A 57,671-nucleotide genomic window follows, 5' to 3' on the forward strand; every position below is an offset into this window, starting at 1 on the left:
CGCGCAGATGACCAGGCCGAGTAGGGCACCGCCCACCAGATCACTGAACCAGTGTACGCCGACCGCCAGCCTTGATAGCGCCATGGGCAGCGCCAGTGCGAGTGCTATCCAATATACCCAAAAGCGTTTTTGACGAGGTATCTCGGCCGCGACGAAGGCAGCTGCAAGGCCGACGAGCACCACGGTGGTTGACGTATGGGCGCTCGGATAGGAGAAAGAGCCCATCAAGTAGTCCGGCGTCTCTGGGCGAGCGCGGCCAAACAGCCCTTTGCCCACTGTGTTTAAAAGGGCGACACCGGCAAACGCGCCACACCAGTGCAGTAAAGCCTCCCATCTCCTACTCAACAGCATCCACGCCGCCCAAGGTAGTATTAAGGCGATAATGCCCAGGGTGTCGCCAATTCGGGCAAATATGTTCCCCGCTAGGTAAGAAAAATCACTCTGCAACATGGCGAACAATTGCTGAACGAGCAGATCCATTTCCAGCGGGCCGTGGTGGGTAATGATCAGCAATGTCCAGCCAGACAAGCTGCCCAACGCTATGACCAGCAGTAGTAGCGAGGCCAAGGGCACATCACCGGTTTGGCTCATCGCAAGCCAAGGTCGACGCAGCAGCGGTACGCGACGAATGCTTCCGGCAATTGTCCGGTAAAGTCGCCCATGCCTTGTCGCCTGATGTCGGCCCCATGAGAAAATGACGGCAAGCGTGACAACTATGGCTGCAAATATGAGTAGTGCCGTCTCTAAACCCGGCGGCAGATTTAGATGGTGCTGCCAGGTGCGGCCCAGCAAGTACCCAGGCAGTACATAGGCTGGTGCCCACAGCGCCGCAGAGGTTAGGTTGGCCCAAACGAACGTCCTTGGTGACATCTGCATCATGCCCGCCACCAGTGGAATAATCGGCCTTACCGGGCCGACAAAGCGGCCAATAAACACCGACCAAATACCATAGCGCTGAAAGAAGCGCGCCCCGCGACCTAACCATTCGGGATGCTGAGACAGTGGCCATCGCTGTGTGACCTGTTCTCGGTGCTTGAAACCTAGCGAAAAACTGATCCCATCGCCTAACACTGCGCCGATAAAGGCGGCGCCGATTAACCAAGCTAGGCCGATATCCTGGTGGCCCGCCAGGGAAGCTGCGGTGGTGATCAACACCACCCCTGGCACCAGCAGCCCCACTAGGGCCAGTGATTCTACTAATGAAATGACCAGCACCAGGCAGATGATAAGCGGCGGTGATGGCGTTAATGAATGGAGCATATCAGCTAGCGGCACAGAGAACTCCACCGTCAGAAAATTGAGATGAAAAGCTAGGGCTAGACGTTGGCTAGGGCGGCGCCGCGTGCTTCCAGGCGCTTTACATAGTGCGCGAAGTATTCTGTACGGCTAGGGAGGCAGGCCGCAATGCGTGCTTCCAATTGGCCGGTTTCTACTAAGACGCGCTGTGAAAGTGCTCTTTGCAAACGTTCGCGCACTAGCAGCGCACCGCTTTCGCTCGTGTCAGGAAGTACGAGCCAAAAAGTGGCACTGTCCGCGCGCCCAAGCACGTCATGATCGCGGCAACGGCTATTCACTTCACCACACAGCGCCCCCAGCAGTGCCGTTTTTGCCCGGTGGCCAAACTGCTCTTCTGCCATATCCAGCTGCGGTAAATGCAGCACCAGCACCGCGAGTTGCTGATTGAGCATTGCAGCGCGTTGGAACTCGCTATGTAAGCGCTCTTTTAGCGTATCAATGTGGTAGGCACTGCAATCGCTATCATTGGGGTCTGTTGCCCGCAGAAGCGCCCGACGCCGCGCATGTTCCCAGCGTGGGAGTGCGAGGAGCAGCGTCAAGGCTGCATAGCCAACGATAATGGCCGGGGGGGCCGAGGAGACCGAGGGAAGCAGCCACCACAAAGGCCCGATCCCGATATTGACCAGTAATGCGGCCCAGAGTGGTAGCAGTAAAAAAGCAGCGGTAATCGGCAGGCCTAGCCAGATAGGCGATACCTGAGGCTGATAATAAAAAGCGCCCAAGACGGCCGAATAGGTTCCGCAAAGTAGAATAATGCGCGGTAGGTAGCTCTTTACCCCATGCCCGATATGCATTAACAGGGCCGACATTAGCAGCAGCGTCATAAAGGTGGGAATCAACAGGTCGCGGTAATCTCCCATGGCATATAGCCAGAGCGCGTAGCCTGCCATGAGTGGGATGCTGGCCGCATAGGCGAGTGTCATCAACCGATTGGGAATATAGTGCTCGCTCATATTGTCTCTCGCACCCGTTCAGCCGGTAGTTTACTGATCTCATGCACCGAAAGCTTTGCCGGTTCGATATCAATTAACTCAAGGTGTTCGCTGGCGATATTGTCGGGTAAGTCGGCGAGCAGTAGGCTGCGTCGTTGCGAGGCTTCTTTAGGTGAGCTGGCGAGAATCAATGTCGCCAGCGTTGTGCTGCTTAAGCGGTAAACATTTTCAAAATCGTAGGTTAACTCGCACAGTTTTTGCGCCGTTGGCCAGAGTTGGTGGCGTTTTACATGTAAAATGAATAGCTCTGCATGGACACCTTCCCGTTCACAGCGCGTTTGTTCCCGGCTGATATCGCGCAGCAACTGCTCACCTGCCCACAGGTTAAGGCCTGGGATCAAGCGCAGGCGTTGACGAATCGAGCCATTCATATCGATAAGCTGCTGTGCTCTGGATAAAGCCAGCAGGCCCAGTACCAGCAGAGAGCAAATCAGTAGTATAAAGGCGGGCGCATTCAACAGCGGCGCTACCATTACAGAGCTGATCAGCCCAGCACTGAGATTGAAAGCAGCTACCCAATTATTTTGTGGCAGCATCAGCATTGCCGCCCACGCCCAGATTAAAATGCCGTGCCGCTCTGGGGCCGCCGCAATTAAACCCAGTAGCAGTGCACCAGGCACAATTTGCCACGGTAATCCCCGTGAGCGGCGATGGCTAAAATCAAGCATTAGCGCGGTGATAAATAACCAGCCGACAGATAGCCACAGCACGAGGGCCGCAGCGGGGGGCGTGGCAGGTGTCCATAATGCCAGGGCTACGGCCGCGGCTAGTAAATTGGCCCGTAGTAGGCGGATTTTGTACTTGCTTTGCATGGTGACTTATTATTCGTCCTGAATAACCAGATGTGTCTCATCAAGTAAAGTAATTGTAGGATAATAAAGGTACGCGACACACTAGCGCCTTAATCGCCCTCAGTATAACGGCGAAATGACGTAACATAAGCAAAACGTAGAAAACAGCTACATTCGGCTAATTAAAAAATTAAAGCACTCTTCGCATGGAGACACTATGAGCGCTTCAACACCGTTCCAAGACGAGGCCCTTCAGCATTTATCTGCCGAAAATGTGCCCGCCTATATGCAGGCCTTGGGGCAGGCGGCGCGGCGTGCCGCTAGTGAACTGCGCAGGGCGGATACGGGGGTAAAAAACCGTACTCTGTTGGCCATGGCAAAACGCGTGGCTGAAGCGCGAGGCCAAATACTGGACGCCAACGCTGAAGATTTACAGCGTGGCCGCCAGAATGGTTTGGAGAGCGCGCTGTTAGATCGTTTAGCCCTGAACGACGCGCGTATAGATGCCATGATTGAAGGGTTACAGCAGGTGGCGGGCTTACCTGACCCGGTGGGTGAAATTGGCGATATGCGCTATCGGCCTAGTGGTATCCAGGTGGGCAAAATGCGCGTGCCGCTGGGTGTCATCGGAATTATTTACGAGTCGCGGCCGAATGTGACCCTGGAAGCGGCGAGCCTGTGTCTGAAATCAGGCAATGCCTGTATTTTGCGCGGCGGATCGGAAGCCAGTCAGTCCAATGCTGCCATTAGCGCCTGTATCCAGTTGGGATTGGCGGATGCGGGCCTGCCTGCCGGTAGCGTGCAGGTGGTAGCCACCACTGATCGTGCGGCGGTGGGGGAAATGATCAGTATGCCGAAATACGTTGATGTGATTATTCCCCGCGGTGGCAAGTCGTTGATTGAGCGTATTAGTCGTGATGCCCGCGTACCGGTCATTAAACATCTCGATGGCGTATGCCATGTGTATATCGATACTACTGCCGACCCCGCCAAGGCGTTAGCCATTGCTGTCAATGCAAAAACCCATCGCTACGGCACCTGCAATACCATGGAAACGCTGCTGGTGGATGCCCCGGTTGCGGATCTGCTACTGCCCGAGTTAGCCCGTGCTTATGCTGAGCATGAAGTCGAGCTGCGTGGCTGTGAGCGAACCCAGGCACTGTTACCCCAGGCTGCAGCAGCCGAAGAGAGCGATTGGTATGCCGAATATTTGGCTCCCGTACTGGCCATAAAAGTGGTCGATGGTATCGATGAGGCGATTGCCCATATCGAGCAGTACGGCTCTCACCATACGGATGCCATTGTTACTCAGGATTACTCGCTGGCACGTCGCTTTATGGCGGAAGTCGACTCCAGTTCGGTGATTGTCAATGCTTCGACCCGCTTTGCCGATGGTTTTGAGTACGGGCTGGGTGCCGAAATTGGCATTTCTACCGACAAGCTTCACGCCCGTGGGCCTGTTGGTTTAGAGGGCCTAACCACGCAGAAGTACGTAGTGTTCGGTGACGGCCAGGTGCGTGAATAGGGTGGTGAGATGAGTCAAGCGGAACAACGTATCGGCATGTTAGGCGGTACCTTTGACCCTGTTCATCTGGGCCATTTGCGCAGCGCGGTGGAGCTGCATGAGGCGCTGTCGCTTGATCGGCTGCATATGATACCCGCCCAACAGCCACCGTTACGTGGTCGGCCCCAGGTTTCTGCGCAGCAGCGTTTTGAACTGTTAGCTGCGGGGATTGGTGATACCCCCGGGCTGGTTGCCGATGCCCGCGAGCTGCGCCGTGAAGGCCCCTCTTACAGCGTCGACACGCTGGCGGAGCTGCGCGCCGAGGTCGGCGACCAGGCGCGTCTGGTGATGGCGATTGGTTTTGATGCTTTTCTTAGGCTCACCCAGTGGCATCGGCCAGAGCGCTTGTTCGAGCTTGCCCATCTAGTGGTGATTGCAAGGCCGGGCTATAACGATCCGCTACCGGCATCATTAATGGAACTGGTAGAGCATCGCAGAGTCGATAGCGTAGAGACATTGATGCAGCGGCCATTTGGCGGTTATTTGTCGCTGGAATTGCCATCGCTGATGGCGATCTCTGCAACCTACATTCGTGAGTGTTTAGAGGCGGGGAAAAGTGTCCGCTATTTGCTGCCAGATCCCGTTGAACGGGCCATTGAGCAGGGCGGTCTTTATCGTCGGCGCGAATAGCGCTGGCAGTCATCAAAGAAGCCGTTACAATGGCCGGCTTTATTGACCGATTAACCACTAAAGGTTGTCTTTAGGAGTCATGCACATCGATACATTGAAAAACCTAGTCGTTGACGCGCTAGAAGAACTGAAAGCACGTGACATCACGCAGTTGGATGTTGCCAAATTAACCGAGGTAACTGACCTCATGCTGATCGCCAGCGGCACTTCAACACGTCATGTGGCGGCGCTGGCACAAAACGTCGTGGAAAAAGCCAAGGCCGCAGGGTTAGGGCCGTTGGGCGTTGAAGGTGGCGATAACGCCGATTGGGTGCTGGTTGACTTGGGCGATGTTGTTGTCCATGTGATGATGCCTGAGGCGCGCACGCTGTATGACCTGGAGCGTCTGTGGGCCGATCTGCCCAGCGATTCAGGGGCAATTGGCGAATCGCTTGAGCGCTTTCAAGAGCGAGCCAGCATGTCATGAGGATCCGGCTGTTAGCGGTGGGAAGCAAAATGCCCGGGTGGGTAGAAGAGGGCGTCGATACTTACCGCAAACGGCTGCCGAGAGATTTTAATCTCGAGATAGAGGAAATTGCCCTCGGCCAGCGTGGCAAGAATGCAGATATCGCGAAAGCGCGCGCCCAAGAGGCGCAGCGTATTCGCGATAAGCTGCGTGGCGACGAATACGTGGTAGCCCTGGAAGTTAAAGGTAAGCCATGGACCACCGAGCAGTTGGCACAGGAAGCCGACACCTGGCGCATGGCCGGGCGCGATATTGTCCTGCTTGTGGGTGGGCCCGATGGCCTTGAGCCCTCGCTATCGGCGATGGCTGATAAAAAGTGGTCGATCTCCCCGCTGACGCTGCCCCATCCGCTGGTGCGGATAATGCTTGCCGAGCAGCTCTACCGTGCCTGGACATTACTGATAGGTCACCCTTATCACCGCTAACGGCTGACTGAGATGGCAGGCGATCACTGTTATGCCCTGCTGCGCCTTTTGTTTGATTTGATTGTTTGATTTGAGAGTCATCGTTGCCATGCTCAAGCGCCCCAACACGCTAAAAAACTCCGAGCAAGAACTGCGTATTTTTCGTGTTAGAGCGCTACTCGCGGTGCTAGTGGTTTTTGTGCTTGCCTGCTTGCTAACGAGTCGCTTGGTTTATTTACAGATCGTCCAGCATGATATGTATAGTACGCGCTCCGAAAATAACCGGGTTCGCGTCGAGCCGCTGCCGCCGAACCGCGGCTTGATCTATGACCGCAATGGCGTGCTGCTGGCTGAAAACCGTCCTACCTACAACCTCACGCTGGTACGCGAGCGGGTCGATAACCTGGACGAAACCCTGGCGCTGCTGGTAGATCTGCTTGAGCTGCCAGAGGAAGAAATTGAGGCATTCAATGTGCGTTCACGCCAACGCCAGCGCCCCTTTCAGCCTGCGCTACTTACCAGTGACCTAAGCGAAGAGCAAATCGCGCGCCTGGCGGTTAACCGACACCGCTTGCCTGGTGTGGAGATAGAGGCCCAGCCGCTGCGTTATTATCCCGATGCAGAAGTAATGGCGCATGCCTTAGGCTATGTTGGGCGTATTAACGCGGAAGAGATGGAAACGCTGGATGCGGGCCGCTACGCGGGTACTCACTTTATTGGTAAAACCGGTATTGAGCGTTTTTACGAAGAAGAACTGCACGGTCAGGCAGGTTTGCGCAAAGTTGAAACGAACGCCCGTGGCCGAGTGTTGCGCGAACTTGGCCGCACCGATCCCGTGCCCGGGGCGAATCTAACGCTAACCATAGACAAGTCGATGCAGATGCTGGCTTATGAGCTCCTGGATGGCCGTCGCGGCTCTATTGTGGCCATTGTGCCGGCCACCGGCGAAATTTTGGCAATGGTATCGACCCCAGGGTTTGATAGTAATCAATTTGTCACCGGGATCGACGTTGACTCTTATCGAGGATTGCAGGAAGACCTCGACCTGCCGCTGTTTAATCGCGCTATTCGTGGTCACTATCCGCCAGGTTCTACGATTAAGCCGTTTCTGGCGCTCGCAGGATTGGTCGAAGGGGTGATCACCCCAGACAGTACCATCAATGACCCCGGTTACTACCAGCTGCCTAATGATTCCCGTCGCTACCGAAATTGGCTACGTTGGGGGCATGGGCGTGTCGATATGGAGCGCTCACTGGCCGTCTCCAATAATACTTACTACTACACCTTGGCCCATGACCTGGGCATTGATAATTTGCATGAACAAATGAGTAATTTTGGTTTTGGCCAGCGGGTGGCCCATGACGTACAAGGAGAAAGCACCGCTTTGATGCCCTCGCGAGACTGGAAGCGTGCGCGCTTTAATCAGCCCTGGTACCCCGGCGAAACCCTCTCGGTGGGGATCGGGCAAGGCTATTGGCAGATCACACCTCTCCAGCTCGCCAGCGCCACGGCAACCCTGGCCAATCGCGGTCACTGGGTGAAACCGAGGCTGGCCCGCCAGATTGGTGATACCCCCGTTCCACGTGATCTACCCAATACCTTGAATGATATACAGCTAGCCAATGATAGCTGGTGGGATAGGGTATTCAGCGGTATGGAGAAAGTGATGAGTGGCCGGGAAGGCACTGCACGCCGAACCGGTGTCGGCCTTGAGTACCGGATGGGCGGCAAATCTGGCACGGCGCAGGTGTTTTCGCTAGGACAGGATCAGCGTTACAACGCCGACGAGTTGGCAGAGCGGCTACGTGACCATGCGCTGTTTATGGCTTTTGCCCCGCTGGATGATCCTCAGATTGCCGTGTCCGTTATTGTCGAGAATGCCGGCGGCGGTAGTACCCACGCGGCCCACCTGGCGCGGGCCATGACGGATGCATGGTTGCTCAAAGATGATGCCCCCGATGTTGAGGAAGTGCGCGAAGTGCTGGAAGAAGATGATGCCAATGTGGAGGGTAACTAAACCATGCCTTGGCATTATATAGCGCGATCAATGCGTGGCCATCCTGTACGACCACCCGAAAGTGGCATCGCCAGGCGCAAGAGTATCTGGGAGCGAATCCATCTCGATCCCTGGCTGCTGGGTTTGCTGCTGATTTTAATGGGCAGTGGCTTAATCGTTCTCTACAGCGCTTCAGGGCAATCCCTTGATGCGGTGATTGGTCAAAGTATGCGCTTTGGAATCGCGTTGGTTGGAATGGTGATTATTGCCCAGTTTTCGCCATCGACCTTTTTGCGCTGGGCGCCGCTGGCGTATGGCGTCGGGGTTGCCATGCTGGTGGCTGTGGATGTGGTGGGCGATGTGGGCATGGGGGCTAAGCGCTGGCTAGTGATTCCTGGCGTGATACGTTTTCAACCATCGGAAATGATGAAGCTGGCGGCCCCGTTAATGGTCGCTGCCTACCTAAATCGTTGCGAGCTACCGCCGCGCCTGCGCGATATTGTGGTATGCGGTGTCATTATTGGCGTTCCTGTGGTGCTCACCGCGATCCAGCCAGATTTAGGCACCTCGCTACTGGTGTCCAGCGCTGCCCTGATCGTCGTGCTGTTGGCGGGTTTATCGTGGCGTTTAATCGGGTTTATTGCCGCCCTGGGGGCTGCGGGTGTGCCGCTGCTCTGGATGAATATGCATAACTATCAGCGCCAGCGGGTATTGACGTTTCTCAACCCGGAAAGCGATCCATTGGGGTCAGGTTGGAATATTATTCAGTCGACCACCGCTATTGGCAGTGGCGGACTATGGGGAAAAGGTTGGCTGCAGGGCACCCAGTCCCAGTTAGAGTTTTTGCCTGAACGGCACACCGATTTCATTATTGCTGTCTTGGGTGAGGAGTTTGGTTTGGTCGGTATGCTGGCGCTGCTGCTCATGTACCTATTGATTGTGAGCCGTGGTTTGTGGATGGCAAGCTCAGCGCAAGATACCTTTGGCCGCTTGGTGGCGGGGAGCATCATTTTAACATTTTTCATTTACGTGTTTGTCAATATGGGCATGGTAAGCGGCATTTTACCCGTGGTAGGGGTGCCGCTGCCATTGGTGAGTTATGGCGGCACCTCAAGCGTGACCTTGCTAGCGGGTTTCGGTATTCTCATGTCAATACATGCTCATCGTCGGCTACTGTCACGGTAGGCAACGCTGCCCCTCTCAAACAACGCCTTGTTGCTCGTCAATGAAAAGCTTAGGCATGGATGTTTCTGGAATGAATAGCTCAACAGTGGAGAACCAATGAACAAGGTTCAAGGGAAGACGAGCTGCTATGTGTTGGCCGCGCTGATGTGCTGGACAACGACCACGTTTGCCGATCAGCCTTCACAAGGATCTCAATTCGCTGTTCCACAGCATTTTGCACCCCAGCAGAATGCTGATAGCCAAGCGCTGATGGAAGAGCTGGTCGAACAAGGGCTTCCCCAGGCTTGGCTGGAAGAAGCGCTAGGGCAGGCTAAATACACGCAGAGTGTATTGGATGCCATGGAAGGAGCCGCGGAGCGTCGCCTTAAGTGGCATGAGTATCGCGATATTTTCCTGACCCAGCAGCGTATTGAAGAGGGGGTGGCGTTCATTGATGCGCATGCCGATGCCCTCTCGCGAGCCGAAAACACCTATGGCGTACCTGCAGAGGTTATTGCTGCCATTATTGGTGTTGAAACCTACTATGGCCGACATAAAGGCCAACACCGAGTGCTGGACTCGCTTGCCACACTGGCGTTTCACCACCCGACAAGGGGGGCTTTTTTTCGTGGTGAGCTAGCGGCTTTTTTACGCATTGCCTACGAACAGGAGGTCGACCCTACCGAGCTACGCGGCTCTTATGCAGGGGCCATGGGCTATCCGCAATTTATTCCCACCAGTTACCAAGCTTATGCTGTTGATTTCGATGACGATGGGCGGCGGGATCTTTGGGAGAACCCGGTCGATGCGATTGGCAGTGTTGCCAATTACTTTGCTGAGCATAACTGGCAGCCAGGTGGGGATATTTACCACCAGGCAAGGGGGCCAGAGGTACTACCCGTAGAGCTACTGCAGGAACTCTCATTCAATCAAACGTCGCCTCCTACGGTGAGTGTTGCGCAGTTGGCTGGCCATGGTATTGAGGCTGAAGAGTCTCTTGATGATAATTTGTTAGTCATACCTTTGGCACTTGAATTCGCCGATGGGGAAACCCGATACCGGTTAGGTGAGTTTAATTTTTACGTCATTACCCGTTACAACCACAGTCACCTCTACGCCATGGCTGTCACCGAGTTGGCGGAAGCGATTGCTGAGCTGCATGAGGATGAGGCATGAATAGCAAACTGACGATGGCCCAGCGGGCAGGGAGCATGATCGCTTTATTAGCCCTGGTCGCCGGCTGTGCCAGTAATGAAACCCAACGAGTAGACGCGCCTAGCTCTAGTAAACCATCGGCAGCCCCTACGTCATCGGCGGCCAGCAACAGCAGCGGTCGCTATGCCATGAGTGGCGATGCTTACCCCCTTGAGCCACCGGATGTTACTAAAGTGCCTGATGCCGAGCCGCGCATCGAGCAGCCTTCTCGATCAGGTAACCGTCCTAGCTATGAGGTGTGGGGTAAAACCTACCATGTGCTGCCAGATGCAACGGGCTATGAGAAGCGCGGTACGGCTTCCTGGTACGGTGAAAAATTTCATGGATACGCGACCTCAAACGGTGAAATCTACGACATGTATAAAATGTCGGCGGCGCACCGTTCGTTGCCTCTACCCACCTTTGCGCGGGTTACCAGCCTGGATAACGGGCGGTCGGTGATTGTTCGGGTAAATGATCGTGGTCCCTTCCATAGTGACCGGGAGATCGATCTCTCCTATGCGGCAGCCGCCCGCCTAGGCTTCCTCGACAATGGTACCGGTTCCGTGAAAGTGGAAGCGATCAACCCTGAGCAGTGGCTAGCCGATCGGGGCAGAGTGGGTAGCGCTCCCGCACAGCCAAGCGTCGCGGAGACGTCGCGGGGTGAGTCCAGCGCTTCACCTGCGCCTGTTCAGGCCGTGGCGTCTGCGCCACCAACATCTGCACCCTCGTCTCAAGCGCCAGCGACGCAGTCGTCATCAGGCCAAAATGAAACAGGTAATGAAACAGGTGACGTAGTGTATTTACAGATCGCGGCGTTAGGTAATCCGGAAGGTGCCCAGCAGTTACAGCAGCGTTTAGAAGGTGAGCAGCCCCACGCGGTGCGGATTATGAACGATGCGGATGTTTATCGAGTTCAAGTGGGGCCCATTACTTCGGGCCAAGAACTTCAAGCGCGAGAAACACTGCGCCAAGCAGGGTTCCCCCAGGTCTTTGTTGTGCGATAATTCATCCCTCCTAATTTATTTCTTGTGGCGCGTCTTACGCGCCGCCATATTTTACAAATAAGCTTTTTAATCAAGCTTTCAAGTAAGTGAGACTGACGTTATGAACGTATTTACATCCATTGGTCGCTCTGCCCGCCTGTGCCTCTTTGCTGTTGTGGTGACCGTTGCCGTACCCGCCGGTGCCCAGTCAACTCCTCAACCGGTCATTCCACAACCACAAACCATTATTCCTGCTGCTCCCCAGTTAGCGGCAAGCTCCTGGATACTCATGGATGCGAATAGTGGCCGCATACTGGCAGAGCATAACTCCGATGAACGTCTGCCTCCGGCGAGTTTGACCAAGCTGATGACCGCCTATTTAGTGGAGCGTGAACTCAATCGTGGCACCATTAATCTCACTGATATGGTTAATATTAGTGAGAACGCATGGCGTACCGGTGGCTCGAAAATGTTTATCGAGGTGGGTGATCAAGTCTCAGTGGATGACCTCCTCCACGGTATTATTATCGTTTCAGGGAATGATGCCAGCGTGGCCATGGCTGAGCATTTGGCGGGCGGTGAAACGCCTTTTGCGGATCTGATGAACCAACACGCCACACGTTTGGGCATGCATAACACTAACTTCCAAAATGCCACTGGTTTGCCAGCTGAAAATCACTACTCAACGGCCCATGATTTGGCACAGTTATCCCAGCATATTATTAATGATTACCCCGACCACTACGAAATATACTCCCATCGCACTTTCTCTTATGGCGGTATTGACCAACCCAACCGTAACCGTCTGCTATGGCGTGACCCGTCTGTAGATGGCCTGAAAACTGGCTGGACGACTGAAGCGGGGTTCTGCCTGGTGTCATCGGCCAAGCGTGATGATATGCGCTTGATTTCGGTGGTCATGGGAACCAATTCTGACGAAGCGCGCGCTCAGGAAACCCAAAAGCTGCTCAGCTATGGTTTCCGCTTTTTTGAAACCATGAAGCTTTATGAGCGTGGTGCCGTACTGGCAACGCCACGGGTTTGGGGCGGCGATATCAACGAGCTGCGCGTCGGTGTGGATGAAGAAGTGTTTATGACGTTGCCGCGCAACCGTAATGAAGAGTTACGCGCGCGCCTTAACCTCAATCCAGACTTGAAGGCACCGATCGCCATTGGTGACGAGGTCGGCACGCTGGAAGTGCACTTGGGTGACGAAGTGGTCGGCGAGCGTCGCCTAGTAGCACTGGAAAACATCGAAGAGGGTGGCCTGTTCAAGCGCCTGTTCGATCAGGTACAGCGCTTCTTTAGTAACTTGATTAGTAATTTTACCGATTAATCAGCACAACGAACTGAACGATGAATGGTTGTGCTGTGTATCTGTAATAAACGGTGTCTTTACGAAATAGGCTTGTTATGAAAAAAGATGCTCCCCAGGGGCTGCGTGATTTGCGCCAACCGGCGGCTCAGGAGCCGCCTAAAATCACTTTTCCCTGTGATTACTCGTTAAAAGTTGTAGGTGATGCCGCCGAGGATTTCCCTGCCTGCGTGTGCCAAGTGATTGTGCGCCACGACCCTGACTTCGATGCAACTGCGATGCAGGTAGTCGACAGTCGCAATGGCCGCTTTCAATCGGTGCGAGTGGTGATTAGGGCGACCGGAGAGCAGCATATTAAGGAGCTGTTTGAGGATCTTAAGGCTACCGGCCGTGTGCATATGGTGGTGTGACTGTGGATAGCCCCGCACCGATTGAGCTGCACGACTTGGGACACCAAGCCTATCTGCCGGTGTGGGAGGCCATGCGCGCGCTAACGGATACTCGGGATGCGCAAACGCCGGATCAGTTCTGGCTGGTTGAGCATGACCCGGTATTTACCCAGGGCCAGGCTGGTAAACCCGAACATCTGCTACTGCCCGGCGATATTCCGGTGGTGCATGTTGATCGAGGGGGGCAGGTCACCTATCACGGCCCAGGTCAGGTCGTGCTGTATCCACTGCTGGATGTACGGCGAGGCAAAATTGGCGTTCGGGATCTAGTCACTGCATTGGAAAATGCCGTGATTGATGTTTTAAGCGGCTATGGTGTGAGCGCCCGGTCAAGGCCGGATGCGCCCGGTGTGTATGTAATGACCGAGGCGGGGGAGGCGAAGATTGCTTCACTTGGTTTGCGTATTCGGCGCGGAGCAAGCTTTCACGGCGTGGCGTTAAATGTAGACGGAGACTTGGCGCCTTTTTTACGCATTAATCCCTGTGGCTACGCGGGAATGCCCATGGTGAAGCTGGCTGACTTGGTCGTTTTGCCAAGCGAGCACCGGGTGGGTGAACAATTGGCTAAAGCATTAGCCATAAGGTTAAACCGCGAATTGGTGAGTGTTGAACGTTCACCGCTTTAAAAAGCGTGCCACCTTCCCCCGCCCAAGGTAGTTAGGCTGGTAGCCTGAAGGGGGGGAATACTCAACATCGGGTGACGCAGCGCCATCTTGGGAATTCCCTGATGGCGCTAGGTTGAGGCCTACCCTACGTTGAGCGCTGGAATTATATTGGAGTTTGCTTCCTGCTCCTGGCCGGGGATCGCGGCAGGGGAGGCGAGCCCCAGGTTGTTTTTCTCGAACACCCGGTCGGCGCGGTAGCTAGAGCGTACCAGCGGGCCTGAAGGCACTTCCATAAAGCCTTTTTCCAGGCCAATCACGCGGTAGCGATCAAACTCTTCAGGCGTTACCCAGCGCTCTACCGAAAGGTGGTTTTTGGTTGGGCGAAGGTACTGGCCGAGAGTGACGATATCCACGCCAATTTCGCGAAGATCGTCAAAGGTTTGCAAAATCTCTTCGTCCGTTTCACCCAAGCCCAGCATCAGGCTGGTTTTGGTAATGATGTCAGGACGATAGCGCTTGGCATGGGCAAGTACATCAAGGGTTTTACGGTAACCTGCCCGCCGGTCACGCACGCGAGCTGTCAGACGTTCCACGGTTTCCACATTCTGGGCAAATACTTGCAGACCAGAATCGACGACGCGTTCGATAGCTTTGAGTTCGCCATCGAAGTCGGGGGTTAAGGCTTCCACGACCACTTCTGGCGTGCGCGCTTTTATCGCACGAATGCAGTTGGCGTAGTGGGTGGCGCCACCATCGTCGAGGTCGTCACGGTCTACTGAAGTCAGTACGATGTAGCGCAGCCCCATTAGCTCTACGGATTTGGCCGTGTTTTCTGGCTCTTCTTGATCCAGCCAGCCCTGGGGGTTGCCGGTATCCACCGCGCAGAACCGGCAGGCGCGGGTGCATACCGAGCCCATTAGCATGATCGTAGCAGTGCCGTTGCTCCAGCACTCGCCCATATTGGGGCAGTGGGATTCGGCACAAACGGTGCTTAAGCGATGGGTGGCGACGTTCTTCTTGACCGCCTCAAAACGCTCGCCCCCTGGGATCTGTGCTCGCAGCCACTTGGGCTTGCGCTCAAGCTCAACAGAAGAGGGCTCTGGCTGCGCTTTGCGCTGCTTCATGCCATCCTTGATCACCGACATGCCACGTTCGTTACGGTATTTTTCACCGCTGGACACGCGCTGCGAGGGGGTATTGCTCATAGGGACAGAGCCTCTCTTCTGTGCGGTAGGCCAAAGGCATGAAAGGGTGTCGTCCCTTCCAGAGCCTGCCAATTGTTACCTAATTAATACCAAGTATGCGCGATATTTTATCGCCCTAGTGTCCACTAATGTAACATATCTCGTCGTCGACAAGACACCGTAAGCCGTTACTCGCTTTCAGGGTGAAAGTATCGGCAAACAGGCTACCCCATGGCTGGGCAGGGGACTGGAGGGCGCCTGAAAGTGGCGACGGTAATCGGGTAAGTGCTCTCGAACAAAACTTAAAAAGAGCTCTGCGACCGGTGTGGGTAAGCGCTCCCGCGTATAGACCGTGCACCAAGAGCGGTGGATGGGGAAGTCGGGCAGCCCCAGTTCAAAAAGTAACCCCTGCTCAAGCTCCAACTGAACCGCCAAGCGTGGCAGCACGGCTACGCCCAAGTGGGCCATGACACCGCCTTTGATTGCCTCGTTGGTGCCCAGCTCGATGCAGTGGGGAAGGGCAACCTGCTGGCTGGCTGCCATCTGCTCAAAGGCGTTGCGTACACCAGAGCCGGGTTCGCGCATCAGAACATAGTGGCGAGCGAAGTCCGCTAATGAGGGTTGTGGCATCGAAAGTAGCGGATGCTCTGGCCAGACAACGGCGATCAGTTCGTTATCAATAATCGGCATCACCACTAAACGTTCGTCTTCAGGCACCATCGCCATGATGACGAGATCATCCTGCTGTTCCGTGAGTCGCTCGAGCGCCTGACGGCGGTTGCACACCTTTAAGCGGACGTGCACCTCAGGATAGCGAGCACGAAAACGGGCAAGTAAATAAGGCACTACATATTGGGCTGAGGAGACCGCTGCGATATTAAGTTCTCCGCTAATTTTGCCGTTAATATCCGATAGGTTCATTTCCAGCCGCGAAAGCTGACCAAAAATTTCTCGCGCTGAGTGGGCGAGGGTGTCGGCGGCAGGTAGCGAGTGCAGGGTTTTGCCCGCGTAATTGAAAAGTGGCTGACCCAATGCCAGCTCCAGCTGACGTATTTGTGCGCTCACCGCGGGCTGGGTCAATCCCAACTGCTCAGCTGCACGGGAGTATGAGCGCTGCCGGTGCACCGCTTGGAAGACCTGAAGTTGCCGAAATGTCAGGCGATTGAGCAGGTTGGGGGATGACATAGCTACCTCGTAGTGGGCACCCTTAAACGTTTAAAGAGTAATATCAAAATCAGGCTCAATCGCCAGGGCAAAGCATGCTAACACTGAATCTTTAGCGCTGCCTAAACAGGCCTTGATTAGTCGTGTAAGGCGTAATTGTAAGGGTTAAAGATCGACGTAGTGCACGTAGTGGACTAGACTATATTGCATTGCAGCATTATTGCTTTCGGGTCTGATGCTTGTGCATCAACCCAACGGGAGACCCTATGAACTTTCTTGCCAATCCTCTGACCACCTCTTTGTTCCCAGCTAGCGCTTTTAGAAGCGCATGGTCGAAACAGAATAATGACGCCACCATGGTGCCCGGTAGCGAGGCGATCGCAGCTTTTTTCGACCCGTTCGGATTTGGTCGTGCTGCCTTTGGCTACTGGCGTGACAGCATGGAGCGCAGCGTTCTCTATCTGGATGTGATGCGCGAACGCGGTAATCAGTACCTTGAGCATATGGAGCAAACCAAGCCCAATGTGCTGGGGTTCGATACTGAAGTACTCATGGATGGTCGTACACTACCCCGGCCAACCAACTACGAGCTGTTGCGCGTGCTGCCTCACGAAGGGACGGAGATTGATCTACAAAAGCGCCCCTTTGTTGTGGTGGATCCCCGTGCAGGTCATGGGCCAGGGATTGGCGGGTTTAAGCCGGACAGTGAGTTGGGCGTGGCGCTCAAAGCAGGGCATCCTTGCTATTTTATTGGCTTTTTGCCGTTTCCAGAGCCGGGCCAAACCGTCGAAGACGTCGTTGAGTCGGAAATTGCCTTTCTTCGCCATGTGATCGAACTTCATCCCGAAACTACCGAAAAACCAATGGTGGTGGGCAATTGCCAGGCGGGCTGGCAGCTCATGATGGCGGCCGCCCTGGAGCCGGACGTATTCGGCCCTATTCTGATTGCCGGTGCACCGCTCTCTTACTGGGCTGGCGAGCATGGCAAAGCGCCGATGCGTTATACCGGTGGTATGGCAGGAGGCAGTTGGATTACGGCGCTCACCAGCGACATCGGCGATGGTTTGTTCGACGGCGCCTGGTTAGTGCAGAATTTTGAGCGCCTCAATCCAGCCAACACCTATTGGAAAAAGCAGTATCACCTTTACGACAATATCGATACTGAAGCAGGCCGTTACCTCGATTTTGAGCGCTGGTGGGGTGGTCACGTCGTATTGGGCGGTGAAGAGATCCAGTATATTGTTGATAACCTGTTTATCGGCAATCGACTCTCTACCGCCCAACTGGTGACCCGCGATGGGCGTCGCATCGATCTGCGTAATGTGCGCTCGCCAGTGGTCGTGTTCTGTTCGCGTGGCGACGATATCACACCGCCCCCTCAAGCCCTGGGCTGGATTCGTGATTTGTATGAAAACGAAGACGACATCATCGCGAACGAGCAAACCATCGTCTATTGCCAGCACGATACCACCGGCCACTTAGGCATTTTTGTTTCGGGTAGTGTGTCACGTAAAGAGCATACCGAATTCACTGCCAATATGGATTACATTGACGTACTGCCGCCTGGCTTGTATGAAACGTCCATATCACCGGCCGAAAAGGGCGAAGATGCCGAACTGTTCGAGCGTGACTACCTGCTCGAATTTATGCCGCGCAACTTTGCCGAGCTGGATCGGGCGGTCATGCATAAGCCGGAGGATGATCGGCGTTTTGCTACCGTGGCCCGTATCTCCGAGATCAATCTGGGAATGTACCGGCTCTTTATGCAGCCCTGGCTAAAAGCGATCATGACGCCGGAAGCAGCCCGCTTTATTCGTCGTATGCACCCGATTCGGTTAGGCTACAAGCTGCTCTCCGACCGTAACCCGCTTTCAGTACCGTTGCCGGTAATGGCGGAAGCCGTGCGCAAGAATCGTCACCCGGTAGCGCAAGACAACCTGTTTAAAGCGCTTGAAACCATGGGGTCTGATCAGTTGGTGGCCGGTCTCAATGCTATGCGCGATTTACGCGATAGCAGCACCGAAAAAATGTTTATGGATATCTACGGCCAACCGCTGCTGCAGGCTGCCGTTGGCCTGTATGGCGATGCCCATGTTCATCGCCGCCGCCCTGGCGCTGAACCCGAGCATCGTCGCTTTATTGAACAGCGTCAGGAAGCGCTACGCGAGAAAATTGCCCAGGGTAGTGCCCATGAAGCGGTTATGCGCTCGCTTATCTACGTACTCGGTGGTGCTCCAGCCACAGATGAACGTAACTTTAAGCGGTTGCGTGCCTCCCGGGCAGAGCTAGAGCCAGGTATCAAGCTGAGCGATTTTAAAAACCTGGTGCGCGAGCAGTTCTTTATCTTGAAGCTCGATAGGGAACAGGCGTTGAATTCGTTGCCTACTCTACTGGCAGGTAGCAGCAGCGCCGATATCGATGGCTATATCAGCCACCTTGAGCATGTGTTTGCCGCCAGCGGGGAGCTTTCTGAGCATGCTGCTGAGCGTTTTGCTCAGATTAAAGCGCTGTTTGATAAGGCTAGGCCCAGCAAGTCGGTAGAGAATAAACCGGTCGAGAGCAAGCCAGCAGCGAGTAAGGCTGCAGCGAGCAAACCAGCAGCGAACAAAACTGCAGCGAGCAAGCCCGCAAAGAGAAGGGCGGCTGGGGCAGCCAAGCCTGCTGCTGCACAGAAGCCAACGAGTGATGATAAGCCTCAAGCCACTACGGCAAAGCCTTCCGCAGCCCCGTCAGCTAAGCCTGCGCCAGCGGCTGTTGAGCAGCCTGTTGTTAATGAGTCAGCGCCTTCAAGGGAGCCTACGCCTGCGTCGTCTGCGGCGAAAGATTCGATCAGTGAGCCAACGGCTAAACCAGCTAGGCCTGCTGGGCGAAAAAAGACGCCCCCTAAGCGCTAAAACAGTGCCTTAGATTACCACGCCCCCGCCTATTTGGTGGGGGCGCTTTGTTTGTTTCCGTCGCTTTTGGGTTGCTGTAATGCCGGTGGCAGTCTAGTGTCTAGCTACTCTTTGTCTAAAACGATGTTTAGAAGCGCGTTTAAAAGCATGTTTAAAAGTATGTCGAGAAACTACGTCTTAAGACTCCGGATTCCCCCTGCGGCTTGGTTGCTACTGGCGCTTCACCAAGGGCTGGGGTAGGGTAGGCGCATTTTTTTCATCCGTATCTTGTTTAATGGGCGGTTTCGTCCCAGCGATACGGCACCGAATTCAGAGCACGCGCTAGACAGCCCGTGCATTAGGAAAGTGGAGCACTATGGGCAAGTCACTGGTCATCGTCGAGTCGCCAGCGAAAGCGAAGACGATTAACAAATATCTCGGCAACGATTTCATCGTGAAGTCGAGCGTGGGTCACATTCGTGACCTGCCGACCAGCGGCTCAGGTAAGGCAGCCTCCGACCCCAAGGAGCGCGCACGCCAGGCCGCAGCGACACGCAAGATGTCGGCGGAAGAGAAAGAAGCGTATAAAAAGCGTAAAAATCAGGATCAACTGATTCGGCGGATGGGGATCGACCCTAACAACGGCTGGGAAGCCCGCTATGAGGTGCTGCCCGGAAAAGAGAAAGTCGTTGCCGAGCTCAAAAAGCTGGCTGAGAAAGCCGACGCTGTCTATCTCGCAACGGATTTGGATCGCGAAGGGGAAGCCATTGCCTGGCACCTGCGCGAGACCATTGGTGGAGACGATAACCGCTATAAGCGAGTGGTGTTTAACGAAATCACCAAAAACGCTATTCAGGACGCCTTCAAGGCGCCTGGTGCGCTTAATATACCGCGGGTGGAGGCGCAGCAAGCCAGGCGCTTCCTGGATCGTGTGGTGGGCTTTATGCTCTCGCCTCTATTGTGGGCGAAGGTGGCGCGTGGGCTGTCGGCGGGTCGTGTGCAGTCAGTTGCGGTACGACTGATTGTCGAGCGTGAGCGTGAAATTCGCGCCTTTATACCTGAAGAGTTTTGGGACGTTCACGCGGATTTGGCCTCACCCGAGGGTGAGCTGGTGCGTTTTGCCCTGGTACGCCAGGATGGCAAACCCTTTAAGCCCACCTCCGAAAAAGACACCCTGGCGCGTATTGAGCAGCTCAGAAAAGCCAAGCTGGCAATTACCTCCCGGGAAGATAAGCCGACTAGTTCAAAACCCACGGCGCCCTTTATTACCTCAACGCTGCAGCAAGCAGCGAGTGGTCGATTAGGCTTTTCAGTCAAAAAGACCATGACCATGGCCCAGCGCCTCTACGAGGCGGGTTACATCACCTATATGCGTACCGACTCCACCAACCTGTCGAAAGATGCGGTTGAGAGTGTACGCAGTTATATCGGCTCAGAGTTTGGCGAGCGCTACTTGCCAGAAGCGCCTAATCGCTACAGTAGCAAAGAGAGCGCCCAAGAGGCCCACGAAGCGATTCGTCCCTCCAGCGTTGAGCGTAAGGCCTCCGACCTGGCCGGTATGGAGCGCGATGCGGAGCGTCTATACGAATTGATCTGGCGTCAGTTTGTGGCTTGCCAAATGACCCCCGCAGAGTACCTGTCCAGCACCCTGAGTGTGGAGGTCGATGGCTATGAGCTGCGCGCCAAAGGCCGCGTGCTGAAGTTTGATGGTTATACTCGGGTGATGAAGCCCAGTGGAAAAAATGAAGACCAGAGCCTGCCCGACTTGCCTAAGGGCACGCCCATGGCGCTGGAAGCCCTCGATCCTCAGCAGCACTTCACCAAACCCGCGCCACGCTACACCGAAGCAAGCCTGGTCAAGGAGCTTGAGAAGCAGGGCATTGGTCGGCCTTCGACTTATGCCTCGATCATCTCGACGATCCAGGATCGTGGCTATGTGAAGCTCGAAAACCGTCGCTTCTACGCTGAAAAGCTAGGCGATATCGTCACCGAGCGGTTGAAAGAGTCCTTCCCTGATTTGATGGACTTCTCGTTTACCGCCCGCATGGAGGATAGCCTGGATGAAGTCGCCGAAGGCGAACGTAACTGGCAGGCGCTGCTAGACGCCTTCTACGAGGAGTTTAAGGAAGAGCTGGCCAAGGCAGAGAGCGAAGATGGCATGCGGCCCAATCAGCCAGTGCCCACGGATATCGATTGCCCAAGCTGTGGCCGTCATATGCAGATTCGTACTGCGTCTACCGGGGTTTTCCTGGGGTGCAGTGGCTACAATTTACCGCCCAAAGAGCGCTGCAAAACCACCATTGACCTGATTCCAGGTGAAGAGGCGGTGGCTGAAGATGCGGGTGAGGAGGCCGAAACTGATGCGCTGCGTGCCAAGCGACGCTGCCCCAAGTGCGGCACGGCGATGGACAATTACCTGCTCGACGAAACGCGCAAGCTACACATCTGCGGTAACAGCCCCGATTGCGACGGCTATGAAGTGGAGAGCGGAAAATTCAAGATCAAGGGCTACGATGGCCCGATTATCGAATGCGATAAGTGTGGCTCTGAGATGCAGTTGAAATCAGGCCGCTTTGGTAAGTATTTTGGCTGCACCAATAGTGAGTGTAAAAATACTCGTAAACTGTTGAAGAGTGGCGAAGTGGCGCCGCCAAAAATGGATCCTATCCCGATGCCGGAACTGGCCTGTCAAAAAGTTGACGACCACTACGTGCTACGTGACGGAGCAAGCGGACTGTTTCTGGCTGCCAGCAAGTTTCCGAAAAATCGCGAAACGCGGCCACCGCTAGTGAAAGAGCTGAAGGCGCATGCCGACGAGCTGCCTGAGAAGTATCACTTTATTCTCAAAGCGCCCAGCGAAGATCCCGATGGCCGTCCGGCGCAAATCCGCTACTCGCGTAAGAGTAAAGAGCAGTATGTGATGACGGACGAAGAGGGCAAGGCCACTGGTTGGAAGGCGATGTTTGACGGCGGTAAATGGCATGTGGAGGACAAACGCAAGTGAATGCACGGTCACGCACCAATCAGCTACTCTACCAAGCGGAGCTACTGGTAATATTGCCTGCGGGGGATGATGAGCATGCCCCCGCACGGCAGATGGCGTTGGAAGAGAGCGCTTTAGCGCTGTTTGAACTGGCGTTAGAGTCGCTATTGCGTGAAGTGACCGAACATGCCCGCCTGCCAGAGCATCGTTGGTCTGTGTTGTTGGCCCCTGAGGGGCCTGCGTTAGCCGAGTTACAGCGTCTGCGCGATTTAGCCGCTCAGCCGGAAAGCTGGCTAAATTGGCTGGAGGAGCAACTTGAGCGCCTACACAGTGACGAAGGTGCCGCGCGGCGCGCTACACACAACCCCGCTATGATTGCGGTGGGGAATCAAATCGGTTTGCGTCAACAGTTACTAGAGAATCTTCAGGCCGCTAAGCGTGAAATAGGTGCGCTGCGTGAAACTAGCCTGGAGTGGTAGTGTTTACTGTTATGTATCGCCCACGTCATCAAGGAAGGAGATCATGATGCGCTATAACCAAGTGAAAGATTTAGTCGAATGGGCCGCGGGTTTTCATGCCCGCATGGCGCGCCAGTATAGCGAAGCTGCTGACGAGGCAGAGAATGAGCGCCTGCAGATGGCATTGAATTACTTGGCCAGCCGCGAGCTGAAAATGAAAACTGGCCTTGAAGATCTCTTCCGCGAGGGCTCTGATCATTCAGAGGTGCTGGAGTTATGGTTCGATGACTCCAGCGATTTCCCCCAGCCGCCTGAGTTGGATCGCCTGGCCGAACAAACAATCACCGGTTCGATAGAGGATGCGATGAGAACTGCCACATCGGCGCATCAACGTCTGCAATCGCTCTACGAACATCGTGCTTCACGTGCGAAAATTGAGCCTGAAGAGGAGTTTTTCAACGCTCTGGCTCAAGGGCATAATTCTGAAATACGCCATATAATGGCGAGTATGGAAGAGTTGCAGGGCGTTTAATGCGTTTTTATCAGTGGCTTATGAGGCATGGCTTTTGGGGCGCGTTAGCCACGTATATGATGAAATTACTAACGGCAGATGTGGGAATAAGGTATAACAGCCACCAGATGTACCTAGTCGGCCAACCACGGGCTAATTTGTTTCGAGAGCTACCATGTTTTTAGTTAATCGCCGTCGATTTTTAGCCATGGCGCTGAGCCTCCCAGCCGTTGCCAGCGCTGCTGTCACTGCGCCAGTCATTACTGAGCCAGGGCAGGCTGCACCAACTGACCTGGTGCAAACGTTGCTTAGTCGAGCCCATGTGCCGCGCCACAGTAATGAGGTGTGGGTGCTGGTGGATGATAAGGAGGCCTCTCTCAGTGTTTATCGGGGTAATGCGCTGATGGAGCGTTTTTCCCCTGTATCACTTGGCCGGGCTGGGGCTAAAACTCAGCGGGTTCGTGGCGATAACGTGACCCCCATGGGCGAGTTTCACGTCAACCGTTTTAATTACGAAAGCCAATGGCGTACGTTTATTGGTATTGATTACCCAACGCCGGTGCACGCTAGAATGGCACTGGAGAAAGGTATTTATTCCCAAACAGACTATGATGATTACTTCGACTACTATCGACGTTATGGCCACCCGCCGCAAAATACGGCGCTGGGTGGGGCGATTGGGATTCACGGCCTGGGTAGCGCAGATCCAGACATTCATGGTCGCTATCACTGGACACAAGGGTGTGTCGCCGTTACCAACGAGCAAATTGATCGCTTGGTAGCGCTCGTGGGTGTTGGCACTCGTGTAGTGATCCGTTAAGCTAATGCCGTTGATGGAAGTTCGAGGTTTTAAACAAGTGGCTATAGACATCCGCTGTGGTCTATTATAAAACAGCGTTTGACTTGCGTGCTTTGCAGCACAAGTCACTGAAAAGAACCTGCACCGCAGGTAGACAAATTTAAGCTAAGCATGTTATTTAAGTGCGTAACCTTATTTTTGTCATACCCTTAACGTAGTACCCAAGGACGACTCAAGGAGAACATTATGACTCTGAAAACTACTCTGAAGATGACTGCTGCTGCCGCTTCACTGGCAATTCTTGCTGGTTGTGCTTCTACCAGCGCGCTGGAAGAAGTTCGCATGACTGCAGAATCTGCACAGGCTGACGCTGCAGAAGCACGCAGCATGGCTTCACAAGCTATGAACACTGCAAACCAAGCCCAGCGCGATGCGCAGGCTGCTCTGCAGATGTCTGAGCAGAACCGTGAAGAAATGAACCGTATGTTCCAGCGCTCCATGCAGAAGTAATTCTGCTTGGGCTGCTGAGGGAGTCACCAGACTCTCTCAGCAGCTGCTGGATGTAGTTAGTTAAGATATCGAAAGCAGGGCGTCGTAAGTTTAAGCGTCAAACCATTAGATTATTTTACTAGCTGCGCAAAAAACCCCGCCTTGGCGGGGTTTTTTGTTGCTGCCTGCTTCTGCCGTTAAGCGTCTTTATCGCTGTCAGTGGCGGCGCTGAGCTTAAGTTCGTCAATCAACTCCACGGGTTCTGGTTCTGGCTCCGGGGCCTGAGGGCCAAAGAGGGCGATAAACTGGCCATCAGGGGCTTCGACAGCGCGCTGAATCCGCTCGGCATCTATTTCAACGTCACTGTCAGTTAGTTCGGTGACGCGCTCAAGGGCATTGAGGAGTGGCTCAAAGCCCTCCACATTCTCTTCCAGCTGCGGGAATGACTGCACAAATAGCGTGCCGTCGGCAGCAAAGCCTGCTTTGAACGGCGCGTCCATCAGGTTGACCTGGGTGCCGCTGGGCAGACGCTCATAGAGTGATTTTATGTCTTCCGGGTACATACGAATACAGCCGCGGCTGACGCGCATGCCCACGCCATCCGGGCGGTTAGTGCCATGAATCAGGTAGCTCGGCATGGCCAGCAGAATGGCGTGCTCGCCAAGGGGGTTCTGCGGGCCAGGTGGCACTACCGACGGGGCAGGCTCCCCGCGCTCAGCTGCTTCGCGACGCATGGAGGCCGGTGGTGCCCATGCCGGATCTTTTACCTTGACCGTTGTGCGAGTGATGCCCACTGGAGTGGCGAACTCTTCACGGCCAACGCTCACCGGGTAGGTTTCGACAATGCCGGGTTTATCGGCAGGATAGTAGTAGAGACGCAGCTCAGAAAGATTAACCACAACGCCTTCCCGCGGTGCGGGTGGCAGAATGTACTGGGCCGGAATCACCACCTCAGTACCTACGCCAGGTACCCAGAGGCTGACACCCGGGTTGGCCATGCGAATCTCTTCGTAACCAATGTTATGGCGCCGGGCGATATCGATCAGCGTTTGCTTGGGGTCTTCAACAACGACGGTGTAGCGCTCCCCTATCACATCGCCTTCATCAGGGAGGCGGAAGTGACCACGGGGCAGCTCGTCTTGACTGGCCACCTGGGTAGCACTGTCGGCGGCATCGATGCTGACTTGCTGAGCCTGCTGCTGTGGCGCCTCTTCTGACTGTTCTTGCGTCTGCTGTTCTTGCACTTGCACTTGCACTTGCACTTGCTCTTGGGCTGGGCTCTCGGCCTGCTCGTCGTCGGCCGATTGCGCAAAAGCGGGGCTTGCCAGGCTGGCCGCGAGTAGTACGGCCAAACTGGTGGGGCCCCAGAGGGTAAAGGTATTGCGAATGTTCATGGGTCGTTCCTAATGTGTTAATTCACTGCTGTTGCGCGATATGGGGCCGCGGTTGCTGGTTTATGGCTGCCAACCAGCGGCTGTTGACCAACCGGGCATGGCGCTACTAGCAAGTTTGCCCCAAGCGTCACGCCGCCGCTACTTTTTGATTAAGGGTGCTCAGCAGGTTTTCAAGCTGCTGGAAGCGCTTGTCGACACTTTCCATTGGTAATTCAAACCGTAAGGTGTCAGATCCATCCAAGCGGTAGTACTTTGGTGACGTCTGAATCAGGTTCACCAGGGTTAACGGATCCACTTGGGTACTGCTACTAAACAGGACTCTGCCGCGGCTTTCCCCAGCCTCGATCTTGCTGATGCCGAGCTGATCGGCACGATGGCGAAGCTTGGTTTGGCGAATCAGGTTTTTCAGCGGGTTGGGGAGTAAGCCAAAGCGATCGATTAGCTCAACTTGTAACTCTTTAAGCTCGCTATCACTCTGGGTGTTGGCTATCCGTTTGTACATCACCAGGCGCTGCTGCACATCGTGAATGTAATCACTGGGGATCAGTGCAGGCAGATTGAGGCTAATTTCCACGCCAGTATTGAAGGGCGCATCGATATTGGGCGTTTTACCCGCCCGAATAGCCTTCACGGCGCGATCCAGCATCTCCATATAGAGCGTGTAGCCGATGGTTTCCATCTGGCCGCTCTGCTCATCCCCCAGCAGTTCCCCTGCGCCACGGATCTCCATATCGTGACTGGCCAGGGTAAAGCCTGCGCCTAGATCATCGGACGCGCTAATCGCTTCCAATCGCTTGATAGCATCACGGGTCATTGCTTTGGGCGGGGGCGTTAACAGGTAAGCGTAAGCCTGGTGGTGGCTGCGCCCAACCCGGCCCCGCAGTTGGTGAAGTTGAGCCAGGCCAAACTTGTCAGCGCGTTCGATAATGATGGTGTTGGCGCTGGGCACATCAATGCCCGTTTCAATGATGGTCGAACACACCAGCACGTTAAAGCGTCGGTGGTAGAAATCCGACATGATCCGCTCCAGGCTGCGCTCGGGGAGCTGGCCGTGGGCAACCGCCACTCGCGCTTCGGGGATCAGCTCGCGAATTTTTTCGGCGCTGTTCTCAATGGTTTTGACTTCGTTGTGCAGCACATACACCTGCCCCCCACGCAGTATCTCGCGCAGTAGAGCTTCCTTGATGATGCTGGTGTCGTGCTGCTGGACAAAGGTTTTGACTGACAGGCGCCGAGCGGGTGGCGTGGCAATGATCGACAGATCGCGGATACCGCTCATGGCCATATTGAGCGTGCGCGGGATCGGAGTAGCGGTTAGGGTCAAAATATCGACTTCGGCGCGAAGAGTCTTGAGCTTCTCTTTTTGCGCGACACCAAAGCGGTGCTCCTCATCGATAATCAGCAAACCCATTTTGGGTAGCTCAACGCTTTTGGCGAGCAGCTTATGGGTGCCAATGACGATATCGGTTTGGCCGCTCTTGATGCTTTCCAGCGTTTGAGTAACCTCTTTGCCGCTGGTAAAGCGGGAGATTAAGCCAATATTGACGGCGGTATCGGCAAAACGGTCACGGAAATTCTCAAAGTGCTGGCGAGCCAACAGGGTGGTGGGTACCAGTACCACCACCTGGCGTCCAGACTGCACGGCCAGAAATGCGGCGCGCATGGCCACTTCGGTTTTGCCGAAGCCAACGTCGCCACACACCACACGATCCATGGGCTGCGGGGAGGTCATATCGCTGATGACTGCTTCAATCGCCGCGTGCTGGTCGGCGGTCTCCTCAAACGGGAAGTTGCTGGCAAAGCGAACATACTCTTCGCCAGGGGCTTCGTAGACCACTCCTTGCTGGGCTTCTCTGCGGGCATAGACATCCAGCAGCTCCGCGGCGGTATCGCGAATCTTCTCAGCCGCTTTACGGCGGGCTTTCTCCCACTGATCCGAACCGAGCTTATGCAGCGGGGCCAGTTCGTCGTCGGCACCGCTGTAGCGGGAGATCATATGCAGGCTGTCGACGGGTACATAAAGCTTGGCGCCATCGGCATAGGAGAGCGCCAGGAACTCATTCGCCTGGCCACCGGCCTCTAAGGTTTCCAGCCCTAAATAGCGGCCCACGCCGTGGGCCTGGTGTACCACTGGCGCGCCTTCGCGCAGCTCCGACAGGTGGCGTACTGCAAGTTCATTGTCATCCGTGGCTTTTTCGCGCCGACGGCTTTGGCGCACCACGTCACCAAACAACTCTGTTTCGCTTATCACCGCAACACTAGGGTTGTTCAGCCATAGGCCGCTGTCCACCAAGCCTTCAGTAATGGCATAAGGGGGGGCGCTGGCAATAAAGTCGTGGAAGCTATCGGCGTGGGGCAGCGAGAGTTTAAGCGGTGCGAGTATTTCTTCTAAGGCTTCCCGGCGACCCCGCGACTCCGCTACAAACAGCACGCGGGTTTGGGCGTGGGTTTGCAAAAATGCCGACAGCTCGGCTAAAGGCTGCTTGGCGCGGGCGTTGATAGAGAGAGTAGGCAGCGGCGCAGCGTCAGGCTGCTGCGCGTGGCGCTGCTCACTATCCTCAGTAAGTTCGATGCGTGGGCGGGCTTTAATCGCCGAGAAAACGTCGTTGACCGGGAAAAACGCCCGATGCGGAGGCAGCAGTGGTCGTGTGGGGTCAACGCCCAAATTGACATAGCGTGCGTCGATCGACTGCCAGTGCTGCTCAGCCGCCTCAAAAACCCCAGGTAGTAGTGCTACCCGGGTGTCGTCGGTCAGGTGGTCAAACAGCGAAGCGGTCTGCTCGAAAAACAGCGGCAGGTAGTGCTCAAGCCCCGGGGACGGAATGCCTTTTAGCGCATCGTTGTAAAGCGGGCATTGGCGCGGGTCGACGTCGAACAAGGTCTCAAACTGCTCGCGAAAGCAGGCAATAGCGCTGCGGCTTAACGAGTATTCGTGAGCGGGGAGAAGTTCAAGCGATGCCAGTTTGTCAGTCGAGCGCTGGCTGCCAGGGTCGAAGTGGCGCAGGGAGTCGATCTCATCATCGAATAGATCAATACGGATCGGTTCGTCCATGCCCATGGCAAACAGGTCAATCAGCGCACCGCGCATGGCGTATTCGCCGGGTTCGTAAACCGTTTCAACGGCACGGTAGCCTGCCCGGGAGAGTGACTCACGAAACGCTTCGCGATCTAAACGTTCACCGGTTTTGAGCGTCATCACCCGTCCGGCAATGTACTCAACCGGTGGCAGGCGCTGCATTAGTGTGTTGATCGGCACCAGCACAATGCCGCGCACGCCGTCTTGCAGCTGGCGCAGCGTGCGCAGCCGGGCCGAGACAATATCCTGATGGGGTGAAAAGCTGTCGTAAGGCAGCGTTTCCCAATCAGGGAAAGGCAGAACCGGTACGTCGCTATAAAAATAGAGATCTTGTTCAAGGCGCTGCGCGCTGGCCGTATTGGGGGTGATTACCAATAGCGGAGCTTTGGTGGCAACGCGGGAGAGTGCCAGCGCAGTCGCGCTGCCCGGCGGCGATGTCCAGTAGAGCGTATCGCGAGTCCCTTGGGGCTGGGGCGGTTCGAGCAGTGAGAATGTCGGCATAAGCAAGATATCGTTTTGCGCTGAAACGGAAAAGAGATCATACACGATCACTGGTTTCAGTCAGAGTGCCGCGGCTTAAGGTAGCGGGTTAATCTGTTCTGAACGACGTTTTGTAGTGAGATTGGCATTTATGTAATACCCCTACATGTTGTGCGACTATCCTTTCATTGCGGTCCCGCAGCTTGCCCCGGATAATGCACCCTTCGTTCCCACTACCTGATGAGGCCGCACGTGAGTCAGCAAGCGCTCGAAAACGTTTTTCAAGAATGGCAAGGCAACGAAGCCTTGGCGGAGCAGATGATCCCGTTAGTAGGGCAGCTCTATCGTCAGAATAACGTCGTTGCCACCATGTTCGGACGTTCGCTTATTAAACGGTCGGTCATTCGCATTCTGAAAGACCACCGCTTCGTGCGCAAAATAGAAGGAACTGAGCTCTCTGTTGAGGACACTTACCCTATCGTCAAAGGGATGGTCGCTTTAAATCTTGGCCCTGCCCATGTAGATGTGGGGAAACTGGCGGTAATGTTCAAGAATCTGGGCGGTGGGGATGTCGACGCCTTTCTGCGTAAAGAGCTGCACGAGATTATTGATGGCTATCAGCCGGGAGCCAGCACCGGCGAGCCGCAAGACGTTGTGCTCTACGGTTTTGGCCGCATTGGCCGCTTGCTGGCCCGAGTAATGGTCGAAAAAGCAGGGGGCGGTAACCTTTTGCGCTTGCGCGCCATTGTGGTACGCGGCCGTGGCGATGTGGCGAAAGACCTGGAAAAGCGTGCCAGCCTGCTGCGCCGTGACTCCGTGCATGGGCCCTTCGATGGCACCATTATGGTTGATGCAGAGGCCCGCACCCTGACGGTCAACGGCAATGTTATTCAGGTGATTTACGCCGATTCGCCCAGTGAGATTGACTACACCCAGTATGCTATCGATAACGCGGTAATTGTTGATAATACCGGTATCTGGCGCGATGAAGAGGGCTTGGGTCAGCACCTGCAGTGTAAGGGCGCTGCCAAAGCGCTGCTAACGGCGCCGGGTAAAGGCGATATCAAGAATATCGTTTATGGTATTAACCACGAGTCGATCGGTGACAGCGACCTTATTGTCTCCGCCGCGTCCTGTACCACAAATGCGATCGTTCCGGTGCTGAAAGTACTTAACGATGAGTATGGTGTGGTCAATGGTCACGTGGAAACCGTGCATGCTTACACCAATGACCAGAACCTGATCGATAACTACCATAAGGGCGATCGTCGTGGCCGCAGTGCGGCGCTGAACATGGTCTTGACCGAGACGGGTGCAGCCAAGGCGGTATCAAAAGCACTGCCTGAACTTGAAGGCAAGCTGACGGGTAACGCTATTCGTGTGCCGATCCCCAACGTCTCCATGGCTATTCTCAACCTGACCCTGGATAAAACGACTGACTCTGCGGCGCTCAACGATTATCTGCGCCGGATGTCGATTGAGTCGGCCTATCAGAAGCAAATTGACTTTGTTGACTCTGCAGAAGTGGTGTCGTCGGACTTCGTGGGTAACCGCCATGCGGGCATTGTCGATGCCAAGGCGACTATTGCCAACGGTCATCATGCGGTCATTTATGTGTGGTATGACAACGAGTTTGGTTATAGCTGCCAGGTCGTGCGTATCCTCCAACAGATGTCTAATGTACGGTTCTTAAAGCTGCCGCGCTAATTAAGAGCGTATTGGAAGCCACGCATAAAGGCCTACCGCTCCAAACAAACGTTCCACGCCACCTTAGGGTGGCGTTTTCTTTTCCGTTTTCAAGCCTTTTATTAATGTCTATAGCACTTTTGGTGGTCATCAGGGATGTGGTCATTGGACGCGCTTGTCTTTATAATACGAGGGATTTTTCGGGGTGGTTCAAGTGCTGCTTGGGCCGGACTGGTAACAATCTGAGCAGAACATAACAATTCGCTGAGCAGAAAATAAGCATTCGAACCCCATACCTTCGTATATCCGATCCAACAACTGGGCGAGACTATGATCGAAGTCAAAAAAGGCCTGGATCTCCCCATCACGGGAGCGCCCGAGCAGCGTATTGAAGATGCGCGGCCTGTGCGTCACGTGGCAATCCTGGGTACTGACTACGTTGGCATGAAGCCAACCATGGAAGTTCAGGAAGGGGATAAGGTCAAACTGGGCCAATTGCTCTTCACCGATAAGAAAATTGATGGTGTGCGCTATACCGCGCCCGCTGCCGGTGAAGTGCTTGCAATAAACCGTGGCGAAAAACGTCGTTTACTGTCTGTCGTGATCAAAGTCGACGAAACTGAGGAAGCGGTCGAATTCGCTGCTCATGATCGTAATGCCTTAGCGCAACTTGAACGTCAGGTCGTGGTCGACCAACTGGTAGAGTCGGGACTCTGGACTGCTTTACGCACCCGTCCCTTCTCGCGCACACCGGCCATTGATAGCACCCCGGCCGATATTTTTGTAACTGCCGTGGATACTCATCCACTTAGCCCTGATCCTGCACTGATCATCAATGAACAGGCGCAGGCATTCGAAGATGGCCTCAAGGTGTTAGCGCGCCTGACCGAGGGCAACGTCTTCTTATGTACGGGCGAAAATGCCTCCATTCCGGGCGGCGATGTTGACGGTGTTAAAGCGGAAAGCTTTGCCGGCCCTCATCCAGCCGGGCTTGTCGGTACCCATATCCATTACCTATCCCCGGTCGCACTGCATAAAAAAGTGTGGCACATCGGCTATCAGGACGTTATCGCGTTCGGTAAGTTTTTTGTAGAAGGGAAACTGGATATGACCCGCGTGGTCGCCATTGGTGGCCCGCGTGCTGAAAATCCGCGTCTGATCCGTACCCGTATTGGCGCTAGTACAGATGAACTCCTGGTCAATGAAATCATCAAACCCGAAGACACCCGGGTAATTTCAGGCTCTGTTTTCTCTGGCTTTGCCGCCGAGGGTAAGTTGACCTACCTTGGCCGCTTCAGCAATCAGCTAAGCTTGCTGGAGGAAGGCAATAAGCGCACCTTTATGGGGTGGCTCTCTCCCGGTGCTAATCGTCACTCTGTATTAGGCATCTATATCTCTAAGATCAAGGGCCTGAGCAACTATGCACCGACCACGTCTACCAATGGCTCCGAGCGTGCTATGGTGCCGGTAGGTGCCTATGAGACGGTGATGCCGCTGGATATCATGCCGACTCAGCTACTGCGTTCGTTGATCGTGGGCGACATTGAGGTTGCCATGCAGCTTGGGTGTTTGGAGCTGGACGAAGAGGATCTGGCGCTGTGCACGTATGTTTGCCCTGGCAAATACGAATATGGCCCTATCCTGCGTGACAATCTCACCATGATCGAGAAAGAGGCCTGATGATGGGTATTCAACAGACACTCCAAAATATCGAGCCGCATTTCCACAAAGGCGGAAAGTACGAAAAGTTCTATCCGCTGTTTGAAGCGGTCGATACAATTTTCTACACACCGCCGAGCGTGGCCAAAACCACTGCTCACGTGCGTGATGGTGTCGACCTTAAGCGCATCATGATTACCGTATGGCTGTGTACCTTCCCAGCGATGCTGTTCGGTATGTGGAACGCCGGCTGGCAGGCTAACACCGCCATCGATGCGGGCTACGCCTCTATGGGAGGCTGGCGCGAAGCGATTATGATGACGCTTTCGTCCGGCCATGATGCGAACAGCCTTTGGGCGAACTTTGTTCTCGGTGCCACCTACTTCCTACCTATCTATCTGGTCACCTTTGTGGTCGGTGGTTTCTGGGAGGTGCTGTTTGCGATCAAGCGCGGACACGAAGTCAACGAAGGCTTCTTCGTTACCTCGGTGCTGTTTGCCTTGATTCTGCCGGTGACTATTCCGCTTTGGCAGGTTGCTCTAGGCATCACCTTTGGTGTGGTGATTGGTAAAGAGATCTTCGGTGGCACGGGTAAGAATTTCTTGAACCCCGCGCTAACGGGTCGTGCCTTTCTTTACTTTGCCTACCCAGCGCAAATTTCAGGTGACTCTGTGTGGGTAGCGGCCGATGGTTACACCGGTGCCACGGCACTCTCTATGGCGTTCCAGGACGGTATGTCTGCGCTGACTGATGCCTTCAGCTGGTGGGATGCCTTCCTTGGCTTTATGCCCGGTTCAGTGGGCGAGGTCTCAACACTGGCGATCTTTATCGGCGCGGCTGTATTGCTGTGGACAGGAATTGCCTCCTGGAGAATCATGCTGGGTGTGTTTCTGGGCATGGTGGTTACCAGTACGCTGTTTAACCTGATCGGCTCTGACACCAACCCGATGTTTGCCATGCCGTGGTACTGGCACCTGGTGATCGGCGGTTTCGCCTTCGGTATGGTGTTCATGGCCACCGACCCCGTGTCAGCCTCGATGACCAATCAAGGTCGCCTGCTGTTTGGCGCACTGATTGGTGTGATGACCGTCCTGATCCGCGTTGTGAACCCGGCTTTCCCGGAAGGCATCATGCTGGCGATCTTATTCGCTAACTTGTTTGCGCCGTTGATTGACCACTTCTTCGTCCAGGCCAACATTAAGCGTCGCGTTAAGCGTACCGGCGTACCGGCCGAGGAGACTGCCTAATGGCACAAGGTAACAACTCCATCAAGAAAGTCCTGATAGTGGCGTTCTCGCTTTGTATTGTGTGCTCCGTCATTGTCTCGACAGCAGCGGTCGCTTTGCGACCCATGCAGCAGCTTAACCAGGAGCTGGATCGTAAAACCAATATCTTAAACGTTGCCAAGCTTTACGAACCCGGCATGGACGTTGAAAAGGTATTCAGCGAAGAGATCACCGCCCGGGTTGTTGAGCTCGACACGGGCGAATACTCCGATGAGCATGATCCGGATACTTACGACAGCTTTGAAGCCGCTCGTGACCCGGCCTCGGGGCGCACGCTCTCTGGCGATACCGATATTGCCGGCCTCTCGCGGGTCGAAAACTATGCCACTGTTTACCTGATTGGTGATGAAGATGATCCGCAACAGATCGTGTTGCCGATTCGTGGTCAGGGGTTGTGGGGCTTGATGCGTGGCTTCCTGGCTGTAGAGGGGGATGGGAACACCATCGTCAGTATCACCTACTACGAGCACAGCGAGACACCTGGTCTAGGCGCTGAAGTTAACAACCCGCGCTGGCAGGCTCAGTGGGAAGGTAAGAAAATTTACGATGAAGAGGGCGACCTCTCACCGGAAATTCACCTAACCAAGGGTGGTGCTAGCAGCGAATACGAAGTCGATGCGCTATCTGGCGCTACGCTGACCAGTAACGGCGTAACGAATATGCTGCAATTCTGGCTGAGCGAAGAAGCATTCGGTCCCTATTTGGCTAAATTCCGCAGCGGTACTGAGCCGGAAGACGCCGAAGAGACCGATACCAACTTCGAAGACGTTGAGGGGGCCTGATCATGGCGGACGTAAATGCAAAAGGCGTTTTAACGGCGCCGATTTTCCAGAACAACCCCATTGCGCTGCAAATTCTGGGGATCTGTTCGGCACTTGCGGTAACCACCAGTATGAGCGTATCGCTCGTTATGGCGCTGGCGGTTATTTTCGTAACGGCATTTTCAAATCTGTTCGTATCGTTGATCAGGAATCATATTCCTTCTTCGATTCGTATCATCGTGCAGATGACGATTATTGCCTCACTGGTTATCGTGGTTGATCAGATTCTCAAAGCGTATGCCTATGAGATGTCCAAGCAGCTCTCGGTCTTTGTGGGGTTGATCATCACTAACTGTATCGTCATGGGTCGCGCTGAAGGCTTTGCGATGTCCAATACGCCGGGCATGTCATTTCTTGACGGTATCGGCAACGGTCTGGGCTATGGCTTTGTTCTCATGGTGGTAGGTTTCTTCCGTGAACTGCTGGGTGCAGGTAGCGTATTCGGTATTACCATCCTGCAAACTGTACAAAACGGTGGTTGGTACGTACCCAACGGCTTGCTGTTACTACCGCCTTCGGCGTTCTTTATTATCGGTCTACTGATTTGGGTGCTGCGTTCCGTCAACCCTGAGCAGGTAGAAGATAATGAGTTCAAAATGAAGGAAAACACCAAGCCCAAGGAGGCCGTGTAACATGGAACATTATCTGAGTCTTTTTGTTGCCTCGGTGTTTGTTGAAAACATGGCACTGGCTTTCTTCCTGGGGATGTGTACTTTCTTGGCGGTGTCCAAAAAAGTCTCCTCAGCGATTGGCCTAGGCATTGCGGTTATTGTGGTGCTGACCGTCACTGTGCCGGTTAACAACCTTGTCTATACCTTCTTGCTGCAGGAAGGTGCGTTGACCTGGACCGGTATCAGCGGTGCTGAAAATATTGATTTGTCCTTCCTTGGCTTGCTCTCCTATATCGGCGTTATCGCTGCGCTGGTACAGATCATGGAAATGTTCCTTGATAAGTACGTGCCGTCGCTTTACAACGCGCTAGGGGTATTTCTGCCGCTGATTACCGTTAACTGCGCCATTCTTGGTGGTGTGCTGTTTATGGTAGAGCGTAGCTATAACTTCGGTGAAGCCGTGGTCTATGGCTTTGGTGCGGGTACCGGTTGGGCATTGGCCATTGCGGCTCTGGCGGGTATTCGTGAAAAGCTGAAGTACAGCGATGTGCCGGGTGGCCTGCAAGGGCTGGGCATTACTTTCATCACCGTGGGGCTGATGTCGTTGGGCTTTATGTCCTTCTCGGGCATTCAGCTTTAAACGGCGCCGGTTTTTCCCAGCGGTGCGGAACACCGCTGGGTAATAGAAAACCTCCAGCAATAGGAAACCGACATGGTTGATACAACAGTCATCTTGCTCGGTGTTGTCATGTTCACGGTCATCGTTATTAGCTTAACGGCGATCATTCTGGCAGCGCGAAGCAAGCTTGTGAGTAGCGGGGACGTGACCATTGAAGTCAACGGCGACCCCGAACACACTTTGAAGACCCAGGCCGGTGGTAAGCTACTCAACACGCTTGCCGCTAACGGCATTTTCCTCTCTTCCGCCTGTGGCGGCGGTGGTTCTTGTGCTCAGTGTAAGTGCCGGGTAGAAGAGGGCGGCGGCTCTATTTTGCCGACCGAAGAGTCGCACTTCACCATGCGTGAGAAGAAAGAGGGCTGGCGCCTCTCCTGTCAGGTACCTGTAAAACAGGACATGAAGGTAGAAGTGCCTGAAGAAGTCTTTGGTGTGAAAAAGTGGGAGTGTGAGGTTATTGCTAACCCCAACGTTGCCACCTTTATCAAAGAGCTGAATCTCAAGCTGCCAGAGGGTGAAGAAGTCGCCTTCCGCGCCGGTGGCTACGTTCAGTTGGTTGCGCCCCCTTATGATGTCAAATTCTCTGATTTTGATATTGAAGAGGAGTACCGGGGTGACTGGGAAAAATTTGATATGTTCAAAATTTCCCATAAGAACAACGAGGAAGTGATTCGCGCCTACTCTATGGCGAATTACCCGGATGAGAAGGGTATCCTCAAGTTCAATATTCGTATCGCTACGCCGCCTCCCGGCACTGACCATCCCCCCGGCTTGATGTCGACTTACGTCTTCAGCCTTAAAGAGGGTGATAAGGTCACCGTGATGGGGCCGTTCGGTGAGTTCTTTGCTCGTGATACTGATGCCGAGATGATCTTTATCGGTGGTGGTGCGGGTATGGCTCCGATGCGCAGTCACATCTTCGATCAGCTGAAGCGCTTGAAGTCTGATCGTAAGATTACCTTCTGGTACGGTGCTCGCTCCTGGCGTGAAACCTTCTACAACGAAGAGTATGACCAGTTAGCCGAAGAGTTCCCCAACTTTGAGTGGCACTTGGCGCTGTCTGATCCCCAGCCGGAAGATAACTGGGAGGGGCCAACAGGCTTTATCCATAACGTGCTGTACGAAAACTATCTGAAGGATCATCCAGCGCCTGAAGATTGTGAATACTACATGTGTGGTCCGCCGATGATGAACGCCTCGGTTATCAAGTTGCTACTTGATATGGGCGTTGAGCCGGAAAATATCCTGTTGGATGATTTCGGTGGCTAAGCACTTGATGTAAATCGAGCGCAAACGTTAAACGGGGCTGGCCTTTTGGGCTGGCCCCGTTTTTTATACGCATGGGCGAACAAATGGGTGCTTGATGATAGGCGGCGTTAATGACTCATCACTGCGCTGATAAGTAAGGCTCGGCTAAGGTATAATGGTGGTAATGAGGAATGACCGTGAGGCACTTATCACGACAACTGTTGTCGTCAGGTGAGGCCAATAATTTAAAGCTAAACAATGTGATGCTGGGAGGTTGATATGACGATTTGGCTACTGGTACTCGGCTTTATGGCGCTGATAATGGGGGCAATGGCCGTGGGCGTCATTATGGGCCGCAAACCGATTGCCGGTTCATGCGGTGGTTTGAATCAAATCGGCATGAAAGATGGCTGCGATATTTGCGGTGGCAAAGATGAGGTTTGTGAAGAAGAGAACCGTAAGCGCGGTAGCGTGCGCCGCCGTAGCGACGAGAGCCGCGGTGCCGATCTGGGCTACGATGCCACACGCCGGTGAAGAGTGAGCAGAGATAAAGGCATGCAGGTCTACGTAGCCATCCATTAGCAGGAATCTATGCGTAAATCATGTGTGTGGAAGGGTGTGTTTTTTAACGGGGAACAGGGGACGCGGTGAGTATGGCGGTTCACAATTACGATGTGGTGGTGATCGGTACGGGGCCGGCGGGGGAAAGCGCTGCTATCAATGCGGCCAAGCATGGCAAGCGCGTCGCGATCATTGAGAAGCAGGCGCAGGTAGGTGGCAACTGTACTCACTGGGGGACTATCCCTTCCAAGGCTTTGCGCCATCAGGTCAAGCAGATCATGGCCTTCAATACCAACCGTATGTTCCGCGATATTGGTGAGCCACGCTGGTTCTCTTTTCCCAAAGTGATGGAGCGCTCTCGGGGGACCATCGATAAGCAGGTCGAGATGCGCACCACCTTCTATGCGCGTAACCGGATCGATCTTTTTCACGGTGTTGCCCGTTTTAAAGATGAGCATACCCTGTTGGTGCGTGACCGACAGGAAGGTATGGAAGAGCTAGTGGCCAAGAAGTTTGTGATTGCCACTGGGTCGCGGCCCTATCGTCCGGCGGATATTAACTTCCGACATCCACGGATTTACTGCTCTGACACCATATTAAGCCTCTCGCATACCCCGCGGACTCTGGTGATTTTCGGTGCTGGCGTGATTGGCTGTGAATACGCCTCTATTTTTTCCGGCTTGGGTGTCAAAGTTGACCTGATTAATAACCGTGACAGCCTACTGTCGTTTCTGGACGACGAGATTAGTGATGCGCTCTCTTACCACCTGCGCAAGCATGGTGTATTGGTGCGTCATAACGAAGAGTACGAAAGTGTAGAGGGCGATGATTCAGGTGTCATCGTGCGTCTCAAGTCAGGCAAAAAAATTCGCGCAGATGCTTTTTTGTGGGCCAATGGGCGAACCGGTAACACCGATAGTTTAGGCCTTGAAAACATTGGTTTAACCGCCAATGGGCGTGGGCAGCTAAGTGTCGATGAGCACTACCGTACCGCGGTTTCCCATATCTACGCAGCCGGCGATGTGATCGGTTGGCCGAGTTTGGCGAGCGCGGCTTATGATCAAGGTTTGAACTCATGCAACGAGTTGCTCGATAAAGAGTATCGCTTTGTGAGTGATGTGCCCACCGGGATTTATACCATCCCCGAGATCAGCTCGTTTGGGCCCAATGAACGGGAGCTTACGGAAGCAAAAGTGCCTTACGAAGTAGGCAAAGCGTTCTTTAAAGATACCGCCAGGGCGCAGATTACGGGTGATACCGTGGGCATGTTGAAAATTCTTTTCCATCAGGACACATTGGAAATACTCGGCATTCACTGTTTTGGCGATCAGGCCTCAGAGATTCTGCATATCGGCCAAGCCATAATGCAGCAAAAAGGCGCTGCCAATACGCTGAAGTATTTTGTAAATACCACCTTTAACTACCCCACCATGGCAGAAGCCTACCGCGTGGCGGCTCAGAACGGTTTAAATCGGGTTTTCTAATGCTTACCGTTTATTCTAATAGTTGCCGTTTAAGAGTCGCTAGATTCGCGGATGAGAATATGAGTGCAAGCTTGTGCCTCGGTATAGGTTAGGGGATCCCCAGGGGGTAGCAGGCTTTCAACCCTGTTACGCCCCAACGCTTTAGCCTGGTAGAGCGCTTTATCGGCAAACGAGTAAAGCTGTTCAAAAGACAGCGAACCGCTTTGGCATGTCGTCACACCGATACTAACGGTCGGGTGGGTATGCAGGTCGATCCCCCTAAAGGTATTAACTTCAACCTCCCGGCGTAGCCGATCCGCCGCCTGTAGCGCATCATGGGTCGTCGTGCTGGGCATCAATAAACAGAACTCCTCTCCACCGATTCTCGCTAATGTATCCGCAGGGCGGCTAAGCTGACGAAGCAGTTGACTGATCTGGCGAAGCACCTCATCGCCGGTTGGGTGGCCGTAGTTATCATTAATCTGCTTAAAGTGGTCAAGATCTAATAGCAGCAGGCTAAGTGGTACTCGATCGCGCTGTGCCTGGATGAGCGCTGCCGAGGCTACATTAACCAGATGTCGCCGGTTATAGAGCCCCGTCAACTCATCGGTTAGCATTAGACGATGCATAATGTTGCGCTGACGTTGTAGGTAAATGACGGCCAGGCAGAGCGTGATCGCAGCGCTGACCATCAACACCAGTAGCGCACTTACAGCGATCGAGAGTCGCTGCATGACTAAGCGCTGTTGAACGGATATGGCCCGAACCTTTTCCAGCAATTGGTTATACAGCCAAGACTGAGCGCCGCCGATCTCAATAGCCATGCTCTGTAACGGGTCACGAAGCTCTGGGCGCTGCTGGGCTTCTTGTGCTTGCTGTCTAAGGTCTGAAAGGCGGCTATTAAGCTCGCTGAAATGCGTATTGAGATATTCAACATCCGCGATGAGATAACGATGGCGCTCAATACTGCGCTGTATGTTATTTAAATGCTGCTTGGAGAGTGAAATAAAATAATCGATGTATTGAATATGTTCGCGGTCAGGTAAACGGCTGCTTTCCTCTAGGGCGGCACGTAACTGAGGTGTGGCTTGCTGGGCCAAGACTATGTCACTAATCAGCGTGGTGTAGTCAGCACTGGCTTTTTGGCACGCACTGTAGAGGTAGCTACCCATCACGGCCGACATCGCGAAGAGGAGGGCAGCAAAAATGGACGCTAAGCGTCCGCCAGGCTGACGAAGAAAGCGACGCATCATCACAGGATAATCAGCAAGCAGCCAGTGATGCTGCCTCTCTCTGCATACTGCTGAGCAGGCGAGAGTACGTTTGATAAAAAAGCGTAGTGATCAAAAGAGAGCTTCCGTTGCACAGGGCAGTTCCACATGGCACCTCTCCCGTTAATGGTTAGGTAATCCAATGAACAGCTAACATCATCCTTGTGCAACTTAAGCACTCACTCGCCGTATCGGCTATCCCACAACTTTACTAATCGCAGCATCATAGTTATGCTCGTTATTATTAATATCGATTTTAGTGATTGATTTTAATGACTTTTTAAGGAGTCTAGGGCTAAGCGTGCTTTTTCTTGCCAGCTACCCTCAAGAGATGCGGCCTGGGTTAATGCTTCACGGGCCGCGTCTGGGGACTCGCTTTGCAGCAGTAAAAGACCCAGATTTAGCCATGCAGCCCCCATTGCTTCATCCAGCTCGGTTGCTCGCTCAAACGCTTTGCGGGCGTTGTCGGGTTGCTGGTCAGCATAAAAGGCGTTGCCCAGCGCAAACTGCCCTATTGCGTTAGCCGGATGATGCGCCACAAACGCTTGCCAGCTTGGGAGCGTTGCACGTGGCCCGTGGGTCTCTTCGTAGGCGCTAATTGCTTCTAGGGCATTACGGGCGCTAATACCCGCCGGTAGCGTACCTGGCTCGGCCACGACAAAACCCCAGCGCTCAGTACGTGCCCAGGTGGCATCGAAACGGCTAAACGACAGCGTATGCCGCTCAATTTCTCCACTGCGCAGAATGAGCGTTTCACTGGGTAGGTCGTAGCCAATAGCGACGGCGTAGTGCCACATTGGGTAAATTGGCAACGACAAATTCTGCATGACCACCACCGGGTCGCCCGCTGCCAAATGGTTTAACAAGGCATCCATTGTGCCGCGAATAGGAAACGCGAGCCGTTCATGGCGCCGCACCGTGGCCAGCATTTCAGGCTGCACGCTGCCATCGCGCCCGGGCAGAAATACCTGAGGAATCAGCTCGTCAACGTCGGTGTCGACGCCCTGATGATTGAGCACCATTGCCAGCGTGGCAGGGCCACACTGATATTCCGTTTGGGCATAAAACGGCACGTTGGTGATTTCTGTATGGGGCGGTAGCGCTTGATGGGTGCTTTGCAGTAATACCGGGTTTCGCGCGCATCCGCCCAGTAGGAGTAACACAATAAAAACGCCCGCAAAGCGGGCGTTGGAAAACAGATAGGTCATGAGCGGCCTATATTAGCGAGTAAACGGGTAAACGTCGGTTAGGCCGAGGATATCGGTGACCAGCAAAATAATGAAAACGGCGAATAGCGCGCCTACAACGCCAGCACCGGCCGGCAGTTGTTCAAGCTGTTCTGCCATCTGCTGTGCTTCCGCATCGCTTAGGGCGGCAACACGGGCTTCGACTTCGTCCAGATCAACACCTTGTTTTACCAGTTGATCTTGCACATCGGCGCGGGCCAGGATCTCGTTGATCCGTTCGCGATCAGCGCCAGCACGGTCAGCTGACAAAACAGATTGGGTAGAGACCAAATCCATGGATTGAGGTGCAGCGGGGGCAGCAGCAACGGGTAAGCTGGTAATAACGAGCGCTGCAATCAGTAGGGTAGAGAGGTAAGCACGCAATGTTTTCATCGTCTTCTTCCTTATAGACTAGTCGGGGTGGTAAGGAATGAGTATAGAAACAAATGGTTTGATTTTTAAGCGTAATATGCAAAGTGCTAATTATTTGCACTAATGCGATAAGTCCAGGCGGACTCTGAGAGCAGTCCGCGGCCCCCGGCCATGGTCATGGCCAGATCGTGTAGACCGGGCCATAACGGTACCGTTGCCGCACCCTTAACGGCTAAATCGAGGCGTTGCGCCATTAATAGTAATTTATGCAGTCGCTTCATGGGCAGGCGGCCAATGGCTTTCTGGTAAGCGGGGCGGCGCTTATCAAAAATCATCGGCTTTTGAGTTTTGCAAGCGTGTTCAAAGCTCTGGCCCTGATCCAGGTGCTGATGCAGCGACAGCAGCGTGCGTAGCTCTCGGCTAAGCGCCCACAGTACGATAGGTGCTTCAACGCCTTCACTGCGCAGACCATTCACAATGCGCGAAGCGCGGCTGGGTTCGCCTTTCAAGCAGGCATCTGCCAGATTGAAGACATCAAAGCGGGTGCTGTCTTCCACGCCCTGGGCGATGCTCTCGACGTTCAAGCGGGTGCCCTGGGGATGAATCAGCGCCAGTTTTTGCAGCTCCTGGTCGGCGGCCAACAGATTGCCTTCGGTGCGCTCACCCAGCAGGCGAGCGGCTTCCAGATCAATTTGTAAACCGTGCAGCGAAGCACGATCCCGCAGCCAATAGCCTAAGCGGGAGGCATCCACCGGCCAAACCGGCACAAACAGGCCGTGCTTATCCAGCGCTTTAAACCAGGCGCTTTTCTGCTGCTTGGCGTCTAGCTTGCCCATGCCAATAAGCAAAACGTCATCGCTGTTATCCAGGGTTTCGGCGTATTGAGCTAACGCTTTACTGCCTTCCTGGCCCAACTTGTGATTGCCTAGGCGCAACTCCAGCAGCTTGCTGGTCGCAAACAGCGAGAGATTGCTCGACATCTCCATCAAGCGACCCCAGGCGAAATTGGGCTCCACGTCGAGCACTTCGCGCTCTTCAACGCCTGCCTGGCGCGCGGCGGCTCTCACCGCATCGCAGGCGTCTCGATGCTGCAAAGGTTCGTCCCCCGCTACGATCACTACGCGGGGAAGCTTTTTTGCCAACGCAGCGGGCAGCTGATCAGCAAATACCTTCACTGCATACCCTCAACGTAAGCCAAGCGTTCGATAATGCGATCAGCGAGCTGACGTGAAAGCGTTTGCTCAGCTTCCATCATCAGCGTTTCACGGTTGAGCAGGTCGTCATCGCTGACCCGAATACGCGTATCTGTCGACAGGGTCTGGTTATTGATGTGATAGGCATTGGAGGCTCGCTCCTGTACCGAGAGGCGAATGCTGAGCACTAACTCGTGTTCGCGGCTTGCCCGACCATCACCCCCCAAGCGGCGTTCGCTTAAGGCAGGCGTGCCCAACGTAACCCGCCAGGGCGCATCAGCGGCTACCTGAGTGCCTAACTGTTGAAGCCTCGAAGCGACCTGCTGGGCGACGGCACTATTGTTGTCGCCTTCTAAGGCAAGAGTGGGCAGCGTAGGCAGCGATTCAGTGCCGCGTAGCCGAAACCCACAGCCGCTGAGCAGCATCGCCGCCGAGGCGGCGATGCTAGCGGTTAAAAATGTGCGTCGGTTCATCCACTCACCACGATATTAACCAGTTTTCCGGGCACCACGATCACTTTACGTACGGTGTTGCCCTCGAGGAAGCGCTGAACGTTTTCATGCTCCATCGCCAGCTTTTCAATAGACGCCTTATCTGCGCTTGCGGGGACTTCAAGGCGAGCGCGCAGCTTACCGTTGACCTGCACCACCAGTTCGATGCTGTCACGGGTAAGGGCGGATTCATCCACCACCGGCCAGGTCGCTTCGATGGCCGGGCCTGAATGGCCCAGCGCTTCCCAGAGACTATGGCACAGGTGGGGAGTAATCGGCGAGAGCAGCAGCACGCAGGCTTCCAGCGCTTCACGACTCACCGCCAGGCCAAGCTCAGAGCTATCGTCGAATTTGCCGATGGCGTTAGATAGCTCCATCACCGCAGCAATGGCGGTATTGAAAGTGGTGCGGCGGCCAATGTCATCGCTGGCTTTCTTGATCGTCTCGTGGGTTTTCCGCCGCAGTGCCTTTTGGTCGTCATTGAGTGCACTGGTATCCAACTTGCCGGGAGTGCCGACGGCCAAGTGCTCATTGACCTGACGCCACAAGCGCTTCAAGAAGCGGTGTGCGCCTTCAACGCCCGAATCCGACCACTCCAGCGACTGCTCCGGCGGTGCGGCAAACATCATAAACAGGCGTACGGTATCGGCACCGAACTTGTCGATCATCGACTGTGGATCAACGCCGTTGTTTTTCGACTTGGACATCTTCTCGATGCCACCCATCTCCACCGGCTCCCCATCGCTCATCAAAATGGCGCTCAGCGGGCGGCCTTTCTCGTCGCGCTTCACTTCCACATCAGCGGGATTGAACCACTGCTTGCCGCCGTTATCAGTAGAGCGGTAGAAGGTTTCGGCAATCACCATGCCCTGGGTCAGCAGCTGCTGGAAGGGCTCGTCGGAATCCACCAAGCCGAAGTCACGCATCAGCTTGTGGAAGAAGCGCGCGTAAAGCAGGTGCAGAATAGCGTGCTCGATACCGCCAATGTAGAGATCCACCGGCAGCCAGTAGTTGGCGCGTTCGTCCAGCATGGCTTCGGTATTATCGGCACAGCAGAAGCGCGCGTAGTACCAGGAGGACTCCATAAAGGTGTCGAAGGTGTCGGTTTCACGCGTCCAGCCATCGCCCAGATCAGAGAACGCCGGCATCTTTTTCAGCGGCGAGCCCGAGGCGTCTACGGTGACTTCCATGGGGAGAGAAACCGGCAGCTCGTCATCGGTGAGGGGCACGGTTTGACCTTCCGGGCCGTATTTAACTGGTATCGGCGCGCCCCAGTAGCGCTGACGGGCAACGCCCCAATCGCGCAGGCGGTAGTTGGTTTTGACTTCGCCACGACCAAGCTCAGCCAGTTTGGCGGCAATGGCGTCAAAGGCTTGTTCAAAATCAAGGCCATCAAATTGACCTGAATTGACCAGCGTGCCGTATTCGGCGTAGGCCGCCTCAGAAACGTCGGCAGGCTGGCCGCTTTCATCGGCGATGACCGGCTTGATGGCAATGCCGTACTTGGTGGCAAATTCCCAATCGCGCTGGTCGTGGCCGGGTACCGCCATCACCGCCCCGGTACCAAACTCCATCAGTACAAAGTTAGCTACGTAAACAGGTACTTCATCGCCGGTTAGCGGGTGAACCGCCGTATGCCCGGTGAGCATGCCTTTCTTCTCTTTGGTGGCCATCTCGGCTTCGGAAGTGCCGCCCCTGGCGCACTCATCACAGAAAGCTGCAAGCTCACTGTTCTGCTCGGCCGCCTGCTTAGCTAGCGGGTGGCCAGCGGCGACCGCCACATAAGTAACGCCCAGCAGCGTATCCGGGCGAGTGGTATAGACCGCTAGCGGCTCATTGGCTTGGCCATCAGCGCCTTTAACATCAAAGGTCAGCTCGACACCGCGGGATTTACCAATCCAGTTGCGCTGCATGGTCTTGACCTGCTCCGGCCACTCCACTTTATCCAAGTCAGCCAGCAGTTCATCGGCGTAATCGGTAATCTTCAAGAACCACAGCGGAATCTCTTTGCGCTCAACCAAAGCGCCGGAGCGCCAGCCGCGGCCTTCGATAACCTGCTCATTGGCGAGGACGGTTTGATCCACCGGATCCCAGTTGACCGTCGACATCTTCTTATACACCAAGCCTTTTTCCACCAGCTTGGTGAAGAACCACTGTTCCCAGCGGTAGTAGCTGGTATCACAGGTAGCGAACTCACGGCTCCAGTCGTAGGCAAAACCCAGCGCCTTCAACTGATTGCGCATGTAATCGATATTTTGGTAGGTCCACTTGGCGGGAGGCACCTGATTCTGGATGGCGGCGTTTTCCGCGGGCATGCCGAAGGCATCCCAGCCCATGGGCTGCATGACATTTTTACCCTGCATGCGCTGGAAACGGGACACAACGTCGCCGATAGTATAGTTACGCACGTGGCCCATGTGCAGCTTGCCGCTGGGGTAGGGGAACATGGAGAGGCAGTAGAACTTCTCCTTGTTGGCATCCTCTACGGCTTTGAAGCACTGATGTTTGTCCCAGTACTGCTGGGCGTCGCGTTCGATATCACGAGGGCTGTAGTGTGCGTCCATCGGTTTATTAATGCCTTGGCGTATTCGCCCAAAAGGGGCGCAAAGTGAATGTTAGATGACGAGTGTCAGATAAGTGAGGTCGATTGTATCCTATGCGGGTGTATCCTTGAACGGTAAGCCGATGATAGGTAACTGCACGCGTCGACAAAAGGAGAGGCACCATGAGTGAACAGCAGAATGACAATCGCTTACGCGAAGGCTACGAACGCTTGCTAGAGCGGATGCAGGGGGGCGCTAACGAGCTAACCTGGGAAAACTTGCAGAAGGATCTGGACGACGCGGTCGAGTTTGAAGCGGAGCTGGAAGAGTACACCAAAGACGAGCTAGCCCTGCTACGCGCCTGGGTCGAGCGTGACCTGAAAGATATGCGCTACTACATGGCAGACACCGGCAAGCAGGTAGCCAGCTGGTTGGGTATCGATATTGACGGACTTTCGCGCCGCGTGGCAGAGTCGCTGCTTTCGATTGCTGACCGCAGCGTGGTCGAACGCGAGCGCTTTGAGGAAGATTTAGAAGCTGCCCGCGCCGACTACTGCGAAGGTGAGATGGCGGCACCCGGCCTAATGGCATGCACCCACTGCGATGCCCAGGTGATGCTGCCTACCGTTGCACGCCTGGAGCCTTGCCATCAGTGTGGCCATCGCTACTTCTACCGCTTTCCTAGCAAAATCATTGAGACCTGATCCATTAGCTAACCAGTAAACTGACGCCTGCGATCGCCCCTAGCGAGAGCAGGCTCATGACTGCTGCGTAGAGCAGGTTATTTTTCATCATGCGGTAGCCGCTCACCCCGTAGCGCCCCTGCAGTGACAGGTTGATCCCTGAAAGCGGGCCCACGCTGGTGCCCACTGCCCACGACGTTAATGCCACAAATGCAAATACGGTTTGCTCACCGTTCTGTAAGTTCAGTATCGAGGCCAGCACCGACACTCCAATAATGGGATGAAGCCCTGCCAGTGCGCTCAGGGTAATCGCTGCAAAGCTAAGCATCGCCTGAGGTGTGCCAAAGCGGATGAACAGCGTCCAGTCGCTGCCTGCCGCGGCTGTTACCAGTGTTGAAAGCCCAATCGTTAATAGCCCTGCGGCTAAAAACAGCGAAATTTCCCCGCGCATGGCGGGTAGCCGCGTGGTGGTGTGCTGGCGAATGCGTCGCAGGGTAAAACGGGGCCCATGGGGTAGGTTGCTCAATACCGCCACGCTGGGCAGCAGAAAGGTAATAATGCTGACAATGGTAAGGGTAGGGGTGAGCACAAAGTGAAAAAGCATCACCAACGCTGCCATACCTACCGGCATCAATAGGCTACGTGGTGCCAGTGAGTAGCCATCCACCTCGCTGAGATCAAACCGGCGCCGCAGCTCCAGCGTAGTTAACAGCCCCGACAGCATCGCCATGGGAAAACCCACCACGGCAATTTGCGCGTACTCAACGTCGGGCACCAGCGCAATCACCACGCCCATGGAGGCAAAAAACGGCGACCACAGCGCCGCGCTGCTCAGCCCACGGTTAAGCGCCAACAGCTGCGGCGTAGTGAGGGGGCCACGCCGGGCCAGCTTATCGCCCACCATAAATACGGTAGAGAGATTTAAAATCGTACCCAGGAAGTGAACGCCCAACCAGGTACGCAGCACGCCACCCGCTCCGGTCACTCGACTTCCCGTCGCGCCCTTGTTGCCTTGCTTACCAATCAGCGAGATAAAGCTAACGCCCACCAGCATGGCCGCCACAAACGAATTGCCCTGCAACATCGCGGGCCAATCCACCTCGGCGCCATACACAAACCGCGCCACCAGCAGCATGCCTGTACCGAGTGCGATTAGTACGGCCGCCTGGATACGCGAACGACGGGGAATATCCCGCCACAGCAACACAACCGCCGCCCACAGCAAATAGCTAACCGCATGGGCAGTGCTTAACCAGCCGGTAAAACCAATAATTTGCGCGATTAGACCAAGCAAAATCAGCACGCCCGCCAAGCGCTGCCGAAAAGTCGTCTCTTGCATGCCAAACCCTTAATAGTGAATTAGCAGGCTAATCGGATTTGCGGAGGAAGGCCAGCGGCAACGAGTTATGAAGCACGAGGATTTGTACGCGCGAGGAGAACTGGCACCACTACTTGCGTAGCCCCATTTCGTAGCGCGTGGTAACGAGCGAAGCGAGGCACCCGCGAAAGTACCGCACAGCGGTACCAGATCAATGCAACCAACGATCTGTTGACCCCAAAGAGGAAACACTTTTTTGCACCGATACGTGACCTAATCAAAATTTATGAATAAGGTATGGTTAATGAGTCAAACACGGTTGCAACTGGAGCGTTTTAACGTAACCCAGGTGTGCCGTGGCGGTAGCGTGGTTTGTTTTAGCTCGTTAGCCTAAAGGGCAGCGCACACCCGCAAATTCCTTCCTCAGGTCAGGGTTGGCTATCAAATTCATAGGCCCACACACTCGATTTAACACGCGCATAACCTCTTCGTGAGAAAGCACGACAGGTAATCGACGCGGGCGTTTAGCTCGTGAAAAGGCGCCAATCTCACCCAATGGCATATCAAGGATATGACGATACAGAAATACTAAAGCATTAAGCGTTTGGTTTTGTGTAGCTGCAGCCACATATCGCTCTACGGCAAGGTGCTCAAGAAAAGCTTGGACTTCAGAAGAGCCCATACTGGCTGGGTGTCGCAGCCCATGATAGCGAATGAAGTAACGTATCCAGTAACAGTATTTTTTTTCAGTACGTGGGCTGTAGCGCTTTACTCGCATAACAGCTTTCACACGATCCATTAGTTTCGGAGGCCTGCTTTGCATATCCATTTGGTTGTCTGTCTCTTGGTGGTGGATATGCATACAGTATTATTGGGCTTGGCAAAACGCGCAAGCATGCGAATTCTGCAAATGAAGCCTAATTAATATTAATTTATTTTAAAATCATGTGGTTATGCACGATAAGGTAAGCTACATTTACTAAGTAAACATGCTGACGCGTTCATCCAATCATAGGACGCGCCGTCTAATACCTGTTATACATAACAAGGAAATATCGTGGTTGACCAGAGTAGATCAGAACATATTCTCGAATTGGCAAAAGAACTTCTAGATGATGTTGAATTAAGCCGCACAAGCGCAGAAAGCTTAATTCTAAAAGCATCTAGATTAGCCAGATGGGTTGGTTCTGAAGAAATTCGATATTGGCTAAAACTTGAAATGCAAGGATATAACTCATCAAATGAGATATCCCTAAGATATATGACAATCACAGGGCGATGGGTGGATCGCGAAAAACGAAAAGGTTATTGGGGGCCATTAGCTCAACAAGAAGCCGCAATAATTGCTGAGCAAGCAAAGTTACACGCGATGCGAGTACCTGATACCGCAGGAGATATGGCGTTTATTGCGACAAAGAAAGTCACTGACGAGATGGCTTCATCGACTTCGTATATCTCAAAGCTAAGCGGAATAAAAAGTAGAGTTCTTGCCAAACTCCATGAATTTGTTAGCGAAATATATTATGAAAAGCAATTCGACAGCCTGTCTGAGTCAATTTTTGAGAGATATAAGAGTGATGTCGATAGCTTGATCGGTGAATCATGCGGGGAAGTTATTGAACAAATTCCATCTGTAATGAGCCGTCTCGCTGAGGGCGATCAAGAAGCAATAAGCCAATCACTTACAACTTGTCGCAGAGTCATAGATTCTTTTGCAGATAGTATCTTTCCTCCATTAGAGGAAACGATCGAAATTGGAGGCAATCAACTTTCATTGGCTGCTAATCGCCATCAAAACAGGATTAATGCCTATATTCACCAGCGTATCGACAGTAATACAAGGAAAAAGAGATTTCGTCAAAATTTGGCCAACCTCTATGACCGCGTCTCCACCGGTGTTCACAACGAAGTTACTGTAGAAGAAGCGAGAGCCTTATTTCTAAACACATATCTACTCATAGGTGAAATCTTGCACCTACCGAGCAATGACGCTTAACAAGCGGCATCACGGCGACCGCTTTTCCGCCGCTTCGCGGCTCCAGATCGGCGCGTGTGCCGTGCGTTAGGCAAGGGACTGAGTATGGATCTGACCAATACCGAACGAGAAGCCATAGGGCTTTGCGTTTGTTTAGAGGCGGTTAACGAGATAGTCAATCATGCATTGCTTGACGTCAGAAAAAGCTCGAAATCCGCTGGCGAAGCCCTCGTTTATTTCAAGGATATGGTACATCGGTCACTATTTATTATTCGGTTTCTCGATTTCGCAAAAGAAGCTGGGGATAGTCAACTGACAGGCGTTACTGGTTCTTGTGTTGATATCCTCGATAACGTCTGTGCCAATCAGTGCCTTGGTATTGATGGCAGTGCTTGCAAGCTCGAAGATGCGGTTAATGAGCTGAAGAATTGGTTAAATCGAAATGCTTCCGTGAAACTTTGGTTGCCTACGCTGGATGTGAATGCAGAAATAGAAGTATCAAGAATCGAGTTTCTAAAAATTTCTGGTAACAGTTCAAAGCACAATATTTCAAGACTAACAGGTGTTTCCAAAGACATTCATAGAATTCTTTCTGATCACGGCTACGATGTTCCTATTGAGCTAATCCCTCTCGCGTTAGAAGATTTTCAGGAGCATCTCGAGCAGAACTATTTCATCTATTATGCAACCTGGATGGCGGAATTGTTAAACGAGGTGCGCTGGGGTATTCAGAGGTATTTGGAGCCATTATACGCAACGTCATATAAGCCCGGAAATGACGGGTTCTCGTATAGGTTCGACTATCCAGACGGTGTCACTCAGGAGATTGCCAAACAATGGTTTTGGCGTTTAATGAATCATATCAGAGCTGCTCCATATGTAGATCGTTTCCACACGCCAAATAGTCTTAAAGAGCAGAGTTCCATTGAGTGGGGCCTGTGAATACTGTACCTAACAAGTGGCTGTTGGCGGACGTACCTGCGCTGCCACTTCGGTACGCCGCAAAGCCATGGCGTTAGGTGAAACCGGAGTTCGAAATCGAGAATGAAAAATATCATTAATTTCTTCAAGAAAAACAATAGACACGGTGGCGTGATTGATTCTCCTGAAGATAGGGTCAAAGCGTTTATTTCTCATTGGTATGATCAATGGTCAAAAGCCCGAATAAAAATGAGTAAAGATGTGGATTTTGACTATTGGGGAGACCTTATATCAGATGTTGATCGGACTCATTTTGTTGCTGGGAGTAATTCGGGGTCTAGAAATTCGTTTGGCTCGCAAGCTGATTACGACCCCAATATAGAGAAAATTACAGAATGCGACATTCAAGGCGACGTAGCCAGCGTATTCACAGAGATTTACGAAGATGCGTTTAAGTCATCAAAATATCACGTCTATGACCTTGAATTTGACACAGAGAAAGGTTGGAAAATAGCAGACATATCTACTCTTTTTCATCCTCCAAAAAGCCCTGTTGTTGACGCTTATAAACATGCAGGCATCCTTTCTTTGAGCATCTCTGATGCTCCTTTTATGGACAGGGAAGGTCATATAGACCTCAATGAAAACACACTTTTTCAAGCGGAACGTAACATCAAGATTCCACATTTAGATGAAGGAGTGGCAAAGCTAGAGCGGATCGGGAAGCTTCAAATTAGCTCTGGGGTGCTTGGTATTTTAGATTTCGGTTATGACATTTATAATTTTGAGCCTCTGCAAAGAAAGGTGAAGTCAGGGGATTATCCTGTTGAAACCGTAATGATACATGACCGAGTAGCTGGTATTCGGGTAAAGCTTAATGAGAGTGAGCAGCCAGTTAACTGGTATGCGGCTAATACGTCAAGCGGCAATGGTGTTTATGGTGTAGATGCCGGCAATTTAGCCATTTTCGATGTCGGTCATCTCATGGGTCTAAGCCGTATCAAAAAAGAACGGATCTTTAATAAATGGTGCCTTTCCGGCAAGCCAGAATTAGTATCTATGACAAGTGAAGACGACTGCGTTATATCCACAAGTGGTTTTGGAGATGGTGCTTATCCCGCATTCTGGGGAGTTAATGGGCAGGACGAAGTCGTCTCACTATATATCGATTTTATGATTCTTGTGCAAGAAACGGAAAATGGCCTGTTTGTCTCTGTCTAAATCGCCTAACACCTATGAGCCTTCTCTCTGTCAATAGGCCGCAGTATTTTTTATTGGCCGCGTAAGCGGTCAATATCAAGTCCTTGAGCCAGTGATCCTACTTCATCTGTCATCGTTGGCTGTGGGTGGCTTACAGCAAACACCTATTGAGGCTCTCTAACGTGGTAGTTCACCACTGCCAAACCGGGGTGCTCCTTGCAGGGGGGCTGGGGTACTAGACATTCATCGGTTAACCAGCATCTGTCCTATTCAAAAAGCGGGTTACTTTACAGTTCCAGTTAGTTTCAGGTTCAGCGCCGGTGTAAGCCCACTTGCTCAGGGTATTGGTGCACGCCAGCAGGATGGATAATCAAAGCGACGGGCTTCTAGTTGGGTGTAGAAGTCGAGTTGCAGATTTCAAGATCAGTCAGCAGACACCCGGTTTCAGCACACTCCGTGATGATCCAGTTAGACGTTGATCATCATCCTGCTGCGTGACTAACTCGTTAAAAAGCGTTGCTCATCAAACACCTTCTCGTTCTTTAACATGAAATAGACCGCACGTCCGAGCTTGTGGGCCAGAGCCGATAAAGCTTTGGCTTTACCCATGCGTTTCTGTAAACGTTGTAACAGTTTTTGAGCACCTGGATTGCCCCGCAGATAAAGCACCGCAGCCTCAGAAAAAGCCCACTTTAGATGGGCATTGCCAATCTTGTTGCCCTGGGTGCCATAGGTCTTACCGGCCGATTCGGCTTTGCATATGATCAGTCGGGAATAGGAGGCAAACTTCTGGACAGATTCAAAACGTCGAATATCACCCACTTCATACAGAATGGTGAGGGCCAGAATACGGCCAATGTCAACGCCGGGAATGGTTTTTAATAAGTGGTAGTAGGTTGGCTGATGCTTTTTGGCCTGTTTTTCCAATAGCCATTCCACTTGGCTTAGTTCCCGGTGGTAACACTCTAAAACGGCCATATCGAGATCGATATGGCGCTGAACGAGCGGGTCATCAAAGGTTCTGCCCAATTGTTCTCTGGCACTGACATTTTTTAAATTGACCTTGTTGGGTGGTAGGTTGTACTGACTCGTTGTGTTGACCACATGAGCTTTGAGATCACCGCCGTGGCGAACGAGCCCAGTTCGGCGGCGAAGCAAGTCACGGGTAGCTCGCATGCTGCGTGGGTAGACATAAGCGAGGGGGAAATTACCGCCTCGAATAAGCGCCGCAATTTTGTAAGAATCCACACGGTCATTCTTGGTTTTACCGCCATGAATGGCCTTCATATAAAGGGCATGACCGAGAATGAAAACAATGCCCTGGTCTTCACAGAAATCAGCGATCCAGTACCAGCAGTGCATGCATTCGGCGCCGATTACCAGATCGTCCAGGTAAGGTTCGAGCAGATTAAGCAGAGGTTCTGGTTTGGCTGGAATCTCTTTATGCAGAAGGGTTTCGCCCTGCTGATCCAGGATACAGACATACAGGCTACGGGCATGCAGATCAATTCCACAGTAGTGGCGATGAGTGCTATTGTAAAAGTTCATTGAGTCTTCTCCTGTTAGGTTTGGTCGCCTTTTCAGCTTAGCCAAACGGGCTGAGCTGGGGGAGAAGGCTCAATGAGTATCAAAGGGCTGTTGACGTACGGTTTTTCCGTCGCTTCGCTCCTCCAAAACCGCCGCAAAGCCCGGCGTTATACGTCGTAGGGAGGCTTCCATTGAAGACCGAGTGGCAATTTAGTTTTGAGGCGGTCGATTTCCACTTTGGAAAGGAACACAAGTACAAGGGGGCGTCTGAGCAACCGGTCGACTTCGGGAATGGCACAATTGAGCGGCTAGAGTTCGAGGCTCGGATTGAGCCTGGAAATGATCGCAATTGTCCCCCGGGTGTGGAGCAAGTGGGCACTTTGTACATCACCCTTGGGTATGGGGTGGAAGAAGCGAAGCCTATGGCTCACTGGATCGCCCAGTACATGACTCAGCAAATTTCGTTTCAGTCAGGCCGCTTCAAGATCAACTACGGCCTTGTTACATGCAAGCGTATCGCGGAGACGGAGGAGGAAGAGAAGGAGTTCGGAGATAAGCTTTATTCTGTTGAGCTTCATTTAGAAGAAGTCATACCAACTCCAGCGTTTGATTCGGAGCAATTTCAAGAAAATGCTCTCAAGCCGATCGACATGCGCCTACTTGCTCAGTTCAATGACGCTGCGGCGGATGAGAGCCCTATCAAAAGATTTCTGGGTTTCTTCAGAATCCTTGAAAGCTTGTTTTCGGGCTCAAAGAAGGAACCCTTGAAGGCCGCGTTCAAGAAGTCCGAAAAGCTTCGACGAAATTTTGAGAAACTGTTTCCAGACGGGAAATTCGAAGCCTTCGTAGACGAAGTGGTTGATGTTCGTCATCGCTGCGCGCACCTCAAACTGGACAAATCGTTTGGATATGCTCCAATCGATCCCAAAATTGATGAAGAAGTTAGGCCGTATCTCGGCGCGTTGGAGGCGCTCTGTGCCAGCTTCATGCGCGACGTATAACAACACGTTTCAGGTGACGTTTGACCCGCTGAGCACCCTTGCTGGTGCAAGCGCACGCATAGTCTCAAACGCACCTGAACGTGAGCGTTATGCAGTCACTTCCAGATCGCATTGGCAAGCGTCACGTGACGCATTACGCTTCTCTTCATGATCAAATCCTTCGCTGACAAACGAACCCAAGAACTCTACTCCAAGGGCAAGTCAAAGAAATTTCCTGCGGATGTTGCTCCGAGAGCAACTAGAAAACTTGAATACGTGGATTTGGCCGTACAGCTAGAGGATTTGAAAGTGCCGCCCGGCAATCGCCTCCACCCGCTGTCGGGAAACAGGCAGGGGTAGCACGCAATTTCAATCAATGATTAGTGGCGTATCTGTTTTCGTTTTGAAGGTGGTGATGCGTATGAAGTCGAAGTGTGTGACTACCACTGAGTGAGGTGATGATATGTCTATTCTTAATACGACCGGTATGCTACGCAAACCCACACATCCAGGCGAAATGCTGAGGAAAGATTTTCTTCCGGATTATGGGCTGACGGTTTCGGGGTTGGCCGAATCTTTGGGTGTCTCTCGTCAGTCAGTTAATGAATTATTGCGCGAACGTCGTGCTGTTAGCCCTGAAATGGCGCTCCGGCTTGCTCGCTTGTTTGGTAACTCGCCAGAATTCTGGCTGAATGCACAGCGGTCTGTTGATCTCTGGAATGCTGCGAAGTCGGTGAAGGAAGAAGTGGATCGAATCAAGCCGCTACATGTTGCATAACCAAGCCGTGCAGCGGATGCCAAAACCTAAGCTTCGCTCCGGCTTTGTCACCGGTGATGGCAGGCGTTAACTCAAAAATACCTATGATCGAACAAGTTGTTAAAGAAGAGATCCTTTCCAGGATTGAGAAAGCTGAAAAAGAGCATGGGGTACGAGTGCTTTATGCCGTTGAATCAGGTAGCCGGGCTTGGGGTTTCGAGTCACCCAACAGTGACTACGATGTCCGCTTTATATATGCCCATCCCAAGGACTGGTATGTGGCCGTCGATCTAGAAGACAAGAGGGATGTTATTGAATATCCGATTGTCGACGAAATCGACATTAATGGGTGGGACATCAGAAAAGCTTTGAAGCTTTTTTCTAAGTCAAATCCTGCGTTTGTGGAATGGCTGCAGTCACCCATCGTCTATATCGAGCGGGGCAATTTTGCTCAGGAAGCGCGGGAGCTTCTTCCGAAGGTGTATTCCGTTGAAAAAGGAATATACCACTACCGCAGTATGGCGAAGACGAATTACAGGGGTTATCTCCGCGAAGAGCTAGTTCCCATTAAGAAGTATTTCTATGTATTGAGGCCACTGCTTTCAATTATGTGGCTGGAAAAATATCGGGAACCAGCACCAATTGAATTTGAGAAACTTCGGAAAATGGTCAGCGAAAGAATTGATCTGGATAGCCAGATTTCAGAGTTGCTCGAAAGGAAAAAGAGGAGCTTGGAAAAGGAGTTGGCGCCGCCGATCACTGAGCTAAACCATTTCATTGAGTCTGAGCTTCAGCGGTTGGAATCTTTTGCAGAGAGCCCTGGTAAAAGCGGGCAAACTATGAACGACCTAAACTCTTTGTTCCACGAGACATTGAGTTAACAAGGGTCTCAAGCCGACCGGTTTGCGCTGGCGTTCCAACCGGCGGCTTAGCCCAGGCATTATGCTTTTATCAAATTTGTTATAGCCGCAAGGAACCGTACGCAATGGACATCCCACGAATATTCAGCATCACTGAGAGTGGGCACCGCATACATAATCCATTCACACCTGAAAAATTCGCCACTCTCGGTGAGGCTTTGCGCCTGGAGTCGGAGGATCGCGTCCTGGATCTTGGTAGCGGCTCGGGTGAGATGCTTTGTACTTGGGCACGCGACTACGGCATTGTCGGTACCGGCATCGACATGAGCGAGTTATTCAGCGAGCAAGCGAAGCGCCGCGCTGAACAACGGGGGTCGCTGATCGCGTCGAGTTCATTCATGGGGATGCTGTCGGTTACGTTGCTGACGAGAAGGTCAGCGTGGCCGCATGCGTCGGGCTACCTGGATCGCCGGAGGAGTCGCTGGCACCAGCGAACTTCTTGCGCGAAGCCTGAGCACCGGAGGAATTATCCTTATCGGAGAACCTTATTGGTTGCAGTTGCCGCCAACGGAAGCTGTCGCCAAGGGGTGTCTGGCAAATGCAATTTCTGACTTCCTTGTGCTGCCCGAACTGGTCAGATCTTTCGATCGCCAGGGCTACGACGTTGTTGAAATGGTGCTGGCCAATCAGGACGGCTGGGACAGATACGAGGCGGCCAAATGGCTCACCATGCGCCGATGGCTTGAAGCCAATCCCAACGATGAGTTGGCAGAAGAGGTTCAATCCAAATTGTCCTCGGAGCCTGAGCGCCATGCAGCTTACACGCGTGAGTATCTCGGCTGAGGAGTGTTCGCGCTGATGCCGCGGCTCTGCCTCAAACAGGCTTAACAAGTCTTTTGCAGCGGAGCGCAAAAAGAACGCGCTCTCTGAAAAGTTCGTTATGTGTAAGGGAAGCCAAAATGAAAGGGGTCAGATCGAGTTTATTCTGATCAATGTAAAGAGAGCAGGTTGATTTGTTTTTAACCAAGCTGACTGATCTAA

General features: G+C 53.6%; 51 protein-coding genes. 35 read left to right on the forward strand and 16 right to left on the reverse strand.

Annotated features, from left to right (window positions below):
* The 3 genes from JI62_RS09395 to JI62_RS09405 all read right to left on the reverse strand — a co-directional run.
* The coding region (locus tag JI62_RS09395) for a bifunctional DedA family/phosphatase PAP2 family protein (protein ID WP_240513196.1) at positions 1-1,275 on the reverse strand (1,275 nt) is incomplete at its 3' end.
* Between the two features lie 41 nt (positions 1,276-1,316).
* Positions 1,317-2,249: a diguanylate cyclase domain-containing protein gene (locus JI62_RS09400; protein ID WP_088699910.1), complete on the reverse strand. Its 933-nt coding sequence runs from the start codon at positions 2,247-2,249 to the stop codon at positions 1,317-1,319.
* Positions 2,246-3,100, reverse strand: a complete 855-nt coding sequence (locus JI62_RS09405; protein WP_088699911.1) for a hypothetical protein — start codon at positions 3,098-3,100, stop codon at positions 2,246-2,248. Before JI62_RS09405 ends, JI62_RS09400 begins: the two co-directional genes overlap by 4 nt.
* Before the next feature lie 196 nt (positions 3,101-3,296).
* On the opposite strand from JI62_RS09405, the gene JI62_RS09410 reads away from it, so the two are divergent.
* From JI62_RS09410 to lipB, 11 genes are all read left to right on the forward strand, one after another.
* The gene (locus JI62_RS09410; protein WP_088699912.1) at positions 3,297-4,604 is read left to right on the forward strand and encodes a glutamate-5-semialdehyde dehydrogenase; all 1,308 of its coding nucleotides are present in this window, start codon (positions 3,297-3,299) and stop codon (positions 4,602-4,604) included.
* A 9-nt stretch (positions 4,605-4,613) separates the two neighbouring features.
* A complete protein-coding gene (nadD, locus tag JI62_RS09415) occupies positions 4,614-5,273 on the forward strand; it encodes a nicotinate-nucleotide adenylyltransferase (RefSeq protein ID WP_088699913.1) in 660 nt (219 codons plus the stop codon).
* Positions 5,274-5,352: 79 nt separating this feature from the next.
* Positions 5,353-5,739, forward strand: coding sequence for a ribosome silencing factor (rsfS, locus tag JI62_RS09420; protein WP_088699914.1), 387 nt, complete (start codon positions 5,353-5,355; stop codon positions 5,737-5,739).
* Complete coding sequence (gene rlmH, locus JI62_RS09425) at positions 5,736-6,203, forward strand: 23S rRNA (pseudouridine(1915)-N(3))-methyltransferase RlmH (protein ID WP_088699915.1); 468 nt, start codon at positions 5,736-5,738, stop codon at positions 6,201-6,203. The genes rsfS and rlmH overlap by 4 nt, the downstream gene beginning before the upstream one ends.
* Positions 6,204-6,291: 88 nt before the next feature.
* The gene (gene mrdA, locus JI62_RS09430; protein WP_088699916.1) at positions 6,292-8,199 is read left to right on the forward strand and encodes a penicillin-binding protein 2; all 1,908 of its coding nucleotides are present in this window, start codon (positions 6,292-6,294) and stop codon (positions 8,197-8,199) included.
* A 3-nt stretch (positions 8,200-8,202) separates the two neighbouring features.
* Positions 8,203-9,363, forward strand: coding sequence for a rod shape-determining protein RodA (gene rodA / locus JI62_RS09435; protein WP_088699917.1), 1,161 nt, complete (start codon positions 8,203-8,205; stop codon positions 9,361-9,363).
* A 96-nt stretch (positions 9,364-9,459) separates the two neighbouring features.
* Positions 9,460-10,518, forward strand: coding sequence for a lytic murein transglycosylase B (gene mltB / locus JI62_RS09440; protein WP_088699918.1), 1,059 nt, complete (start codon positions 9,460-9,462; stop codon positions 10,516-10,518).
* The gene (locus tag JI62_RS09445) at positions 10,515-11,543 is read left to right on the forward strand and encodes a septal ring lytic transglycosylase RlpA family protein (protein WP_088699919.1); all 1,029 of its coding nucleotides are present in this window, start codon (positions 10,515-10,517) and stop codon (positions 11,541-11,543) included. Before mltB ends, JI62_RS09445 begins: the two co-directional genes overlap by 4 nt.
* A 100-nt stretch (positions 11,544-11,643) precedes the next feature.
* Positions 11,644-12,858 carry a D-alanyl-D-alanine carboxypeptidase family protein gene (locus JI62_RS09450; protein ID WP_088699920.1) on the forward strand — a complete coding sequence of 405 codons (1,215 nt, stop codon included), beginning with the start codon at positions 11,644-11,646 and terminating at the stop codon, positions 12,856-12,858.
* A 77-nt stretch (positions 12,859-12,935) separates the two neighbouring features.
* A complete protein-coding gene (locus tag JI62_RS09455) occupies positions 12,936-13,247 on the forward strand; it encodes an HP0495 family protein (protein WP_088699921.1) in 312 nt (103 codons plus the stop codon).
* Between the two features lie 2 nt (positions 13,248-13,249).
* Positions 13,250-13,912 carry a lipoyl(octanoyl) transferase LipB gene (gene lipB, locus JI62_RS09460; RefSeq protein ID WP_088699922.1) on the forward strand — a complete coding sequence of 221 codons (663 nt, stop codon included), beginning with the start codon at positions 13,250-13,252 and terminating at the stop codon, positions 13,910-13,912.
* A gap of 119 nt (positions 13,913-14,031) precedes the next feature.
* Here the strand turns inward: lipB and lipA are convergent, their stop codons facing one another.
* Both lipA and JI62_RS09470 read right to left on the reverse strand, forming a co-directional pair.
* On the reverse strand, positions 14,032-15,096 hold the full coding sequence (gene lipA / locus JI62_RS09465) for a lipoyl synthase (RefSeq protein ID WP_088699923.1): 1,065 nt from the start codon (positions 15,094-15,096) through the stop codon (positions 14,032-14,034).
* 177 nt (positions 15,097-15,273) lie between these two features.
* On the reverse strand, positions 15,274-16,260 hold the full coding sequence (locus JI62_RS09470; RefSeq protein WP_088699924.1) for a LysR family transcriptional regulator: 987 nt from the start codon (positions 16,258-16,260) through the stop codon (positions 15,274-15,276).
* A gap of 245 nt (positions 16,261-16,505) precedes the next feature.
* Here JI62_RS09470 and JI62_RS09475 point away from each other — a divergent pair, with 245 nt between their 5' ends.
* From JI62_RS09475 to JI62_RS09500, 6 genes are all read left to right on the forward strand, one after another.
* Complete coding sequence (locus tag JI62_RS09475; RefSeq protein WP_088699925.1) at positions 16,506-19,133, forward strand: DUF3141 domain-containing protein; 2,628 nt, start codon at positions 16,506-16,508, stop codon at positions 19,131-19,133.
* 355 nt (positions 19,134-19,488) lie between these two features.
* Positions 19,489-22,116 carry a type I DNA topoisomerase gene (topA, locus tag JI62_RS09480; RefSeq protein WP_088699926.1) on the forward strand — a complete coding sequence of 876 codons (2,628 nt, stop codon included), beginning with the start codon at positions 19,489-19,491 and terminating at the stop codon, positions 22,114-22,116.
* Positions 22,113-22,574, forward strand: coding sequence for a DUF6586 family protein (locus JI62_RS09485; RefSeq protein WP_088699927.1), 462 nt, complete (start codon positions 22,113-22,115; stop codon positions 22,572-22,574). Before topA ends, JI62_RS09485 begins: the two co-directional genes overlap by 4 nt.
* A gap of 46 nt (positions 22,575-22,620) precedes the next feature.
* Positions 22,621-23,085, forward strand: a complete 465-nt coding sequence (locus tag JI62_RS09490; RefSeq protein WP_088699928.1) for a hypothetical protein — start codon at positions 22,621-22,623, stop codon at positions 23,083-23,085.
* A 154-nt stretch (positions 23,086-23,239) separates the two neighbouring features.
* Positions 23,240-23,884: a L,D-transpeptidase family protein gene (locus JI62_RS09495; RefSeq protein ID WP_088699929.1), complete on the forward strand. Its 645-nt coding sequence runs from the start codon at positions 23,240-23,242 to the stop codon at positions 23,882-23,884.
* Positions 23,885-24,109: 225 nt separating this feature from the next.
* Positions 24,110-24,373, forward strand: a complete 264-nt coding sequence (locus JI62_RS09500; protein WP_022523170.1) for an Lpp/OprI family alanine-zipper lipoprotein — start codon at positions 24,110-24,112, stop codon at positions 24,371-24,373.
* 176 nt (positions 24,374-24,549) lie between these two features.
* Here the strand turns inward: JI62_RS09500 and JI62_RS09505 are convergent, their stop codons facing one another.
* Positions 24,550-25,746, reverse strand: a complete 1,197-nt coding sequence (locus JI62_RS09505; protein WP_088699930.1) for a L,D-transpeptidase family protein — start codon at positions 25,744-25,746, stop codon at positions 24,550-24,552.
* Positions 25,747-25,873: 127 nt separating this feature from the next.
* Positions 25,874-29,323, reverse strand: a complete 3,450-nt coding sequence (gene mfd, locus JI62_RS09510; protein ID WP_170938523.1) for a transcription-repair coupling factor — start codon at positions 29,321-29,323, stop codon at positions 25,874-25,876.
* A gap of 231 nt (positions 29,324-29,554) precedes the next feature.
* On the opposite strand from mfd, the gene JI62_RS09515 reads away from it, so the two are divergent.
* The 9 genes from JI62_RS09515 (at position 29,555) to sthA (ending at position 39,334) form a co-directional block, all read left to right on the forward strand.
* Positions 29,555-31,009: a glyceraldehyde-3-phosphate dehydrogenase gene (locus JI62_RS09515; RefSeq protein WP_088699931.1), complete on the forward strand. Its 1,455-nt coding sequence runs from the start codon at positions 29,555-29,557 to the stop codon at positions 31,007-31,009.
* Between the two features lie 309 nt (positions 31,010-31,318).
* Positions 31,319-32,668 carry a Na(+)-translocating NADH-quinone reductase subunit A gene (locus JI62_RS09520; protein WP_088699932.1) on the forward strand — a complete coding sequence of 450 codons (1,350 nt, stop codon included), beginning with the start codon at positions 31,319-31,321 and terminating at the stop codon, positions 32,666-32,668.
* Complete coding sequence (locus JI62_RS09525; RefSeq protein WP_088699933.1) at positions 32,668-33,894, forward strand: NADH:ubiquinone reductase (Na(+)-transporting) subunit B; 1,227 nt, start codon at positions 32,668-32,670, stop codon at positions 33,892-33,894. Before JI62_RS09520 ends, JI62_RS09525 begins: the two co-directional genes overlap by 1 nt.
* A complete protein-coding gene (locus JI62_RS09530; protein ID WP_088699934.1) occupies positions 33,894-34,715 on the forward strand; it encodes a Na(+)-translocating NADH-quinone reductase subunit C in 822 nt (273 codons plus the stop codon). Before JI62_RS09525 ends, JI62_RS09530 begins: the two co-directional genes overlap by 1 nt.
* A 2-nt stretch (positions 34,716-34,717) precedes the next feature.
* Positions 34,718-35,386, forward strand: coding sequence for an NADH:ubiquinone reductase (Na(+)-transporting) subunit D (locus tag JI62_RS09535; RefSeq protein WP_088699935.1), 669 nt, complete (start codon positions 34,718-34,720; stop codon positions 35,384-35,386).
* A 1-nt stretch (position 35,387) separates the two neighbouring features.
* Positions 35,388-36,005 carry an NADH:ubiquinone reductase (Na(+)-transporting) subunit E gene (nqrE, locus tag JI62_RS09540; protein WP_009286984.1) on the forward strand — a complete coding sequence of 206 codons (618 nt, stop codon included), beginning with the start codon at positions 35,388-35,390 and terminating at the stop codon, positions 36,003-36,005.
* A gap of 72 nt (positions 36,006-36,077) precedes the next feature.
* The gene (nqrF, locus tag JI62_RS09545; RefSeq protein WP_088699936.1) at positions 36,078-37,310 is read left to right on the forward strand and encodes an NADH:ubiquinone reductase (Na(+)-transporting) subunit F; all 1,233 of its coding nucleotides are present in this window, start codon (positions 36,078-36,080) and stop codon (positions 37,308-37,310) included.
* 258 nt (positions 37,311-37,568) lie between these two features.
* Complete coding sequence (gene nqrM, locus JI62_RS09550; protein WP_088699937.1) at positions 37,569-37,823, forward strand: (Na+)-NQR maturation NqrM; 255 nt, start codon at positions 37,569-37,571, stop codon at positions 37,821-37,823.
* Between the two features lie 119 nt (positions 37,824-37,942).
* Positions 37,943-39,334, forward strand: a complete 1,392-nt coding sequence (gene sthA / locus JI62_RS09555) for a Si-specific NAD(P)(+) transhydrogenase (protein ID WP_088699938.1) — start codon at positions 37,943-37,945, stop codon at positions 39,332-39,334.
* Positions 39,335-39,363: 29 nt separating this feature from the next.
* Here sthA and JI62_RS09560 read toward each other — a convergent pair whose 3' ends face one another.
* The 6 genes from JI62_RS09560 to leuS form a co-directional block, all read right to left on the reverse strand.
* The gene (locus tag JI62_RS09560) at positions 39,364-40,566 is read right to left on the reverse strand and encodes a GGDEF domain-containing protein (RefSeq protein WP_088699939.1); all 1,203 of its coding nucleotides are present in this window, start codon (positions 40,564-40,566) and stop codon (positions 39,364-39,366) included.
* 287 nt (positions 40,567-40,853) lie between these two features.
* Positions 40,854-41,792 carry a PA2778 family cysteine peptidase gene (locus tag JI62_RS09565; RefSeq protein WP_088699940.1) on the reverse strand — a complete coding sequence of 313 codons (939 nt, stop codon included), beginning with the start codon at positions 41,790-41,792 and terminating at the stop codon, positions 40,854-40,856.
* 12 nt (positions 41,793-41,804) lie between these two features.
* Positions 41,805-42,203, reverse strand: a complete 399-nt coding sequence (locus tag JI62_RS09570; protein WP_088699941.1) for a PA2779 family protein — start codon at positions 42,201-42,203, stop codon at positions 41,805-41,807.
* Positions 42,204-42,289: 86 nt separating this feature from the next.
* A complete protein-coding gene (gene holA / locus JI62_RS09575) occupies positions 42,290-43,357 on the reverse strand; it encodes a DNA polymerase III subunit delta (RefSeq protein WP_088699942.1) in 1,068 nt (355 codons plus the stop codon).
* Entirely contained in the window at positions 43,354-43,848 is a 495-nt protein-coding gene (locus JI62_RS09580; protein ID WP_088699943.1) for a twin-arginine translocation signal domain-containing protein, read from the reverse strand. The genes holA and JI62_RS09580 overlap by 4 nt, the downstream gene beginning before the upstream one ends.
* Positions 43,845-46,430, reverse strand: a complete 2,586-nt coding sequence (gene leuS, locus JI62_RS09585; RefSeq protein ID WP_088699944.1) for a leucine--tRNA ligase — start codon at positions 46,428-46,430, stop codon at positions 43,845-43,847. Before leuS ends, JI62_RS09580 begins: the two co-directional genes overlap by 4 nt.
* A gap of 161 nt (positions 46,431-46,591) precedes the next feature.
* On the opposite strand from leuS, the gene JI62_RS09590 reads away from it, so the two are divergent.
* The gene (locus JI62_RS09590; protein WP_088699945.1) at positions 46,592-47,113 is read left to right on the forward strand and encodes a zinc ribbon-containing protein; all 522 of its coding nucleotides are present in this window, start codon (positions 46,592-46,594) and stop codon (positions 47,111-47,113) included.
* A 4-nt stretch (positions 47,114-47,117) separates the two neighbouring features.
* Here the strand turns inward: JI62_RS09590 and JI62_RS09595 are convergent, their stop codons facing one another.
* Together JI62_RS09595 and JI62_RS09600 are read right to left on the reverse strand one after the other, a co-directional pair.
* Complete coding sequence (locus tag JI62_RS09595) at positions 47,118-48,431, reverse strand: hypothetical protein (protein ID WP_088699946.1); 1,314 nt, start codon at positions 48,429-48,431, stop codon at positions 47,118-47,120.
* A 364-nt stretch (positions 48,432-48,795) separates the two neighbouring features.
* The gene (locus JI62_RS09600) at positions 48,796-49,239 is read right to left on the reverse strand and encodes a phage integrase N-terminal SAM-like domain-containing protein (protein WP_088699947.1); all 444 of its coding nucleotides are present in this window, start codon (positions 49,237-49,239) and stop codon (positions 48,796-48,798) included.
* 228 nt (positions 49,240-49,467) lie between these two features.
* Here JI62_RS09600 and JI62_RS09605 point away from each other — a divergent pair, with 228 nt between their 5' ends.
* The 3 genes from JI62_RS09605 (at position 49,468) to JI62_RS09615 (ending at position 52,527) form a co-directional block, all read left to right on the forward strand.
* Positions 49,468-50,406: a hypothetical protein gene (locus tag JI62_RS09605; RefSeq protein WP_088699948.1), complete on the forward strand. Its 939-nt coding sequence runs from the start codon at positions 49,468-49,470 to the stop codon at positions 50,404-50,406.
* An 84-nt stretch (positions 50,407-50,490) separates the two neighbouring features.
* Complete coding sequence (locus JI62_RS09610) at positions 50,491-51,327, forward strand: hypothetical protein (RefSeq protein ID WP_088699949.1); 837 nt, start codon at positions 50,491-50,493, stop codon at positions 51,325-51,327.
* A 102-nt stretch (positions 51,328-51,429) separates the two neighbouring features.
* Positions 51,430-52,527, forward strand: coding sequence for a DUF4241 domain-containing protein (locus tag JI62_RS09615; RefSeq protein WP_088699950.1), 1,098 nt, complete (start codon positions 51,430-51,432; stop codon positions 52,525-52,527).
* A gap of 477 nt (positions 52,528-53,004) precedes the next feature.
* Here JI62_RS09615 and JI62_RS09620 read toward each other — a convergent pair whose 3' ends face one another.
* Complete coding sequence (locus JI62_RS09620; RefSeq protein WP_088699951.1) at positions 53,005-54,054, reverse strand: IS110 family transposase; 1,050 nt, start codon at positions 54,052-54,054, stop codon at positions 53,005-53,007.
* 170 nt (positions 54,055-54,224) lie between these two features.
* Here JI62_RS09620 and mauJ point away from each other — a divergent pair, with 170 nt between their 5' ends.
* From mauJ to JI62_RS22730, 5 genes are all read left to right on the forward strand, one after another.
* Positions 54,225-55,034 carry a methylamine utilization protein MauJ gene (gene mauJ, locus JI62_RS09625; protein ID WP_088699952.1) on the forward strand — a complete coding sequence of 270 codons (810 nt, stop codon included), beginning with the start codon at positions 54,225-54,227 and terminating at the stop codon, positions 55,032-55,034.
* Positions 55,035-55,181: 147 nt separating this feature from the next.
* Positions 55,182-55,373: a type II toxin-antitoxin system RelE/ParE family toxin gene (locus JI62_RS09630; RefSeq protein WP_240513197.1), complete on the forward strand. Its 192-nt coding sequence runs from the start codon at positions 55,182-55,184 to the stop codon at positions 55,371-55,373.
* A 103-nt stretch (positions 55,374-55,476) separates the two neighbouring features.
* A complete protein-coding gene (locus tag JI62_RS09635) occupies positions 55,477-55,791 on the forward strand; it encodes a HigA family addiction module antitoxin (RefSeq protein WP_088699953.1) in 315 nt (104 codons plus the stop codon).
* Positions 55,792-55,874: 83 nt separating this feature from the next.
* Positions 55,875-56,651: a nucleotidyltransferase domain-containing protein gene (locus JI62_RS09640; RefSeq protein WP_088699954.1), complete on the forward strand. Its 777-nt coding sequence runs from the start codon at positions 55,875-55,877 to the stop codon at positions 56,649-56,651.
* A 426-nt stretch (positions 56,652-57,077) separates the two neighbouring features.
* Positions 57,078-57,473, forward strand: a complete 396-nt coding sequence (locus tag JI62_RS22730; RefSeq protein WP_205737502.1) for an SAM-dependent methyltransferase — start codon at positions 57,078-57,080, stop codon at positions 57,471-57,473.
* Positions 57,474-57,671 lie beyond the last annotated feature (198 nt).

Source organism: Halomonas campaniensis, assembly GCF_002211105.1.
GTDB classification, from domain to species: domain Bacteria; phylum Pseudomonadota; class Gammaproteobacteria; order Pseudomonadales; family Halomonadaceae; genus Vreelandella; species Vreelandella campaniensis_A.

Coding starts and splice junctions, on each gene's coding strand:
- JI62_RS09400 (WP_088699910.1), bottom strand. CDS start 2,249: ATGAGCGAGCACTATATTCCCAATCGGTTGATGACACTCGCCTATGCG.
- JI62_RS09405 (WP_088699911.1), bottom strand. CDS start 3,100: ATGCAAAGCAAGTACAAAATCCGCCTACTACGGGCCAATTTACTAGCC.
- JI62_RS09410 (WP_088699912.1), top strand. CDS start 3,297: ATGAGCGCTTCAACACCGTTCCAAGACGAGGCCCTTCAGCATTTATCT.
- nadD (WP_088699913.1), top strand. CDS start 4,614: ATGAGTCAAGCGGAACAACGTATCGGCATGTTAGGCGGTACCTTTGAC.
- rsfS (WP_088699914.1), top strand. CDS start 5,353: ATGCACATCGATACATTGAAAAACCTAGTCGTTGACGCGCTAGAAGAA.
- rlmH (WP_088699915.1), top strand. CDS start 5,736: ATGAGGATCCGGCTGTTAGCGGTGGGAAGCAAAATGCCCGGGTGGGTA.
- mrdA (WP_088699916.1), top strand. CDS start 6,292: ATGCTCAAGCGCCCCAACACGCTAAAAAACTCCGAGCAAGAACTGCGT.
- rodA (WP_088699917.1), top strand. CDS start 8,203: ATGCCTTGGCATTATATAGCGCGATCAATGCGTGGCCATCCTGTACGA.
- mltB (WP_088699918.1), top strand. CDS start 9,460: ATGAACAAGGTTCAAGGGAAGACGAGCTGCTATGTGTTGGCCGCGCTG.
- JI62_RS09445 (WP_088699919.1), top strand. CDS start 10,515: ATGAATAGCAAACTGACGATGGCCCAGCGGGCAGGGAGCATGATCGCT.
- JI62_RS09450 (WP_088699920.1), top strand. CDS start 11,644: ATGAACGTATTTACATCCATTGGTCGCTCTGCCCGCCTGTGCCTCTTT.
- JI62_RS09455 (WP_088699921.1), top strand. CDS start 12,936: ATGAAAAAAGATGCTCCCCAGGGGCTGCGTGATTTGCGCCAACCGGCG.
- lipA (WP_088699923.1), bottom strand. CDS start 15,096: ATGAGCAATACCCCCTCGCAGCGCGTGTCCAGCGGTGAAAAATACCGT.
- JI62_RS09470 (WP_088699924.1), bottom strand. CDS start 16,260: ATGTCATCCCCCAACCTGCTCAATCGCCTGACATTTCGGCAACTTCAG.
- JI62_RS09475 (WP_088699925.1), top strand. CDS start 16,506: ATGAACTTTCTTGCCAATCCTCTGACCACCTCTTTGTTCCCAGCTAGC.
- topA (WP_088699926.1), top strand. CDS start 19,489: ATGGGCAAGTCACTGGTCATCGTCGAGTCGCCAGCGAAAGCGAAGACG.
- JI62_RS09490 (WP_088699928.1), top strand. CDS start 22,621: ATGCGCTATAACCAAGTGAAAGATTTAGTCGAATGGGCCGCGGGTTTT.
- JI62_RS09495 (WP_088699929.1), top strand. CDS start 23,240: ATGTTTTTAGTTAATCGCCGTCGATTTTTAGCCATGGCGCTGAGCCTC.
- JI62_RS09500 (WP_022523170.1), top strand. CDS start 24,110: ATGACTCTGAAAACTACTCTGAAGATGACTGCTGCTGCCGCTTCACTG.
- JI62_RS09505 (WP_088699930.1), bottom strand. CDS start 25,746: ATGAACATTCGCAATACCTTTACCCTCTGGGGCCCCACCAGTTTGGCC.
- mfd (WP_170938523.1), bottom strand. CDS start 29,323: ATGCCGACATTCTCACTGCTCGAACCGCCCCAGCCCCAAGGGACTCGC.
- JI62_RS09520 (WP_088699932.1), top strand. CDS start 31,319: ATGATCGAAGTCAAAAAAGGCCTGGATCTCCCCATCACGGGAGCGCCC.
- JI62_RS09525 (WP_088699933.1), top strand. CDS start 32,668: ATGATGGGTATTCAACAGACACTCCAAAATATCGAGCCGCATTTCCAC.
- JI62_RS09530 (WP_088699934.1), top strand. CDS start 33,894: ATGGCACAAGGTAACAACTCCATCAAGAAAGTCCTGATAGTGGCGTTC.
- JI62_RS09535 (WP_088699935.1), top strand. CDS start 34,718: ATGGCGGACGTAAATGCAAAAGGCGTTTTAACGGCGCCGATTTTCCAG.
- nqrE (WP_009286984.1), top strand. CDS start 35,388: ATGGAACATTATCTGAGTCTTTTTGTTGCCTCGGTGTTTGTTGAAAAC.
- nqrF (WP_088699936.1), top strand. CDS start 36,078: ATGGTTGATACAACAGTCATCTTGCTCGGTGTTGTCATGTTCACGGTC.
- nqrM (WP_088699937.1), top strand. CDS start 37,569: ATGACGATTTGGCTACTGGTACTCGGCTTTATGGCGCTGATAATGGGG.
- sthA (WP_088699938.1), top strand. CDS start 37,943: ATGGCGGTTCACAATTACGATGTGGTGGTGATCGGTACGGGGCCGGCG.
- JI62_RS09560 (WP_088699939.1), bottom strand. CDS start 40,566: ATGATGCGTCGCTTTCTTCGTCAGCCTGGCGGACGCTTAGCGTCCATT.
- JI62_RS09565 (WP_088699940.1), bottom strand. CDS start 41,792: ATGACCTATCTGTTTTCCAACGCCCGCTTTGCGGGCGTTTTTATTGTG.
- JI62_RS09570 (WP_088699941.1), bottom strand. CDS start 42,203: ATGAAAACATTGCGTGCTTACCTCTCTACCCTACTGATTGCAGCGCTC.
- JI62_RS09580 (WP_088699943.1), bottom strand. CDS start 43,848: ATGAACCGACGCACATTTTTAACCGCTAGCATCGCCGCCTCGGCGGCG.
- leuS (WP_088699944.1), bottom strand. CDS start 46,430: ATGGACGCACACTACAGCCCTCGTGATATCGAACGCGACGCCCAGCAG.
- JI62_RS09590 (WP_088699945.1), top strand. CDS start 46,592: ATGAGTGAACAGCAGAATGACAATCGCTTACGCGAAGGCTACGAACGC.
- JI62_RS09595 (WP_088699946.1), bottom strand. CDS start 48,431: ATGCAAGAGACGACTTTTCGGCAGCGCTTGGCGGGCGTGCTGATTTTG.
- JI62_RS09600 (WP_088699947.1), bottom strand. CDS start 49,239: ATGGATATGCAAAGCAGGCCTCCGAAACTAATGGATCGTGTGAAAGCT.
- JI62_RS09610 (WP_088699949.1), top strand. CDS start 50,491: ATGGATCTGACCAATACCGAACGAGAAGCCATAGGGCTTTGCGTTTGT.
- JI62_RS09615 (WP_088699950.1), top strand. CDS start 51,430: ATGAAAAATATCATTAATTTCTTCAAGAAAAACAATAGACACGGTGGC.
- JI62_RS09620 (WP_088699951.1), bottom strand. CDS start 54,054: ATGAACTTTTACAATAGCACTCATCGCCACTACTGTGGAATTGATCTG.
- JI62_RS09630 (WP_240513197.1), top strand. CDS start 55,182: ATGATCAAATCCTTCGCTGACAAACGAACCCAAGAACTCTACTCCAAG.
- JI62_RS09635 (WP_088699953.1), top strand. CDS start 55,477: ATGTCTATTCTTAATACGACCGGTATGCTACGCAAACCCACACATCCA.
- JI62_RS09640 (WP_088699954.1), top strand. CDS start 55,875: ATGATCGAACAAGTTGTTAAAGAAGAGATCCTTTCCAGGATTGAGAAA.
- JI62_RS22730 (WP_205737502.1), top strand. CDS start 57,078: ATGCGTCGGGCTACCTGGATCGCCGGAGGAGTCGCTGGCACCAGCGAA.